This window comes from Vitreoscilla sp. C1 (assembly GCF_002951955.2).
Classification (GTDB): domain Bacteria; phylum Pseudomonadota; class Gammaproteobacteria; order Burkholderiales; family Neisseriaceae; genus Vitreoscilla; species Vitreoscilla stercoraria.
On sequence record NZ_CP019644.2, the window covers coordinates 400,363 to 458,033 of the forward strand.

Here is a 57,671-nt window from a genome sequence, read left to right on the forward strand (position 1 = left end):
ATTGTCAGTTTGTAAAGCCCGGACTAAATATTGGGTACCACCTTGCAGCCGATACAGGTTTTTGCCTTGTAACATCACATGACAAAAATGCAATAAAGGCTTGGCTGGCCATTTCATTAAATTGGCCACATCACAACTACATAAAGTTAACAACATTGGCAAAATACAACCATGCCAAAACAATGGTGGTAAATTTTGTTGTTGTAACCATGTTTGCAAATCTATGGTGTTACTCATCTCTGGCAGTTTTTGCAAGGCCCATTTAAAGCGATAAATTCCCCAAGCCAAAGTAGGCGCATATTTGTTAAAACGTGGATGAGTCGGAATTGGTGTTTGTAAGCCACCTAAGCGACCTGTTTTAAGCCAAGTTTTTCCAACTTCTCGTTTGCTTGTCAGCCATGAACACGACATGTGCGTGTGTACGTGGTCAGTATTGATGCCTAATAATTCTGCTAACAACAAAGTATTGAGCCACAAAGTAGGATTCAATATGTGAAAAGGAGCATCAAAATGGTTTTGAGAAGGGACATGTTGATATGCACTTTGCTCTGTAGGATTGAAGTGTTCTAATAAAGTGACACGATGATCGTTTTGGCGCAATACATAAGCTGCAGTCAAACCTGCCAGACTGTTGCCAATAATGCCAATATTCAAAGGTTTCAATGACATTTTCATCAAGTTAAATATAAGCATTTACCATAACCTTGTATGGGGTATATTGTAAATGTGTTTGTTGGATTCCAAGATTCATTTTGGTGAATTCAATGAAATCATGTATTTGTGGACATATTGTGTCTGCACAGAAAACGCATGATTCGTTACAAATTTAAAAGTAAAATCTCACCAACCTTCATTAATGACGATGGTTTTGAATGATTGTGTTGTAAATGTGTTGGCTGGTGATGGGCGTTGTGATGTAAACAATTGGGGATGAAAGACCTTCTGTTATGCTGATGAATTAAAATAAAAACCAATAGGAATACAATGAAAACAACATATTTGGCTGCTTGTGTGGCCTGTTTGGGTTTGAGTGTATTGGTACAGGCGCAGCCATTTTCCAATACGTATTTTATGGGCGACAGTTTGACCGACAGCGGTCAATTTATGGGACAACGTTTTACCACCAATCCAGGTCAAGTTTGGTCGCAACATTTGGCTGCTCATTTGGGCGGCAATGCCAATCCAAGTCGTTTGGGTGGAAACAATTATGCGGTCGGTGGTGCGCGTGTGGGTGAGGATACCAGCGATACGGTAGCAGGAGTGACGGTTGCCATTCCATCTATCAAGACTCAGATTGCACAGCTCAAAGCCTCTCAAGGTGGTAAATTGGATAGCCGTGCTTTGTATGCGGTTTGGGGTGGCGCAAATGATTTGTTTGCCATTACTGCAGGAGCGCCAGCACAAGCGACGATGACCGCCGCGATTATTGATCACACGACTGCCATACACAGTTTATCCAGTGCAGGTGCAACATACATTTTGGTGCCGAATTTACCTAATTTAGGTATGACGCCTGCTTTTCGTGGCAATGAAGCCGCGGGTACGCAGCTAAGCCAAACCTACAACCAAGCGTTGTATGAGCCATTTATCAAAAACAGCGTCAAAACCAATATCATTCCTTTAGATATTTATTCTTTGCTCGATGATGTTTCTAAAAATCCTGCCTCTTACGGCTTTAAAAATGTCACCACGCCAGCTTGTGGCACAACCAGCTCTGTGCAATGTGGTCCTGCACAATTATTAGAACCGAATGCCGACCAAACGTATTTGTTTGCCGATGGCGTGCATCCGACCAGTAAAGCCCATGAGGTGGTTGGACAATATGCCGCAGCAGTGCTGCAAGCACCTGCGCAAATGGCGGTTTTGGGTCGTGCTGCCAATCAAGCAGGTTTGGCGCAAATGCAGCATGTGGACAGACGTTTGCACAATATTGCACCTTTACAAGATGGCAAAACGGCGGTTTGGGTACAAGGTGGTGTGGCTTTGGGTAGTGGCAATGCGGCCAATAGTGAGTTGGATGGCGCAGGTGGTAAAGTGGTCATCGGTGTGGACAAGCGTTTGGGGGAGTGGACGGTTGGCACTTATGTGGCGCACGACAGCATTGATGGCAAAACAGGTCATATTCACCAATACGACCAACAGCGATTGGCAGGTGGCGTGTATGGTCGCTGGCAAAGCGGCTCTGCGTGGGTGAATGCGCAAGCGTATTATGCCAATTTGGATGTGGACACGCAGCGCCAATTGGCTTTGGGCAATAAAACCCAGAATCACCAAGCCAGTGGCGATGGCGACCAATATGGTGTGCGCTTGATGACAGGTTTGAATTGGCAACATGGTGATTTGAGTCATGGTCCTGTTGTGGGTGTGAGCATGCAAAAAGCGTCAATAGATCGTTTGCAAGAATCGGGTGCAGATTTCAGCGCTATGACATTTGATGCATTGAAGCAAGAATCGGTACAAAGCAGCTTGGGTTATCAAATGGCGTATCAAATCAATCCAAAATGGGACACGTTTGCCTCTTTGCAATGGCAGCGTGAATTCAAAGATGGTGTGGATAAAGTGGGTGCGCATTTGAACAGCATGGATGCTTTGCATTTTGAAGTGCCTGTGAACGAAGACAAAGCGCGCAACAGCGGTTTGTTGGAGTTGGGTGTCAATGGCAAAATCAACGAACAATGGCATCTGGGCGCAGGCGTGAATGCGCAGTTTGGTGATGCAGTGAATGCCCAAACGGCGGTGTATTTGAATACGTCTTATCGCTTTTAATCAGTGGGATGCTTTAAGTGTCCTGTAACACCTTAAAAACGCTTGCAAAATGTTACAATGCAAGCGTTTTTTGATGGAATAATGGCTGTGATACCAAATAAAGTGACATTGATTGAATACATTCGCCGCTTGGAAGAGGCACAACATGTGTTTGCAGTGGACCCTGCGCGCGTGAATGCGGCCTTAAAAGAGACCGATGGTCATTGGGAAGACAAATTGTGGCAGCGAGCCCAAGCCATAGACCAAGACCAACGCTTACAAAAGCGCATTGTCCATTGGCACAATCAAGCCAAATGGTGGGTGTATGCGCTGACGGTATTGTGGTTGGTGTTGGGTGTGGTCAGTGCGGTTGGTTTGATGCAAACGGCCAGTTTGAATTTCTTTTACGTTTTAATCAGCGTTTTGGGCATGAATGCGTTGATGTTGCTGGTGTGGTTGTGGCAAAGCAGGCGCACTGTAACAGGCATGAGTGGGTTGGGATTGTTCGCGACTTTAGGCAACAAGCGTCCTGAACAACGTATTTTGGCAGATTATTACCAAGAACAATGGTTGCGTCCTGAAATGAAGTGGCATTGGGGCAAACTTAGCCATCAATTGTGGTTGGCGAGTTTGGGCGGGTTGTTGCTGGGCGTGGTGGTGATGTTGTTGGTGCGCCAATACACGTTCAATTGGCAATCGACTTTGCTCGATTCAGGCAGCTTGGGCAATATGGTGATGGCGTTGGCGTGGTTGCCGAAGCTTTTGGGTTTGAATGTGCCTGATTTACATGCGGTAGCGAGCAGCGAAGCTTTGGGCGATGTGGCATTTTCCAAGCAGTGGGCGAATTTATTGTGGTCGTCTTTATTGCTGTATGGCATTGTGCCGCGAATGTTGGCGTGGGTATTTTGCCATTTGCACAGTCAGAAAATGCTGTTTGCGCTGCCATTGCAATTACCGTATTACCAACGCCTAAAGCGTTTGTGGAGTACGAAAGTGGTCGATAGCGCAGCCGATTATCGTGACGATGCACTGCACAAGCGTCCTGAAAATGCAGCGGTTGTGGCCAACGCCACGGTATTCGTTGCGGCTTGGGAAACCGAGCCCAATAGCCGCGCATGGCAGCAGCGTCCTGTAGGCGCAGTGTCGCTGGGTATCATTGACAGTCGCGAAGAGCAAGCGGTGTTGTTACAGCGTTTGCAAATGCAAGCGAGCCAATTGTATTTGTGGGTGCGCGTTCACAGCATGCCCGATCGTGGTGTGATGCGTCGTTTGAACCAATATGCCGATCATGTGCAAGCAGGTTTCACCGTCTGTTTGTGGCAAGAATACGCAGATGAAGAACGTTTGCAATTGTGGCAACACAAACTCAATGAGCAAGCGATTTTGTGGCAACAGGAAGGGCAGTCGTGAAGCATTTGAATATTGCGGTGGTCGGACACACCAATACTGGCAAAACCTCTTTGTTGCGCACTTTATTGCGTGATGAGGTATTTGGTGAGGTGAAAAATGCACCTGCCACCACGCGCCATGTCCAAATTGCCAGTATTGAAGTGGATGCAAACCATGCCGTGCAATTGTTTGATACGCCCGGTTTGGAAGATGCGGGCGGTTTGCTCGATTGGTTGGAACACAATACAGTCAATCGTTTGGATGGCATTGAACGCATCGAACAATTTTTACAGGACGCTGTGGCACGCAACGAGTTTGCGCAAGAAGCCAAAGTTTTGCGTCAAGTGTTGGCAAGCGATGTCAGTTTGTATGTGATTGATGCGCGTGAACCTGTGGTGGCGAAATACAAAGACGAATTGACGGTGTTGTCTTGGTGCGCCAAGCCTGTGATGCCGGTGTTCAATTTTGTGCAAACAGGCAATGCTGCTGCTTGGCACGAGATGCTCGCGCGGCGCAGTTTGCATGTACACAGCCAATTTGACACCGTAGCATTTGATTTTGACAGCGAAATGCTGCTGTGGACGCAGTTGGATATTTTGCTCAATCACCATTCGATTTTGGACATTTTGCAAACGCAACGCCGTGAACAATGGCATGTTTTGCACCAGCAAGCGCATGAATTATTGGCACATTTTTTGATGGATGTGGCGGCATTTGTGCAAACCGTACAAGAGCATGAGCCGTTAGAGCCTGTATTGGCCAATATGCAAGCCAAAGTGCGCCAACGTGAGGCTCATTTCCAACAAAATTTGCTGCAATTGTTTCGCTTTTACCAACAAGCCGATTTGCCTGCACATTGGATGGCGCAAGCGTTTTCACAAAATCCATTTGATGCCGAATTGCTCAAAAAAATGGGCATTCGAACGAGTACTGGAGCTGCAGTGGGCGCTTTGGTTGGATTGGGTGTGGATGCGGCGACTTTGGGTTTGTCGGGCGGTTTGGGTGCGGCTTTGGGTGGCATGCTCGGTGGCGTGTTGTCCAATGCGGCAAGCATCAGCGACAAAATCAAACGCATCAAAACCATTCACATCGACCCTGCCACCATCGTGTTGTTGGCCACTCGCGGCAAAGCTTTGATGGAGACTTTGAACAAACGTGGGCATGCCTCACAACACGTTTTGAATTTGCAAGATTGGGAAGCTTTATGGCGCAACAGCCGTTTGCCTAAGCCTTTGAAAAATGCGCGCACCCATCCGCAATGGTCAAGCCTAAATCAAGGCATATCTGTACAAAAAGCCCAAATCAGCCGCCAAACTGCAGCGCTTGAATTGGCGATGATTTTGGAGCAAGAACAAGTGGTATTGGCTCAGAAGGAATGATGTATTGAGTATTTCATGGCTCAATTTTAAGCGTCCTGTAACATTGACAGGACGCTTATTTCATATTGGTATGGGTAAGTTGGTTTAATGTGTTTTTGGCATAAAATAAATAGTTGATAAGAGGGTGTTTTTGTATGGATAGAAGTTTGATTTTAGTCCATCAGAATCAAAAATTTTTTTAAGAAAATCAATCATATTACTAAATAGTCTATTGAAAATGAGATATTTTAACAAGATTGGATGAAGCAGTTGGCAGAGGCTTTATGTGGTTTAGAAAAGCCTCTGTTAACATGTGATTTTTTTGATTTAAATGAAGTATTTTTCGGAGAGAAGGTCAATGACTGTTTGATTCTACTGATTCTGTCCATTAAAAAAGGGAGAATTGCTGCATATTTTTTTATTTATATAATTGATTGAATTGTAAAAAATATTCTTTTTTAACATTAAACAAGTTAAAAAAGTTGTGATAGTACTGAGAAATATAGTGAAAGCAACATCATCTTTGAGATTAAACAATGATACGATGATTAACACCACGAAACCATGAAAAATATAGACAGATAACGTACGTTGTCCTAATTGCAGCCATCGACCACGAAACAATTGTATAGAGGAAAAGAATGCTAAGACAGTGATCAAAGAAAGAGCTAGAAAAGCCATTCTCTTTATCATACCTGATATTGCATCTACGCCCAATTGTGAGTAACTGAAACTTCCATAAAGCCAGTATTTGTTGATATCTGTATAAAAATAATAAACCAACAGACCAATAAAAATGAATGGGGCAGCATATAAACAAAGCTTCTTTTGTTTTACATAATTGACGATTTGATGTCCATAAAAAGCACCCATTACAAAAAATGGAAAAAATACAAAAATTCTGCCTAGTGAAAAATAATAATTATTAATCGGTGAAAGCCCAATGAGCAATGATAAGGCCACAGCGATAATGACAGGTGTTTTGAGTTTCTTCAGTAAAGGAGTCATGACAGTCCATGCAATCATAGCAGCTATATACCAAAGTATCCAAAACGGAGAGATTAAATACTCTAAATAAATCTCCCCTTTTAATCCCCAATTAAAAAGACAATAAATGATTTGAAAAGGAATCAATAAAGAGAAAAAATAAATGACTTTTTTCACCAAATCTTTATCTTTGAAAAACATTCCTGAGATGAAAGTGAAGGCTGGTATATGAAAAGTGTATATTGTTGCTAATATTGCTTTAATTTCAGGACTTTTCCATCCTACCAATTTTTCCAACAAATGACCTAAAACAACTAAAAATATCAATATGGCCTTACCTGTATCTAAATAAGTATCTCTGGGCATCTGGTTTTATTCTTTTTAAAATTTTAGATGAACATATTATAGGGGCTGTTGAACATTCACAATTTTAACCAAATCAAACTGCAAGATAATGAAACTGTCCCAATATAGCTGTTGAGCAGTTTGTCGTAGCGATTGGATACAGCCCGCTGATGCTTTAGATTGGCAAGGCAAATGTATTTTAACCACATGCTTAGCCTGATAAATTCTCTAGTCCATGTGACCATTACTGGTTTTGGCATTTTTCTTTCGAGGAGTATTGGTATGAGTCTCTCGGAAATGAATGCGTTCTTTAAATGCTTCAGAAGCATAGCCTTTGTCTGTATTTAAGAACTCAGTATCTTTTAAATCCAAAAGTTCAAGTATTCAAGCGGATTGCCATATGCATTAACAGTCAAATATATTTTCGGGCTGTGACCACCAACACTTTTGGTCGTGCCTTGGTTACTACCACTTGCTGCGCCTGCACTGCTTTGATGGATTAAAACATAAGTGGTATCAGTTGAAACCTACTTCATATCAGTATTCTTAATAGTCTATAAAACAAATCAGAAGCAGACCACTGTCTAAATGCTTTAAATACAGTATTCGCTTTGCCATAATAGTTTGGTAAATATCGCCAAGGGCAATCAGTTTTGAGGCGGTAAATGATGCCTAAAAAGGTGTCTTTCAAACTGAGTTTGTCATCAATATTCAAATCTAGGAAAATTGGCTTTAGCTTCTGCCATTGCTCCTTGATGATAATGGTTGTAGGCATAGATAGGGGATGTTTAAAAGATTGTTTGGTGATAATATTTTAATGTCCTCTATCCAACCTATTCAAATGTCCCGCAGGCTTTATTGATTTCAGATATTTGAAAGACAGAAATTTTTCATAATCGGTTGAGTTACTACTCCTTTGTGATGCCATGATATTAAAATATCTTAGGTAGCTTGCTTATTAAAGTTCGAAAATTTAATTTTTTCGACCATTGTATCAAGCGATGACAAAATCCCTGCCACATTCAAGGGCATGGAACAATTGACCGCTTTGCTCAAAATATTACCCAAAAATAATTTAAGCGTCCTGTAACATTGACAGACCGTTTATTCAGGCCTGAAAGTCATTTCCATCGGTTGATTGCCGTTGTAAATGCGCACTTGGATTTGGCGGGCTTCCTGTAATGCGGTGACCATGTCAGAGCGCAGTGCGCGCGTGACCAAAGGCAAATCGTTGCGCAAACCCATGCCAACGGTATCATCAAATTCAAAATCATTATGGTTGTGAGTGCGGATGTTGACTTTCACCTGACACAAACCTTGCGGATTCATGTCGCATGAAGTATTGATTAACATCGGCCAAACTTCGTTTTTTTCATATTTCAATGCCAATTGATTCGGATATTCAGCCGCTTCCAAATAAGCATATTGCTCTTGGGCATTTTCTTGCCAACCTTGTTGCACCAAGGCTTGTTGAAATTCTAATTTGTCCCAATCGCTGGGCGCGAAAATGGTGCGCTGTAAAATAGGCCAACTGAATAGTAAAACAAGCCCTAAAATCAATGCGGCAATGGCACCATACACTATCAATTTGCTCACCAAGCTGTAACGCTTGTGGGATGTGGCGTAAATGTCTTGCTCCAAATACACATCAGGCTCAATGCGCACATCGCCCCGCCCATCGTGAATGCTGTTGTCTAACAAACCCAAACGATGCGGCTCATTGTGCGTTTCCAATTGCAATGACGGGGATATGGACGTAAACAAATCAGGTTGTTGTTGGCGCAATTGGGCATCGTAGCGTTGACGTGTTGCAGGGTTGAGCAACCAAGCTTCGGCTTTGTCTAAAATAGCGGGATTGAGGCTGTGATGGTGTCTGTGGGTTTGGATGGCTTGTGCGATGGCTTGGCTGTCTGCCAGCGGTGTGAGACTCAGTAAAACGTAGATGTTGCTGATGCGAGGTGGGCTCATGAATGGCTTTGCAAAAACAATGATAAACGGTTAGATTCGCCATTTTTAAGTAAATGGTATACCTGAAAATCGTCTGCCAAAAATACCTGTCCCTCGTAAAATTGTTGCGCTTCTTGCAGCAAAGGCTGTAACAAAGTTTTGGTGGCATAGCGGCTGCTAAAATGGGTCAAAATCAAATTTGGCAAACCTGTGTTTTGTGCAAATGTAGCCACTTGTTTGGCTGAGCTGTGCATCGGAAAACTACCCACTTTGTCCGCCACTTCTTGGGTATAAGTCGCTTCGTGTATCAACACATCTACATCCACACAAGCGTCCTGTAACAGTTCAGGCGTGTCGTTGTCGCCCGCTACAATCACACAAGCGCGGTGTTGTTGCTGGATGACAAAATCATCAGAATCATAAGTGTGTCCATTGATTTCTACATCTTGATCTTGTTGCAACAAGCCCCATGTTTTGCCTTTGGGAACTTGAGCATGTTCTAAAGCGGCAAGATTCAATTGGCGTTTGGATTCGGTGTAAGTGATTTTAAACGCATGGCTTGGCACACGGTGGTTCAAAGCGTGGGTTTCGATGACAAAGCCATCTAATGTTATGGGCGCATGCAAAAGTTGTTCAACATGGATAAATTGCAATTCATACGTCAAATGCATATCAGTTAAGGCAATGGTTTGTTGTAGCCATTGCCATACTGCATCGGGAGCGATGATGGTTAAAGGTGCGGTGCGTTTGTGCATGCTTGCGCTGGCAATTGCACCGGGTAAACCATAGCAATGGTCGCCATGCACATGGGTGATGCAAATAGCACTTAAATGGTGCATAGACCAATCGGCATGCAGCAATTGGTGTTGCGTCGCTTCACCACAATCGATGAGCAGCCACGGCTTGCGTTGGTATTGACCCAATGCCAAAGCGCTGACATTGCGTTTTTTGGTTGGAATGCCAGCGGAAGTACCTAAAAATTGCCAATGTAACATACGGTTTTCTTTGCGTTAACGTCTGCGAGCGGGTTTGGTGTTTTCAGGTGGCATCAAATCACGTCCAAAATGCATTTCAGGCAAATCGTCACTGTTAGGAAAGACGGCTTTGATATACGAAGAGCGGCTCAATTCACGCATTAAAAATGGGACTTGTTGCATATCTTTGAAGACCAAATTCTTGCCGATGATTTGTGCGGTATAAGTGTATGGTGCTTGTCCGTCAAACACAAAAGTCACGTCACAAAACTGATTGCCACGTTCTCCGCAATCAATGTTTTTAGCGCGCGGCAAAGCCAAAACGGGTAAATCTTGGGTAGCATTTTTATGGATGCTTAAATAAGCGTGAGAAGCATCGCTAGAAGGCAAATACGTCTCGCCCTCTTTTTGCAGCCACGTATTCCAATTTTCAGGCGGCACTTGCTGTTCGGACAAATGTTGTTGCAGCAAAATCTTTTGGTCTTGGCGCATTTGTACTTGTGCCATTTGCCACAATGCGATGACCAAAACACCTGTCACCAGCAAACATCCTAATAATAATAACCAATGCCAAGCACCCATACGTGGTTTGGGGCGTTCAGGTGAGCGCGCAGGTGTATAGGTATGTGTGTGGGCTGACGTGGTGGCTTGATGGTGTTGGGCTAAAGCTTGCGTATGGGTCATAGGCAAAGTTTTTTGTTTGGACAGCTCTGTTTTCCAATCGGTGGTTAAGGTGCCTTTTTGCAAAGCTTGCTTGAGTGAGTGGTCATAAGCTTGGCGTAGATTGGTATTTAACAAATAAAAACGGGCACTTTGCACTACTGCATCAGGCAGTTGTTGTGAGGATTCTGCGGCATCAATCGCTTGTTTTAATTCAGCATCTGAGGCAGTCGAAGAAACGTTTAAAACCGCATATAAATTCAGCATTGTCGTTGCAGCAATCGTGAAAGTGATTAATCAAATAGACTGTTTGCTTAAGTGTAGGGCATACAGTGTAAAACTGACAAGTTTTGAGCACAGTGTTATAGTGCGAAACATCACATCGTTGCAGGGGAACGCCATTTGGGCGTTGAGAAAGATTTCGATCTGACCCTTTGAACCTGTCGGTTAATACCGGCGTAGGGAGCAAGCGTCTTGAATCTGAAAAGCAAGGCTTTTCAGGCCGCTTTACTCACCACTGAACGGTGTTGGTTTTTGAACTTCTCAAAAGGACAACCAACATGGGTTTATATCATATTCGCCAACACGCACCTTTGGTGCATTGTATCAGCAACATTGTCGTTGCCAATTTCAAAGCCAATGGATTGCTCGCCATTGGCGCATCTCCTGTGATGGCTGATGCGCCTGAAGAAGTGGCGCAAATGGTTGCCATTGCAGGTGCTTTGTCTATCAATATGGGTACACTCAATTCTGAGTCTGTCAAAGCCATGCTCGCTGCAGGTATCGCTGCCAATAATTTGGGCGTGCCGGTCGTATTTGACCCTGTTGGTGCAGGCGCCACCGAATTTCGCCGTACCACCACAGAGCGCATCATGCAGCAAGTTAAATTGGCGGTATTGCGTTGCAATATCGGTGAATTGGCAGCCGTGGCGGGCGTTGCATGGCAGCAAAAAGGCGTGGACGCAGGCGAGGGCGACATTGATACCATCACTTTGGCCAAACAAGTGGCAACACAATATCAAACTGTGGTGGCTGTGACAGGCGAAGTCGACATAGTCACCGATGGTGAGCGTGTGCTTGAAATTGCTGGCGGCAGCACTTTAACGCCACAAGTGACGGGAACGGGTTGTTTGCTCAGTGCGGTAGTGGCGGCGAGTTTGGTTGGCGCTGACAATGCACTAGAGGCAACCGCTTCGGTATTGCAAGACTATAAACGTGTGGCGGAACAAGCCGCAGCGGCATCCCATCAAGCAGTGGGCAGTTTTCAAGTGGCATTTTTGAATGCATTGCAACAGATTTCAACAGAGATAACAGCATGAACGTGGTGATGACGGTTGCAGGTTCGGACAGTGGCGGCGGCGCAGGCATACAAGCGGATTTGAAGACGTTTCAAGAATTGGGTGTGTTTGGCACTTCAGTTGTCACCGCTTTGACCGCGCAAAATACGTTGGGCGTGCATGGCGTGCATGCGGCGCCTGCAGATTTTGTGTTGGCACAATTGGATGCTGTTTTAAGCGATTTGGATGTCAAAGCCATCAAAACAGGTATGTTGTTTTCTGCCGACATCATCCAAACCGTTGCCAAGCGTTTGCAAGACTTTGAAGGCATGTTGATTGTTGACCCTGTGATGATTGCCAAAGGTGGTGCATCGCTGTTGCAACAACAAGCGGTTGAAGCGATGCGCACTGATTTATTGCCATTGGCCACGGTGTTAACGCCGAATGTGCCAGAAGCAGAAGTATTGAGCGGCCTGAAAATTGAAACGGTCGAAGACATGGCTAAAGCCGCAGAAGTATTGCTGGGCTTTGGGGTGAAAAATGTGGTGATGAAAGGCGGTCACAGCCAAGAAAAAGCTGCGCGTGACCATGTATTTTTAGCCGACGGTCGCCGTTTTAGCATGGCAACCGAACGCATCAACAGCCCAAACACACATGGCACAGGCTGCACATTTTCAGCGGCATTGACCGCATTTTTGGCGCAAGGCTTTGGCATGCCTGAAGCGATGGTCGAAGCCAAACGCTTTATTCATTTGGGCATTGTGCATGATATCCATTTGGGTCATGGACACGGTCCGACCAACCATCGTGCTTATCGTCAGCAACAAGGACAATGTGAGGTTGAATGTGTTTGGGCGTGAAAATTTAAAACTGTATTTCATCATGGGCAGCCAAGATGTGGATGGGCGTCCTGAACAGGCTTTGCAAGTGTTGAAAAATGCTTTAATAGACGGCATCACCTTGTTTCAATGGCGTGAAAAAGGGGTTGGTAGCTTGCAAAATCAGCCTGAAGCGTATGAACAATTTGCGTGCGCTTGTTTGGCTTTGTGTCGTGAACATGCTGTGCCGTTCATTGTGAATGACGATGTGGCGTTGGCGTTGAAGCTTCATGCGGATGGCGTGCACATTGGTCAAGATGATGCCAATGTCGCGGCAACGCGTGCGTTGATTGGCAACAAAATTTTGGGCGTGTCGGCACACAGCGTCGAAGAAGTGGCCAGCGCCATGGCAATGGGCGCAGATTATGTGGGTTTGGGACCGATTTACCCTACTGTTTCTAAAATGGATGCCAATGCACCAACGGGCTTGGTGTGGCTCAAACAAGCGCGTGCGGCTTTTCCAGATGTGGCGATGGTGGCCATTGGAGGGATTAATTTGGAGCGGGCACCTGAGGTGTTTGCTGCGGGCGCAGATGGCATTGCGGTGATTTCTGCCATTTGTCGCCATCGTGATTTTGTGCGGGATTTTTATCAATTGGGCGTGTGAATGCACGATGAAAACAAGCGTCCTGTAAATCTTACAGGACGCTTGTTTTTTATGCTGTGGTGCTTTTTCACAGCAGCCAATTGAAAGTGGTTATAATGCTTGCTTAAATATATCGAGTTATAAAGGAAGTATTGTGGCTAAAGCTCATTATCCTCATCCTATTTTGGCACGCGAAGGTTGGCCGTTTATTGCGGTTACTTTGATTGCCAGTTTGATAATCACGTGTTTGTTTGGTGCGTGGTCGTTGCCGTTTTGGTTGATTACCATATTTGTGGTGCAATTTTTCCGCGATCCTGCACGCGAAACACCTACTCATGACGCACATGCCATCACCAGCCCAGCTGACGGTCGCATTGTGGTGGTTGAAAAAACCCAAGACCCTTATCGCCAATGTGAAGCTTTGAAAATCAGCGTGTTCATGAATGTGTTCAATGTGCATTCGAATCGTTCACCGATTGAAGGCAAGGTTGAGAAAGTAGAATATTTTCCAGGCTTGTTTGTGAATGCTGATTTGGACAAAGCCAGTTTGGAAAACGAGCGCAATGCGGTTTTGATGCACACCGATACGGGTCACAAAATTACGTTTGTCCAAGTAGCAGGTTTGGTGGCGCGTCGCATTTTGTGTTACACCAAAGCCACAGACCGTTTGTATCGTGGTCAGCGTTATGGTTTTATCCGTTTTGGTTCACGCGTGGACTTGTATTTGCCTGTGGATGCACAAGCGCAAGTGACGATTGGTCAAAAAGTGTCGGCCTCAACAACCGTCTTGGCACGTTTGCCTGAACAAAGCCGTCCTGAATAATGGCTAAACTTCACAAAGACATTGATGCCAGCGACAAGCGTCCTGAACGCATTGTGTTGTTGGCAGTCGATTTCACCGATTTTGGTGGCAATCGTGTCGTGCGTCAAAACGACTTTCAGGCCGCTGTGGCCGAAGCCAAAGAGCTTATCAAAGCCACAGGCGGCGAGTTGGTCGAAACCTTGACTTGCCAAAAAGACAAGCCCAATGCTGCTTTGTTCGTTGGCAGTGGTAAGGCTGAGGAAGTGGCGGATTTGGTGACGCAGTTTGAAGCGAATTTGGTGGTGGTCAATCACCCGTTGTCACCCACGCAAGAGCGCAATTTGGAAAAAGCATGCCAATGTCGAGTCATAGACCGAGTGGGCTTGATTTTGGATATTTTTGCGCAGCGAGCGCGCACGCAAGAAGGCAAATTGCAAGTGGAATTGGCACAATTGACGCATTTGTCGAGCCGTTTGGTGCGAGGTTATGGGCATTTGCAAAGCCAAAAAGGCGGTATTGGCATGAAAGGTCCGGGTGAAACGCAGTTGGAAACCGACCGCCGTTTGATCGGCAGCAAAATCACCCGCTTGAAACAACAATTGCAGCAAGTCAAACAACAACGCCAAACCCAGCGCAAAAGCCGTTATCGCAATGGTACACCAACGTTTGCCTTGGTCGGTTATACCAATGCAGGCAAGTCCAGTTTGTTCAATCGTTTGACCAAGGCGGAAGTATTGGCCAAAGACCAATTGTTTGCCACTTTGGATACGACTGCTCGGCGTTTGTTTTTGGCACCTCCGAATGTGAACGTGGTCTTAACCGATACAGTGGGTTTTGTACGTGATTTGCCGCACAGCTTGGTTGAAGCATTTGCCGCGACGCTCGAAGAAACGGCACAAGCGGATGTGTTGTTACACGTGGTGGATCGTTCGCATCCTGAATGGTCACGCCAAATTGATGATGTCAATGAAGTGTTGAAACAAATCAAGGCAGATGATATTCCAAATTTATTGGTATTGAATAAAATTGATTTGTTGCCTCAGAATAATGTGTTGCCTGAAGGCGCTGTGGTCGATGCCAAAGGTGAGGTGGTCGCAATGCATGTTTCGGTGCAAAGCGGGGCAGGCTTGTCTGATTTGCGTGCTTGGATGACAGAAAAAGCGCAGGCTTAATGAAGGATGAATGGGATGGAAACAGAAAAAGAAACCATAACACAGACACAAGAAGTCGATATATCAGAACCAGAAGAAGTCAGACAAAAACGTTTGCGTGACAATGCCATTTATTTGCTACCGAATGCGTTCACAATTGCTGCTTTGTTTGCTGCATTTCAAGCCATTATTTTGGCGACGGTGCATGATAAATTTGAATTGGCGGCCATTTATGTGTTTGCCTCGATGATTTTGGATGGCATGGATGGGCGTGTGGCGCGCATGACCAATAGCCAATCGGCTTTTGGTGAGCAAATGGACAGCTTGGCGGACATGGTCAGTTTTGGTGTTGCGCCTGCTTTGATTGCGTACAAATGGCAATTGTATGAGTTTGGTCATTTGGGCTTGGCGATTGCTTTCATTTATTGCGCTTGTGCAGGCTTGCGCTTGGCTTTGTTCAATACCATGATCGGCAAGGCTGATAAGCGTTGGTTTATTGGTATTCCAAGTCCAACCGCCGCAGCTTTGATTGCAGGCTTGGTGTGGGTGCATCATGGCTTTGAAAGCATTCCGGGCATTGCTTATATTTGTTTGGCTTTGACGTTGTTTGCAGGTTTGTCGATGATTGTGCAAATTCCATTTTGGAGTTTCAAAGAGTTTGGACCTTTGCGCCAAGAGCCTTATTGGGCCATGTTGCTGATTGTTTGTATCATTTTGTTGATTTGGTGGAAACCAGCTTTGGTGTTGTTTTTGATGTTCTTGGCTTACAGTTGTTCGGGCTATGTGGTGTGGATTTTAAAACGCATGAAGAAAAAATCAGCAACACCTGCTGCAATGTAAATAAAAAGCGTCCTGTAATTTACAGGACGCTTTTTTGTTGGCGTTAATAAAATGGGAATTTACCACCAAGCCAAAGGATCTATCGGTTTGCGCTCGTTGAATTTGATAAAACCCATGATGCAGCGATACACATACCAAACAAATACCAAAGGCAAAATCAACAAGCCAATTATAATGGGCGTGGTGATGAAACCCACGCATGACGCGGCAAAAGCAATCCAAAATGTCCGAATCAAAAAGGTAATGTGGTCAGCATACACGGTGCTTTCTAAATCATTGCGTTTGACATATGCCATGATGACACCGATTAAGGCGCTCAAACCTGTGACCACACCAATGGCAAACAAAATGTAAATAATCAACACATATTGACGCGCTTCGGCTGAATCGCTGCTTGGGTCATGAGGCGGATTTTGATAAGTTGTTTGGGACGGCTCAGGCGTGGGTGTGACGCTTTGATGTTTGTCTAAACTGATGCTCGATGGTTTGGATTCAGAAGGGTTGGGTTCATGACTGCTCATAACAATACTCCTAATCGGGTTAAGTGACACATTGAGTCAGGCATTTTGAGACATGTGTCTGAACAAAGTTTGGATTTTCTATCAACATCTTTGTGTGAACTCAGCCATTATTAAACCATCTTTGGCTATAATCAGGCATCTTATTAAAAATTTTTTGTGATGGTGGACATGACCGAATTGAAAAACGACGTGTTTTTACGTGCTTTGTTAAAGCAAGAGGTGGAATACACACCAGTGTGGATGATGCGCCAAGCAGGTCGTTATTTGCCTGAATACCGTGCGACACGTGCGCAAGCGGGTGACTTTTTGTCTTTGTGTAAAAACACCGAATTGGCAACCGAAGTCACCATACAGCCTTTGGAACGGTTTGATTTGGATGCGGCGATTTTGTTTTCAGACATCCTGACCATTCCCGATGCGATGGGCTTGGGTTTGTATTTTGCTGAAGGTGAAGGTCCTAAGTTTGAGCGTCCTGTAAGAACCGAAGCCGATGTTTTGGCTTTGGAAGTGATGGACATGCACAAACTGCAATACGTCACCGATGCCGTTTCCAGCATCCGCAAAGCCTTGAATGGGCGAGTGCCATTGATTGGTTTTTCAGGCAGCCCGTTTACTTTGGCGTGTTATATGATTGAAGGCGGCTCTAGCAAAGAATTTCGCACTATCAAAACCATGATGTATCAGCGTCCTGATTTGTTGCATCGCGTGTTGGATGTATTGGCTGATTCAGTTATCGTTTATTTGAATACGCAAATTGATGCAGGTGCGCAAGCGGTACAAATTTTTGATACTTGGGGCGGGGTGTTGAGTGAAACGGCTTATCAAAACTTCTCGTTGCGTTATATGCAAAAAATTGTGGCGGGCTTGAAACGCGAATCTGAAGGTCGCCAAGTGCCAGTGATTGTGTTTACCAAAGGCGGCGGTTTGTGGCTTGAAAAAATGGCAGACATCGGTGCCGATGCTTTGGGTTTGGATTGGACGGTCAATTTGGCTCAAGCGCGCGCTCGCGTGGGTGATAAAGTGGCATTACAAGGCAATTTCGATCCCTTTGCTTTGTTTGGTACGCCTGCGTTGATTGAGTCAGAAGTGGCACGTATTTTGGCGGAGTTTGGAACGGGTTCGGGGCATGTGTTCAATTTGGGACATGGCATCAACCAATTTACTCAGCCTGAACATGCGAAGATTTTAATTGATGCAGTGCACCAATTGTCGCGTGCTTACCACGATTGATTGCATCATGTTTCAAGCGTCCTGTAAAAAGTTTACAGGACACTTTTTTACACGTTTAGAATGCTGACACCATTATTGGTTGGGAATTGTCAGGGGAACAAGTATGCAGAATTTTTATGAGATTTTAGGCATTGAAAGCAATGCCACATCGATGGATGTGGAAAAGGCGATTCGCTTGGCACGCCAGCGTGGTGATGTGGAAGAAACTGTTTTGATGCAAGCGCGCAATTGCTTGATTGACCCTAAAATGCGCAAGATATACAACCATAAAATGGGTATCAAAGTCGCCGCTAGAGTGCGTGGCGGTTCGGGTTTGAAGTCGAGTATGCCGTTTTGGATACCGGTGACGGTATTGGTGGTATTGTTATTGGGCGGGTTGGTGGGGCTGCATTTTGCGCGACAAGATGCAGCCGAAAAAAGACAAGAAGCACAAGAGCGTGCACAAATGGCCAAAATGCAACAAGCAGACGCACAAGAGGGTATCGTGCACAGTGCCCAACCTAAAATGGGTGCGTGGGAGTCTAGCCAATTAATGTATGCACCGACACCGCAATATATGCAAGCCTCGACACAATTGCAAAACGAATTTTCTATGTTCAAACAAGCCAAACTGGTTTTGTCGGTGCCAGAGGGTGAACCTGCGCAATTATTGATGGTATTAGATCAAAATATTTTTTGTGAAAATGATTGCCGCATACAATTGGTTTTTGATGAGTACAATCGTTTTGCTTTGCCATCACAGGCGCATGGTAATTATTTGGCAGCCGCTGTATCGGACAGCGTCTTAAGCAGTTTTGAACATGATGGCAAGGTGACGATCATATTGCCCGATCAAGATCAAAGCACGTTTGTTTTTGAATATCGAGCTTTAAAGCCATGATAACAGCCACGTCTTGGTCTGAAATCTTATTGTGGTTGCATTTGATGGCGACTTTGATTTGTGCGCTGCGGGTATTGTATTTTCAGAAAAAAACGGGCGTGGCTTTGGCGTGGTTGGTTGTGTTGATTTTGACGCCAGTGGTAGGCGTAGTGGCGTATTTTTTGGTGGGCGAAACCCGTTTGGGTCGAGCAAGGCTGCGACGCAAGCAAGAGTTGACACAGTTTTATCAAGATTTCAGCCGCGAATATGTGGCGCATGGTTTACCACGAGCGGTATTACCATCTCCTTGGCAATCCATTAGCGATATAGCCAGTCATGCTACGGGGTTTACTGTCAATAGCGGTCATCAATGTCAGTTTTTAAATCAAACAGATGCCATTTTAGCTGCCATGGTGGTCGATATTCATCAGGCGCAAAGAACTGTGGTGTTGATGTTTTATATCATTGAACCCAAAGGTCAGGTGGCGCATGTCTTAGAAGCGGTGTTGTCTGCACGTGAACGAGGGGTGCATTGTGAAATTATGGCAGATGGTTTGGGCAGCGCATCGTTTTTCAAATCGGCTTGGTATGAACGTTTGCGTCAAGCCGGCGTGCTATTGCATCAATCTTTGCCTGTGGGCTTGCTAAAAACTTTATTGGTACGCAGTGATTTGCGCAACCACCGCAAAATGTTGGTCGTCGATGAGCATGTGGCGTATACAGGCAGTTACAATTTGGTGGATTCACAAGTCTTCAAACAAAGCTCGGATGTGGGACAATGGGTCGATATGGTGGTGAGGGTCGAAGGGGCGGTGGTATTGCATTTATTGGCAATGTTTTATGCAGATGTGGCAGTTGAGCGGCAACAAGACTTATTACAAGTGCAAAATTGGTGGCGCAACCGTGGTGATTTTGTTTAATTGGCCACTCAGCGTTTACAGAAAACAGGTTCGCTCATACAACTGATTCCTTCCGCGCCAGACCAATCTCACACGGTTTTTTATGATGTTTTGATTGCTGCGTTGTATCAGGCCCAACACAATATCGTCATTAGTACGCCTTATTTTGTACCAGATGATGCTTTGTTATTGGCATTGACCACAGCCGCAAGGCGCAAGGTATCGGTTTTTTTGATTGTGCCAGCGAAGGTCGATTCTTTTTTGGTGCGCCATGCGTCGTTGGCTTATTTTCGAGAATTGCTCGACAGCGGCGTACACATTGCTCAGTTTCAGGACGGTTTATTACACACCAAAAGTGTGGTGATTGATGAATCTGTCGCTTTCTTTGGTACGGTCAATATGGACATGCGCAGCTTTTATTTGAATTTGGAATTGACCTTGGCTTTGTACAGCGTGGCAGATATTCGTGTGTTGGCAGCACAACAACAGCATTATTTGCAAGACAGTATTTTGGTCGATGCGCAAGCTTGGAAACACCGTTCTGTGCCATCACGCCTGCTTGAAAACGTGGTGCGTTTATTAGGACCTTTGTTGTAATTTTGTTAGAAAGTTCAATTCGATGTATTGGCACCAAATCGCCATCAATGTGCCGCTTGAGCGCTTGTTTACTTATTCTCATCCAACTGTGTTGCCTGCGGGTACTTTGGTGGTGGTGTCGTTTCGCAATCGTCGCAGCGTTGGTGTGGTGTGGGCGCAAGTGGAAGAATTGGATTTTGATGCCGCCAAAGTGTTGCCTGTATTGGAAGTATTGGCAGACGTACCGCCCTTAAGCCGTCATTGGCGTGAGATGATGGATTTTTGCAGTCGTTATTATTTGTACCCTTTGGGTCAAGCTGTGGGGGCGGCATTGCCACAAGGCTTGCGTGATAAAGAGGGTTTTGTGGCGCAAGAAACCAAGCGTTGGTATCGCTTTAATGAAGCAGGCAAAACCGCAGTCAAAGAACCCTCATTGAGCCACCATAAAAAACATGCATTGTGGCAAGCTTTACACAGTCAATGTCTGTCACTGCGAGAATTGAAACAAATCCATCCACAAGCGGCAGCACAGTTGGCGCAATATGAAGCACAAGGCTATCTGGATGTGCGCGACACGCCTTTGAAAATGGGTTTTGCGACTGAATTTGTGCTCAATGAAGCGCAAGAACAAGCCAAAACCGCCATCGTGGCAACGTTGAACCAATTTCAAGCATTTTTACTGCATGGGATTACAGGCAGCGGTAAAACCGAAGTGTATTTTGCAGTGATGGCGCAAGTATTGGCGCAGGGACAACAAGTGTTGATGTTGTTGCCTGAAATTAATTTGACGCCGCAATTATTGTCCCGTGTGCAAGAGCGGTTTTATGGTTATGAAACGGCGGTATTACACAGTCAAACTGCTGCAGGCGTACGCAGCCAAGATTTTGTGCGGGCGATGAAAGGCGAGGTGTCTTTGGTTATTGGCACGCGTTTAAGCGTGTTCACGCCCATGCCCAATTTAGGCTTGATTGTGGTGGATGAAGAACATGATGGTTCATTCAAACAGCAAAACGAATTGCGTTATCATGCGCGAGATGTGGCGTTGTGGCGAGCCAAGCAAGCGTCTTGTCCCATTGTATTGGGCAGCGCAACACCCAGTTTAGAGTCTTGGAACAATGCCAAAACGGCGCGTTTTCAATTGTTGTCCTTGCCAATGCGAGCCAATAGCCAAGCGACTTTGCCCAAGGTACATATTTTAGATGTCAGTCGTTTGCCGTTGGAACATGGCGTGTCTGAACCCGTGAAACAAGCATTGCTGAAAAATTGGCAACAAGGCGGTATGTCTTTGGTGTATTTAAACCGCCGTGGTTTTGCGCCTGTATTGGCGTGTACCTCTTGTGGGCATACGTTTGATTGTCCCAATTGTTCGGCAAAATTGGTTTGGCATCAACGACAGAATCAATTGCGTTGTCATCATTGTGATTTGCGCCAAGCTGTACCACCGTTTTGTAGTGAGTGCCACGATACCGACCTGAAACCGCTTGGGCAAGGTACGCAAAGAATAGAAGAGGCCTTACAAGAATGGTTGCCACATGCTCGCATTGTGCGAGTGGATCGAGACAGCACCAGCGGCAAACAAGATTGGCACGATTTATATGAGAAAATCCAAGCCGATGCGGTTGATGTGTTGGTTGGTACGCAAATGCTTGCGAAAGGGCACGATTTCGCTCGTTTGAATTTGGTGGTGATTTTGAATGCTGATGGCGCTTTGTATTCCAGTGATTTTCGTGCGCCTGAACATTTGTTTTCGCAATTGTTGCAAGTTTCAGGACGAGCAGGTCGAGCCGAAACCGCAGGTCGGGTGTTGTTGCAAACGCAAATGCCTGAGCATCCCGTGTTTCATGCTTTGGTGAAGCAAGATTATGCAGCGTTTGCCAATCAAGAATTGGCGTTGCGACAAGCTTACCAATTCCCACCGTTTGCCCACATGTTGGCGGTGCGAGTGGATGCACCACAAATGGACATGGCACAAAATTTATTAGAGCAGATTTTAGAAAATATAGAGCTGCCTGAAGATGTCAGCGCATTTGGTCCCGTACCGATGTTGATGGCCAGATTGAATCAGCGTGAGCGCGCACAAATTTTTTTACAAGCGCCATCGCGACAATCTTTACACAAAGCAGGACGATTGTTTCAGGCCGCTTTGCTGCATGCGATGCCGCATCAAAGCCAGTGGCGTTTTGCTTTGGATGTGGATGTACAAGATGCTTAATGGGGGATGGATGTTACAGAAGAAAACAATCAAAATAGGTTTGTTAGCGTGCTTGTTGATGCCGATGTGGGCACAGGCTTTGAATTTGGGTACTTTGCGTGCCGATGAAGTGGCTGTCTTTGCACAGAATGTACAAACCAAACAAGTCGTGGCGGAGCACCGAGCTGATGCGCTGATGAATCCAGCTTCGACCATGAAGTTGGTAACGGCTTGGCACAGTTTGAATGTTTTGGGTGCGCAGCACCGAGTCCACACTTATTGGCACAGTCGCGCTCCAATTGAAAATGGCGTCTTGAAAGGCGATTTGGTGTGGCGTGGCAGTGGTGATCCTTTGCTCAATCAAGAAGATGTGTTGGGTATGATGAAGCAATTGCAAGCGCAAGGCATACGTCATATTCAAGGCAAATTGGTTTTGGACGAAAGCTTGTGGCAAAACATTCCTACGGCTTTGAATTTCAACGATGATGGTGAGGCCGCATTTACGGTCAATCCACATCCGCACATGCTCAATTACCATGTCGTGTGGCTGCAATATTCACCCAATGAAGCAGCACGTTGGCAAGTTCATCCTCCTTTGGCCCATGTGACGGTCAATGATGATTTGGTGCGCCGTGTGGGCAATGGTGCTTGTGGCATGCTCAAACGCCGTTTGAAAAGCGACTGGTCGGCTGACAATGTGATTGTGCTGCGAGGCAATGTGACTGCTGCTTGTGCTCAGAATCAATTGTATAGCAAAGGTGTCGTTGGAGCGGAATATGCACACAAGGCATTTTTAGGTTTGTGGCAAAGCTTGGGTGGTACAGGTGCACAAACTTTTAGTGTGAGCCAAAGCCCCATTCCAGCTGGTAGAGTATTGAGCCGACATGCATCTTTGCCTGTGTCTGAGATGGTCAACCGCATGAACAAGTATTCTAACAATGTGATTGCACGTTCATTGGTCTTGTTGGCACATCCTCAAAACCAAGGTGATGGCGCTCAAGCTTTGAGTGTGTTGCGTCAGCGCTTAACTCAAGCTCCTTGGGATACCAAAGCTTGGGTCGTTGAAAATGGTTCAGGTTTGTCACGCATTGAGCGAGTCAGCGCTCGCAGTATGAGTGACATGCTCAAACACATAGACCAAAGTGCGATGCAAGCGGTTTTTAGACAAAGTTTGCCTATTGCGGGGATAGATGGAACCTTGCGCAATCGCTTACAGTCTATGCGCGGTCAATTGTTTTTAAAAACGGGTACGCTCAATGGGGTTAAGGCATTGGCAGGTTATGGAGTGAACAAACGTGGACAGACCATTGCCTTGAGTATTTTTATCAATGGTCCTGAAGCGAATCACACCACCGAGCAATTGGATGCCTTGGCAATGAGAATTATGGATTTGGCACAATAATCACAGATGCAGTACTTGCATTTTGAGACAATTGTCCCTATCTTGATGCCATATTGAAAGATGGAGCAAGTGTGATGCAAAAAGTGACCATGTACACTTCCTCATATTGTCCATATTGTGTGATGGCAAAACGCTTATTGGCACAATATGGCGTGACTGAAGTAGAAGAAGTGAGAATTGATAGAGATGCTGAACAATACGCATACATGCAAGAAGTCACAGGCTTACGCAGTGTGCCACAGATTTTTATCGGCGAAACCCATGTGGGTGGATTTGACAGTTTGAATGCGCTCAATCGAGCAGGTCAATTGGCCACCTTATTAAACGGCGAATGATTTTTTAAAGAACGGGAAAACGAAAATGGCAGAAGAAAACCAACCAGTATTCAGCATCGAAAAAATTTATGTCAAAGATTTGTCTTTGGAAGTGCCTCATGCACCTCAAGTTTTCTTGACCAATGAGTCTCCTGAAGTTGAAATGAAAATTGCAACGCGTGGCGATAAAATTGAAGAAGGTTTTTACAACGTGAGCGTGACTGTGACAGTGACGGCTAAGTTGGCGACAGAAGACAAAACCATGTTCTTGAGTGAAGTGACTCAAAACGGTATCTTCCGCATTTCGAATATTGATGATGAAGATGTGAATTTGTTGTTGGGCGTGGCTTGTCCTAACATCTTGTTCCCGTATGCACGTGAAGCCATTTCTACAACGGTTACCCGCGCAGGTTTCCCACCTGTGATGTTGGCGCCAATCAATTTTGAAGCCATGTACCAATCACAAGGTGAAGCGGTTCAAGGCAATGCTTAATTAGCATTGTAATGATGAAAGCGTCCTGTAAAGATTACAGGACGCTTTTTTTATAATAATGGTGTTGCTGATGTGATTGTGATTTTGTATTGTCATGAGATCAATGAAAAAATCTAACTAAAAAGCAAAGTCATTACCAAGCGTCTGACTTCACGTTCTTCGCGCGCATCCATTAATAAAACAGGAATGCCGATGCGAAATTGCTCAGTAATGCCTTTGTAATCGCTGCGATTGGGCATGGGATTGTCTTTGTCGACTTGATTGATGCCAACCACAACAGGCAAATCTTGCTCGATAATCAAATCTTTGAATGCAGACAAATAAAAATGTAAGTCTTCTAATGGTTTTTCTGCGCTGCCATTGATCAATATGACCAAACCCATGCTGCCACGGCTGAGAATTTCCCACATGAAATCAAATCGTTTTTGACCTGGCGTGCCATATAAGTGTACTTTGGTTTCTGCATCTAAAATGACGGAACCATAGTCCATGGCAACCGTGGTTTGGTCTTTGATTTTGGATACATCATCAGATGCGCGTACCTCGGTTAAGATAGGATCAGAACCGCTAAAAGCTTTGATGAGTGTGGTTTTTCCTGAGCCAACGGGACCTGTAAAGATGATTTTATGCTCAAACACAGAGACCCCCCTCTTTTTTAATTGATAGGTTTCGAAATGTGATTTTGATGCTTAAGTATGTATGCTTATTGAATATTTAGATTAGAGTCCTTTTTAAAAGTTGCATATTACATGAAAGAATTGCCTGAGTGATTCTATGATTTTGGTAGTTTTATTGTGACACAAGTCCAAGTATTTTTTTCAGTTTGAATGTTGATTTGACCACCTTTTTCATCTAACCAGTTGCGTAAACTATATAAGCTTTGTGCATTTTTTGCTGCATTGATGGCAGACAATGGCGCAAATTCAGGTTCAAAAAGACAATGTAACAATTGTTCTGAATTTATAGGCGAAGTTTGATTTTCTGCAAGCCAGCCCAAGTCCATTGCATATAAAGTAATGGCGTCAAAATCTATGCCTTGACCATCATCTTCGATGTTTAAAATGTGTTGTGAATCTGTGCTGGTGAAAGAGACGGTGATTTGCCCTAATGAATTTTTGCCTTGGTGTTCGCGCAAAAGAGGTTCTTCAATCCGATACATAACTGCATATTGAATCAAATACCATGCGCAGTCTTGTAATTTATAAGCCAACTGCAAAGGAAGATGTTGAAATAAATGTGATGGGCACGTTAAGTGAATGCTTTTGTGATTGTGTTGAGCGATGTTCGCCAAATCGTGTTGCCATTGTTGAAGTTGATCATCTTCTTGCCAAGCCAGTTCCATAGAATAATTGGTTGGTTCGGATGCCAAATGCGCTTCTTGAGGTGTTTGTTTTAAAGCCTCAAAACGGGCATCAATTTGTTCCATCAGATGGACAAGATTTTGTAGTCTCTGGGTTAACACAAGTAGCGGCTGAAAATGGGTGCGGTTTAAATAATGTTGTTGTTTTAAATCGAGTAGTTGTAAATTAAATTCATCCAGTAAATGGCACAATACAGTTAATTCGTATTGATTTGCCATTTGTTGCAATTGTTCAGTGTGTTGTAATAAAGTTGGAATGAGTAGTTTGTAAGCTTCAGGACGGCTACATTCTTGTTTTAAAAGATAGGATAAGGCTTCAATATGTTTGGTGGTTTGTGCAATGATGTTTTGTAGAGAACTGGTATCTAAGTAAATCAGTGACAGTAAAAACTGAGTATGTGTATCAATAGCATGAGGCATGACATTATCGACTTGAGAGTCTAGGGTGATTTCGTTGACGGTCACCAAGATGTGTGTAATGTCTTGTTGCTCATAAATACGTGTAAAGTGAAAGCTTAAGCACTTTGAGATATGTGTGCCAGTGTTTTGGTCGGTGAAGTGTAAGTCTATGTGGCTTAATGGATTGAGTTCTTGTAATAAGTGAAGTGAAATAGTAGGGTCAAATAATTGTTGCAAAAAGCGCTCAATCAAAGGCACTTCTGTTTTTGAAATGAAGGGACGTAAGGCTGCGACCATATTTTTACCGCGCAATTCAGATTGGTGTAGCAGGGTATTTAGATGGCGTGAGTGTTGTTGGTTTAGATGGTGGTTTCTATCTAGTAAAAACAGTCCGCTGTTGATGTTTTGAAACATCATTTCATATTGCTGTTGTTGTGCTAATGAATGTTGTTGTTGTCGTTGAAATTGGTTTTGTTGTTGCCAAATAAAATAAGCATATAAAAACTGCATGACTATGCCTAACAGCGGCATGATGTACCAGGCGGACTGAAATTGCCACAGCAAATAAGTTGTGAAAAACAGAATGCCACTTAATAGTAAGTTAAATAAAAAAATAAGATGTAATTTTTTATAGTGGCTGATAGATGTTTGGTCAAAGAAATCGGTAAAGTGCATAAATTCACCTAATTTATACTTAAGTCATTAAAATTTAAACAATTTAAAATTTAAAAATACCGTTAATCAACGCGTGACATTCAATAACGCTCATGGAAAAGTTTTGATGATGGAAACTTTTATATTGTTTAACTTACTAATTAATATTAGAGATGTAGGTGAGTATCCCATTTAATTTATTAATTTAAAATGATTATTTTATGTCTGGCCTATTATTCGGTGGAATCAATATATGGGCATTGAATCATGGTGTGATGGTCATTGTTTTTATGATTTTGGCTTGTGAGTTTACATTGAATTGCATATTATGCAACTGTTTATTGATTAGATCGATGCAATTGAGATCTATATATTATTCCATGCAAATTATCATTGCTTTGTATAACATGAAAAGTCTTGAAGGTGATCCATCCGTGATTCGGAGAGTGTGAAATGAATGCTGAAAAGAAGCTGATTATTGGATTGGGGGATTTGTTTAAATCTTCTAGTGAATTAGATGGAATGGCTGCTCCCGTAGCAAACAGTTCTTATGCAGCAGTGCGTATTTGCAGTAGCCAAAATCAGTTTGTACCTACTGATGGTCTATTTTTGTGGCAACCGTATTGTGTGGATTTAAGACGCACTTTATTAAAGCAATTACTACCATTCTTAGATAATGAGCCAGCTCAAAAGAAAAAAATTCCGTTTGCAGATTTTAAGGTGTCACGTCGTTATGCACGGGTGTTGTTTTCTCAACATCAAGATTGGGTGTGGAGTTGTGTGGCTTCTAGTTTGAGAGACAATGCCATTGAGCCTGACAGTGTGGTTATGCTTATTGATATGGTGGATTCTTTTGCCAATGCAGTATGGGTAGATTGTTTGTTTGGTTTGAAGCAGCAATATCCTAATTGTCACTTTTATCCTGTATTTTTCTTGCCGAAGATGGATGACTTATCGGTTGAGCAAGCCGCGGTTATTGGGGCTGCGGTGACTGAATTAAGTCAATTAAGCCAAGGTAAATGGACGCCCTCGGATATTCGTACTGGCAATGCTTATACTAATGATGCACCTTTATGGGACATTGCTTATTTACAGCAATATCCAGAGGCGCAAAGCAATACGGTAACTTTGCAATTAATAGATGCTTTGTTGAAGTTGTCCAATGTCGAGCACAATGATTATGGGACTTTGCGTCAAAGTTTGAGTCAAGAGGGGCATAAGATTTTTCAAGGCAGTACCGCTAAAAGTATGCAGTTACTACCACGCTTTGCTTCTATGCTTGAAATTGCATTGGACTTTGATGTGGAGGCTTTAGAAGAATTATTAATGCTCAAATGCCAAGCAAAATTATTGACTGCTTTAAGCCAAGGTAAGGGTGCTGAGCAAGAGCAATACAGCTTAGAAGCTTTGAATCAATTGGGTTTTATTTTAACCAGTGAGCAATTGTGTTTAGATGCTGATAGTTGCAATATGGTTTTGGGTGAGTTACACAGTATTGAAAATGAATGGGATCAATACAAACGCCAAGTTTTATTGGAATTGGAGCACAGAAAAGACAGTTGGCATGATAAAGCTGAATTCATTGCAACCAATTTTCGCAGTTATTATGATACTAAATTTCGTCAAAAAGGCGTTGAAAAGTATTACGACCATTCCGATATTCGCTTAAATAAAATGTCTAAAGCGTATATTGCTAAAATTGAAAAACATTTTTGGCAATCATGGCAGCAAGGACAAAGCGGTTTAAGTACCTTGAAATCAGTCATTGAGAGTTTAATCATTCATTATGTTCAAGACCATCACAATTATTTGATTAAGCAAGAAAAATCCATTGAGCAGGTTAAAACTGGCGCGGCGTGGTGGGAAAGTATGTCTGGGCAATGGCAACGTGGTGATTGGACAGAGCGTGCAAAAATTGAAACTGAGGTTTCGATTGAAGAAGTGGCCAATCAAATGAGTGATTTGTTCATGCATCGTTGTCACTATAAAGCCAATGTGTTTGCCGAACGTTTGATTTTAGGTATGCAGCCTTATTTATTGAATTTACAACAGCAATTGTCTAATGCCGCTGAAGCATGGTTAAGTCATGCCACTCAAGCACAAAAAAAACTGAATCAGTCTTTAAGTTTACAGCAAGAAAAATGGTTTCATCGCATCAGTGACAGTGTTCAAAGCTGTTATCTCTTGAAGCCAAATCAAGCCAGCTTGCAATTGTTTGTGGATGTGATTCGGGCGAAGACGGATGCCGCCGCAATTGAGTTGCATCAATTATGGACCAAAGGTTTAGACAGTAATTCTAATTTCAACGTTTTGTTGAATTTTATTGGACAAGGTTCTTGGCAAAGTCACGCTGATGAAATTTCAGCGCAAACAGCGAGAGAGGTTATTCAAACCAATCCTGATATCTTAAGCAAAGTGTTTGAGTTGCGCATCACTGCTTTGGATCAAAAACAAGTACAACATCTTGGTGGTTTGACCTTGAGTAATTTGAATCAGCAATTTGAAACACTGATTCGACCATTAGGCGATATGTTGACAACGCAATACAGCATCAATGAGAGTGCATGTTTGCTGTGTGAAGACAATATTCAGAAAAATGAATTGGTGGCTGTTTGGTTGGCGCAATGTGTGCAACAAAGTATGCCAACTGCAAAAGTAATTTCTTTCCATGGTGAGCGCAGTGTGCAGTTTGTGTATGCCAGTACATGTTATTTAGACGAATGGGTAGAGCTACCTGAGTTTTTGAATGCCTACCGTCAGTTTAAATTTGATGAAGAGGCTTTGTTGCATCTGCATATTGATGGCAGTAACGATACCATTGAAGTGATGCAAAGAAATAGCATTAACCGCAATCGTGAATTAATCCGTCAGCATTTATTATTGGCTTTGATTACAGGACGCTTGGTTGAGGAATCTTCGGCATATGTATTGAATATATCGGATACCAACACTGCTTTGCGATTTGAAACCAATGATTTGGTTGAAGTGGTGGACTATATTGCATTTGAGCACATTCAGCAATTGGTGGAAGCCAATGAGCAAATGCGCACGAAGAAAGTATTTACCAATCAATCTGAAGCATTGCTAAATCAATTGGACGTGGTATTGAATCACATCAAAGAAGCGAGTTTGCCTTTAGGTGTGGATTTGGAAGATGCAGATTGGCGTGATGCGGGTCGTTATGTGGTTTGGAGTAGGGCTGCGCATTATTTGCGTAAGCAATGGCTTAAGCCCAGTGTCAATGGCAAAAAACAACGCGTAGCATGATGTATGGAATCAATAAAAAAGACGCTAACAGCGTCTTTTTTTGATGGTACTTATCATCTATATAAGCGTCCTGTAAACTTTACAGGACGCTTGGTTTATCCAATATTATCCAAATACCAATTGACCATTTTGGGCAGAAATCAAAATGGTGCTGTTTGGGGCGTATGAGCCTGACAACAATTTTTGTGCCAATGGGTTTTCAATTTGTGCTTGAATCGCGCGTTTGAGTGGACGTGCGCCATACACAGGATCAAAACCAACTTCAGCCAAAACATCCAAAGCATCATCATCAATTTGCAAATGCAAATCCAAACTTGCCAAGCGTTTGCGCAAGCTGCTCAATTGTATGCCTGCAATGGAACGAATTTGCGCTTGTCCCAAACTGTGGAATACCACCACTTCATCAATACGGTTAATCAATTCAGGGCGGAAATGCACTTTCACATCATCCATGACGGCAGACTTGATGTCTTCGTATGCTGCATGCTCGCCGAGCAATTGAATGTTGGCACTGCCGATGTTGGAAGTCATGACAATGACGGTGTTTTTAAAATCTACGGTGCGGCCTTGTCCATCGGTCAAGCGACCATCGTCCAATACTTGCAATAAAATATTGAACACATCAGGATGCGCTTTTTCCACTTCATCCAAAAGCACCACGCTATAAGGTTTGCGGCGCACTTGTTCGGTCAAATAGCCGCCTTCTTCGTAACCGACATAGCCCGGAGGCGCACCAATCAAGCGCGAAACCGAGTGTTTTTCCATGTATTCGGACATGTCGATGCGAATCAAGTGTTCTTCGCTGTCAAACAAAAAGCCTGCTAAGGTTTTGCACAACTCGGTTTTGCCTACGCCAGTGGGACCTAAGAACAAGAAGCTGCCGTAAGGCTTGTTTGGGTCGGATAAGCCTGAGCGTGAACGGCGAATGGCATTGGCCACAGCCGTTACCGCTTCGTCTTGCCCAACCACACGTTGGTGCAATACCGCTTCCATATTCAGCAATTTTTCTTTCTCGCCTTGCATCATTTTGGCTACAGGAATACCAGTCATGCGGCTGACGATCTCGGCAATTTCTTCAGCACCGACTTCGGTGCGCAACAATTTATTGCCTTCTTCACCTTTGGGGCTGTTTTCAGCGGCCTGTAACTGTGCTTCTAATTTAGGCAATTCTTCGTATTGCAATTTGGCGACCGCTTCCCATTTGCCTTCACGCTGCAATTGCGCCATTTTGATTTTGATTTGATCAATTTGCTCTTTGATGCCGGCAGAGCCTTGTGATACGGCTTTTTCAGCTTTCCAAACCTCGTCTAAATCAGAGAATTGCTTTTGTAAATCACGCAATTCTTCTTGTATTAAATCCAAACGTTTTTTAGAGGCATCGTCGTTTTCTTTTTTTAAGGCCGCTTCTTCAATGGTCAATTGAATGATGCGGCGATTGAGTTTGTCCATGCTTTCGGGCATGGATTCGCTTTCCATTTTGATTAAAGACGCTGCTTCATCAATCAAATCAATCGCTTTGTCTGGCAAAAAGCGGTCGGTGATGTAGCGCGCTGACAATTCGGCTGCGGCCACAATCGCAGGGTCGGTGATGTTGACTTTGTGGTGGATTTCGTAACGCTCTTTTAAGCCGCGTAAAATCGCAATCGTTGACTCTACGCTCGGTTCATTGACCATGACTTTTTGGAAGCGGCGCTCTAAAGCGGCATCTTTTTCAATGTATTGGCGGTATTCGTCCAAAGTCGTCGCACCCAAACAATGCAATTCGCCACGTGCCAAAGCTGGTTTTAACATATTGCCCGCGTCCATCGCGCCATCGGCCTTGCCTGCGCCAACCAAAGTGTGGATTTCGTCGATGAAAATGATGGTTTGACCGTCGTCTTTGGCTAAATCGTTCAGAACGGCTTTCAAACGTTCTTCAAACTCACCCCGAAATTTCGCGCCCGCAATCAAACTCGCCAAGTCCAATACCAACAAGCGTTTGCCTTTCAAAGACTCGGGCACTTCGCCATTGACAATGCGTTGTGCTAAACCTTCGACAATCGCGGTTTTGCCCACGCCCGGTTCACCAATCAACACAGGATTGTTTTTAGTGCGGCGTTGCAAAACTTGAATGGCACGGCGAATTTCGTCGTCACGACCAATCACAGGGTCGAGTTTGCCATCGCGTGCGCGTTGGGTTAAATCCAAAGTGTATTTTTTCAAAGCTTCACGTTGGTCTTCGGCATTGGCATGGTCCACGCTTTGTCCTCCACGAATGGTGTCTATGGTTTGGTTGATATTGGCTTCGGTGGCGCCAGCTTGACTGAGTAATTTGCCCAAGCTGCCTTTTTCTTGCAACGCTGCTAAGAAAAACAATTCACTGGCAATGAATGTGTCACCTCGTTTGGCAGCGGCTTTGTCCATCAAATTCAAAATATTTTGTAGCTCACGGCTAGGCAATAATTGACCGCCTTGACCTGTGACTTTGGGCAAACTGTGTATCATTTGTTGGGCTTCATTTTGTAAGCGCAACACATCGACACGGGCTTGCTGCAACAGCGACTGGCTGCCGCTGTCAAAATCGTCTAATAATACTTTTAAGATATGTACCGCTTCCAGATAGCCGTTATCATTGCGCATCGCTAAACTTTGGGCGTCCTGTAAGGCTTGTTGGAAACGCTGAGTCAATTGTTCAAAACGCATGGAACACTCCTGTAATAGGTTTACTTGATGTATCCCATATGGGTTTAGATATGGCAGAGTCAAGGTTTAGGTTGCATATTTTTACATCAATAAACAGAAAGTAGAGAAAGCGTGAATAGAGTTAGGCAAACTTGTTTATTAAAATGGCATTTATTTTTATTGGGTATTTTTTTATTTTTTTGGAATGTGTCTATTGCATGGGCAAACGATGCTCATGGTGGTTTTGTGTGGCAAGTCACTGCACCGAATCAAACCACATCTTATTTAATCGGAACGATACACACAGGTAAAAAAGGCAGCACTTTACATCCAGATTATGCACAAGCTTTACAGCACAGCCGTTTGTTGGTGGTGGAGTCTAGAGAAGAGGATTGGCAAGGGGTGGATGGTATTGCCAATGTGATGGCTTTGCAGGCGATGATACATGATGAAAAGTCTTTGCATGCACATTGGGGCGAAAAGCGTGTTGCGGCTTTAAATCGTTTGCTGAGTCAACATGGTAGCGCAGTGGTTTTGGATGGCGATGCGCACATTGCACCATGGATGGCTTATATGATGATGGTGACCGATTACAATTTTGCAGAATACAGCATCGAATATGGTGTGGATGCTTTGCTCAATCAAGCAGCTAAAAAGCAGCAAAAAGCGGTATTGTCATTGGAAACTTTAGAGCCAATAGTGGCATTTATGCAGATTCCTAAAGCGGTTTTATTGCGTGGTGTGGACAGTAGCTTGCAACATTACGAGCCTGCTTTGCAAGAACAATTGAAATTATTGCAATTATATCAACATGAAAACAGCCGCCCATTTGTACAAGAAATTTTAGATCAAAAAGCAGCGGTGCGTTATTTGGCTGCGCAAGATCAATCATTTTGGCAGGCGTTTTTGTATGAGGATTTATTGGCACAGCGCAATCGTGCGTGGATGCCTAAAATGGAGCGTCATTTCAAACAACAGCCAACGACTGTGGCCGTCGGTGCGGCACATTTGTTTGGGAAGGATGGTTTGATTGTGTTATTGCGTGAGCGTGGTTTTAAGGTGGAATCGGTTTTGGCACATTAAAAAAATAAGCGTCCTGTAAAGTTTACAGGACGCTTGATATAGTTGTTTGTTTTATGGTGTTTGGTGAACACAGCCAGAGACCATGTCTTTTAATTTGTGAATGTCATTGATGCGAATGTGTTTGTGGTCCACATCAATCAAACCGCTTTGATGGAATTTTGACAAATTGCGACTGACGGTTTCCAGTTTTAAGCCCAAGTAACTGCCGATTTCTTCGCGTGACATGCGCAAAATAAAATCGGTGGCAGCAAAGCCACGTTTTTGTAAACGTTGGGATAAATTCAATAAGAATGCAGCAATGCGTTCTTCCGATTTCATGTTGCCTAAAAGCAACATCACACCTTGATCTCGGACAATTTCACGACTCATCAAGCGGTAAAAATGTGTTTGCAGCGATGGAATCTCTTGGGTCAAATCTTCCATACGATCAAATGGTAATTCACACACTTCGCTGTCTTCTAGGGCGATGGCATCACAGGTATGGGCGCCTGATGAAATGCCGTCCAAGCCAATCAACTCGCCAGACATAGAAAAACCAGTCACTTGGTCACGGCCATCTTGGCTGGCAATGACGCTTTTGAAAAAGCCTATGCGAATGGCAAACAAGGCAGAAAAGGGTTCACCTGCTCGAAACAGGTATTCACCACGCCTAATGCGGCGGCTTTGGCGAATCACAGCATCTAATTGTGTGATTTCTTCTGGATTTAAACCTACTGGTAAACACAGTTCGCGCAAAGAGCAGGTGGAGCACAAAGTTTTTAGTTGCATTCAGAGACTTTTCATAAAGTGAATAATTAAAAAAAAAGGCTGCAACAAAATGAGCAAATTAAGGTTGAAAAAGCTTTATTACTTTGTTGTACGAGCTATTTGAAGTGCATAGCTTTTATATATTTTGGAATCTACACATCATTTTACTTCAGCCATTTCCTGATGTGAATCAAAAAAAAATGATTCAGATGGTTTATGTTGATATAGGCTAAACCGCTTTGGCATAAAAAGTGGCACGATATTGTTTAATTAAATGATGTATGAGCATGATATATAGATAGGTTTTCGAGTGTTTACTTATAAAAATACAGCAGTAGATTTTGACCGACCATTGGTTGAAAAATTATTTAAAAATGGTCCTCGTTATACCTCGTATCCCACTGTAGAGCGATTTGATAAGCAGTTTGGACCCAAACAATACTTGCGAGCCTTGCATCAAAGGCAGGCAGGGGCTTTGAGTCGACCATTGTCTTTGTATGTGCATATTCCATTTTGTGATACGGTTTGCTACTACTGCGGTTGCAATAAAATTGTGACCAAAAATGTGGCGACCGCAGATGAATATGTGGCGTATTTGGGGCGTGAGTTAGATTTGATTGGCAACCATTTAAAAGGTCAACACCAATTGGCTCAATTGCATTTTGGTGGTGGCACGCCGACTTTTTTAACAGCGACGCAATTGACACAAATTTTGGAACACATCCAGCGCCATTTTCAGTTGAGTGAACGTGGCGAGTATTCAATTGAAATTGATCCGCGCCAAATATCGGTAGAAACAGTGTATCGATTGCGTGAATTGGGTTTTAATCGTTTGAGTGTGGGTGTGCAAGATTTTGATGAGTCGGTGCAAAAAGCGGTCAATCGTGTGCAATCGGTAGAGCATACTCGTGCCATCATTGAGGCGGCGCGTGCGGCAAAATTTCATTCGGTGAATGTGGATTTGATTTATGGTTTGCCGCATCAAAGTTTGGCTTCGATGCAAAAAACGTTGCAAACAGTCATTGAATTGGATCCCGATCGTTTGGCTTTTTACCAATACGCGCACATGCCACACATGTTCATGCCACAACGGCGCATTGACGATGCTCATTTGCCTTCAAGCAAGGAAAAAATGGACATTTTACAATGGGCGGTCAATTGGCTCACTGAGCAAGATTATGTGTTCATTGGTATGGATCATTTTGCCAAACCGACGGATGAATTGGCAGTAGCATTTCAACAAGGTCGCTTGCAACGCAATTTTCAAGGTTATTCCACTCATGGCGATTGTGATTTGGTTGGGGTAGGCGTGTCTAGTATTGGTAAAATCGGTGCCAGTTATGTCCAAAACGAAAAAGATTTGCAGCAATATTATCAAAGCATTGATGAAGGTCGTTTGCCGACCATGCGTGGCTTTTTATTGACACCTGATGACATTTTGCGCCGAGGGGTGATTCATACGTTGATGTGTCAATCGAGTTTGTTGTTTGAACCATTTGAAGAGCAGTATGGCATTTTGTTTCAACAATATTTTGCAGAAGAGTGGCCTGAATTATTGCAACAAGAAGAACAAGGTTTGATTCGCATTGATCGTGACGGGTTGGATGTGACACCCAAAGGTCGTTTTTTAATTCGCAATGTGGCGATGGTATTTGATCGATATTTACGCCATTTCAATACCCATCCTATCAATTTGTCTAGGCGTTATTCTTCTACTTATTAGCAATCTATTTGATTTTCAAGGCATCTTTACAGGACGCCTTTACTTTGTGTGTGGGTTCATGCAAAAATTTGACCTTGCATTGCATCATTAAATGCCGCTTCGCTGTTTTGAATACCATATTGGAAGCTCATTGGAGAGTGATTATGCCCTTAGAACAAGCCATACAAACTGCTGATTTGATTGATTTGGCACCTGAAACACCTTCTTGTGAAGTACAATTCAAGCGTTATGGTAAACACCAACGCTTTTCAGGCCGCACCCGTACCGTTCGTTGTTTTCGTGACAATGGCTTGGTCAAAATCTTGGCCAACAGTTCAGGTAACGGAGATATTTTAGTAGTAGATGGTGGTGGTTCTTTGGCAAGTGCGTTAATGGGTGACCAAATTGCACAAGCGGCGTGTGACAATCAATGGGGTGGCGTGATTATTTATGGTGTGATTCGTGACAGTGTGGCTATCAATCGCATGGAAATGGGTTTGAAAGCATTGGGCACCAATCCACGCAAAAGTGCTAAAGATGGTGTGGGCGAAGTGGATGTGACGGTGAGTTTTGGTGCTGTGGATTTTGTGCCAGGGCATTATGTGTACAGTGATGAAGATGGTATTTTGGTTTCACCCGAGCCGATTCATCACAGTTGATTGAAAGAAAGAAAAGAGGCTTTACATGTTCATTACCTCTCAATGGGTAGATGGAAATTGTTTTGTAGCAAGCAATGCAACCGGTCACACTGTGGTGATGGATGGCAGCGCTACGGCAGGTGAAAAGCGCGGTGCCAGTCCAATGGAATTGTTGTTGATGGGCATTGCAGGTTGTTCAAGTATTGATGTGGTGAGCATTGCTCAAAAGCAGCGTCAAGATGTGGTGGATTGTAAGGCGCGTGTGGAAGCGGTGCGTGCTGAAACAGTGCCTAAAGTATTCACCGAGATTCATATTCATTTTACTGTTGTCGGTCGCAATTTGAGTGAAGAAGCTGTGGGCAAAGCGGTGAGTTTGTCTGCGGATAAATATTGCTCAGCTTCGATTATGTTGGGTCAAGCTGCCAAAGTCACTCACAGTTTTGAGGTTGTAGAGGCATAAAAATGAAGTTAATCAAAAGCAACCAATGGATATTGGTTGTGATTTTGACCATGTGTTTTGGTGCGGCGCAAGCTGCGTCAAGCGAATATCAAGACAGTGGTAAATGGCAATTTATTCATGATGATGGCCGTGGACAAAAAACGTTTATGGATACCAAACATTTTCAGGCCGGTTATCCTGCTTCGATGTTGGTCAAAACCGATGTGGTGCAATGTCATAGTAAATACCGAATGAATACTTGTGCTGAAATTGCCTTATTTGATGTTGATTGTAAAAAAGGTCAACTTAAATATGTGAGAGACATGACGCGTGATGTGGTTGGTAATGTGGTTAAAGAATGGGACAATGCCCGCGCCAAAATGGTGTATCCACCACCTGGAACAGGTTTGGAGACTTTGCTGATTCGAGCATGCCAATACAATAAAAAAGCATTGAAATAAAAAAATTTTAGACAGGGGATTTCCTGTCTTTTTTATTGCTTGGATGAAGTACTGATATTTAAATAAACTAGACAAAGAGGATGGCTTGAGTTAGCGTAAGTCATCGGTTTATAGCCAAGATTTTGTCTTGGCATCTCTTCCCTTTTTTCAAGGAGTCGCACGATGTACACCACTTTAATCAGCGCCCAAGAATTACAACAAATACAGCAACAAAATCAACCTGTTTTACTATTAGGCGTGCGTTTTGATTTGAATGATGCGACGTTTGGACAGCAGGTTTATGAATTGGGTCATATTCCAGGCGCATTCTATTTGCATTTAGAGCGTGAATTGTCTGGTCAAGTCAGTGGTCATAATGGTCGTCATCCTTTGCCTGAGCGCAAGCATTTGGCGCATTGGTTGCGCAATCATGGCTTACAAGAACGTGTACAAGTGGTGGCATATGATCAAGGCAGTACGATGTTTGCAGCACGGGCTTGGGCTTTGGTGCGTTGGTTAGGACATGAGCAAGTGGCGGTATTAAATGGTGGCTTACCCGCTTGGCTGCGAGAAGGTGGAACCTTAAGCAATGTAGCGCCTCAAAAACCAGTGACCACCGATTGGCAACCACAAGAAAGCTTGTTGCACATTAAAACTGCCAGTGATATTGAGCACAACATTCAAATGGCAGAGGCGGTGGTAATTGATGCTCGCAGTGAAGAGCGTTATGCAGGGGAGCCACATCCTTTGGACAAAGTATCAGGGCATATCCCAGGTGCGGCGAACGTATTTTTTCAACGCAATTTGGATGGGCAACATTTGTTTATTAGCCAAGAGCAGTTGAAGGCTTTGTGGCAGCCATGGGCAAACAATAAACCTTTGATTCATCAATGTGGCAGTGGTGTGTCCGCTTGTGTGAATTTGTTGGCACAAAAACATGCGGGCTTGGGTGATGGTGCTTTGTATGTTGGTTCGTGGAGTGAGTGGACCAGTAATGGTCAAAGACCTGTGAGTGTGACTGTGTAACATGGCTTGTCTTCTGGATAGAGCAATGCGTATAGAGTCCATTTACAAAGGACAGATACGCAATAAAAATATATCTAGGAGGCAATATGAGCAAATATTTTGCGGAGTTCTTAGGAACTTTTTGGCTGGTGTTTGGTGGCTGTGGTTCAGCTGTTTTGGCTGCGGCTTATCCTGAGTTGGGCATTGGTTTTGCTGGTGTATCCTTGGCGTTTGGTTTGACTGTTTTGACCATGGCTTATGCTGTGGGTGGTATTTCGGGTGGCCATTTTAACCCTGCTGTTTCAGTCGGTTTGTTGGTGGGTGGGCGTTTTGATAGCAAATTGTTGTTGCCTTATATTGTGTCACAAGTTTTGGGTGCGATTGCCGCAGGTGGTGTGTTATACCTGATTGCTTCTGGCAAAGTGGGTTTTGATGCGGCTGCTTCTGGTTTTGCCAGTAATGGCTATGGCGAACATTCACCTAATGGCTACAATATGCTGTCGGCGTTGGTGATTGAAATTGTGTTAACTGCATTTTTCATCATCATTATCTTAGGTGCGACTTCTAAAGCATCTCAGCCACATTTTGCACCGATTGCCATTGGTTTGGCTTTGACCTTAATCCATTTAATCAGCATTCCAGTGACCAATACTTCGGTGAATCCTGCACGTTCTACGGGTGTGGCGATATTCCAAGGCGGTTGGGCATTGGGTCAATTGTGGTTATTTTGGGTGGCGCCTATTGTCGGGGCGGTGTTGGGTGCGATCATTTACAAAGTGGTTGCTGCTGATCGCGAAGATTAAAATAGTAATTAAGAAGCGTCCTGTAACTTTACAGGGCGCTTTTATCATATGAAAAGGCAAGATATGTTGAGTTTGGCAGAGCGTTTGTATCAAGCCATCCACCAAGCCAGCCACAATATGGTGGCTGTGGATTGCTTTCAATTAGGCGTGACGCCAGAGTGTTTGGATGCGGCGGCACAACAGATGGACATGGTGTTGCCTGAAGACTTCAAAGCGCTTTACCAAGTTTACAATGGTGACAATGTTTCTGTGGCCGAGTATTTTTATGTGTTGGCAGGCTATGAATGGCTGAGTTTGGAGCGTGTGGTTGCGGTGTGGCAAGACTTTAAGGATGCAGGTTTGGCACAGTTTGAAGAAGATGATTTGGCACATGACTCTCGTGTTCGACCTGTGTTTTGGTCGGAAAAATGGCTGCCATTTGCCGATGACAATGGTTATTACTTGATGTTGGATTTGGACCCTGCGGAAGGTGGGGAATATGGACAAGTAATTTTATTGGCGAATGATGGTGAGCCTGTGAGCTGGATTGCGCCTTCTTTGAGTGTGTGGTTGGCATCTTACATTGAGGATTTGCACAATAAAATATGGGTATTTGACGTGGATTATCACGGTATGATTTTAGCCAGTGAACGAGCAGATTACCAACGTATTGAGCATGAAAAATCTACTCAAACGGGTTGTTTTGATCCGAACAGATTGGCGCAACAAGCGGCGTTAATGCAACAAATGAGTGAGCAAGTCAAACAGCTGGTTCCTGAAGCGATGTGGGCGCAATGGCAAAACATGGCGCACATGCCACTGTTGGATATGGATGATGCAACGTTAAAGGTTTTGCAAAATTTACAAAAATGCCTAAGTCAATCAGACTGATAGGTATTAAGCGTCCTGTAAAGTTATTTTGAGCTTAAACCAAAGCGGTAATGGATTTTTTCTTCCACACCCAATGGTAATATTGTCCTTGCATGATGCACAAACACACGAATGCTAAGGCATAAGCCATCCAAATGCCTGATAAACCCCAAATTTGGCTGAACCAATACGCGCATGGCAATTCGATGCCAATCACGGCTACAATGTTGATAATCATTGGTACCACGACTGTGCCACTGGCACGCATGATGCCTGCAAAAATGGCGCCTGCACCAAAAAACAGCAAACTCCACAACACGATGTGTAATAAATCCGAACCTAAAGCGACCACTTCTGGATTGGTAATGAACAAAGCCATTAAGTGATCTGCAAATAAATAGGCCAAGATAATCAAACCACCCGTCAAATATAAATTCATAGACAGTGCCGTCCATGTCACTTGAGCCAATTTTTGCATTTGTCCCGAGCCTATGGCTTGTGCGGCAAAAATAGAAGCCGCAATGGAAATAGATATCGCAGGAAACTGTACATAATTGTTCACTTGATTGACTGCGCCATAAGCGGCGGTGGCGTGTGGACCAAAGCCGTTGACCAATCCGATGATGACCAAACCTGCCAAAGAATTGGTGACCATTTGCACACCCGTGGGAATGCCCAATTTTAAAACCAACGGTGAAAGCTCGCGGTTAAAACGCAATTGGCTCAGGAGATTTTTATCAATGCGTAAAATATGGTGGCGACGATTCAAATAAACGACCAAAAACAGCATCACCAAGACATAACCTAAAATCGTGGCAACCGCAGGAGCCAAAATGCCAATAGCAGGAAAAAACAGCCAACCTTGGATGAGTGTGGGTGTGACGGTTAAACCGATAATACTCGTGAGTCCTAAAGCCAGTAAAGGGGTTTTGCTGTCACCTACGCCACGCAAAATCGATGTGTAAATAATGTAGACAAACAAAATAGGGCTGCCTGCGAGCATGGTTTGGACATAAGGTAGAGACAAAGGCAGTAAAGAAGGATCGGTGCCTAACAATGTTAAAATGTCTTTGGCGTAAATCACCCCAAAAATCGCAATCAAAGTGCCACCAATGAGCGTCATGAACAGCGTTGTGCCCATGATACGCCGTACTTGATCAGACTCACCTTTGCCCCAAGCTTGACCCACCAAAACAGTGGCTCCTGCCGACAAACCGATGGTGAATGCCATGAGGAAAAACAAAATGGGAAAGAAAACCGAAATGGCTGCAATGGCATTGACCCCCATCATTTGACCGACATAAATGGTATTGATGGTGCCTGAGAGTGATTGCAAAATATTGGTGGCAATCAAAGGCAGCAGGAAAAATAAAAATTGCTTGGTAAATGAGCGGCTGTGTTGATTAGGCATGGGCGTGTCCATCACAAATTATGAAAACATAGTAGGATGAATATAGGATAAAGACAAACCATGTATGGTTCAGTGATGGAATATTTGTGTTAAAGCAATGAAAAGCGGTGGTGAGGTTAAAATGTTGAGATGGGATGTGACAGGCAGTTTGCCTGTGGATAAGTTGGCAATTCATACACATTTTTTGTGTATAACCATGTTGATAACTGACCCAAGTGCTGAATCATAAGGAAAAATTACCCTTGATTAAAAAATAAGCAGTATCTGCCTCTTTTAATCTGAGATGGATAATTAATATAGATATAAATACAGACTATACTTAAAAAAGCGTCCTGTAAATACTTTACAGGACGCTGATTAATTTTATTAACGGTTTGCAGCAATCACTTGCAACATTTGCGCCAAAACTTTCGGAGGTGCTGCAACGATATTGCCAGTTTGCAACCAAGTTTGTTCGCCTTCAAAGTCGGTCACGATACCGCCAGCTTCTTGTACAATCAAAGAGCCTGCAGCGATGTCCCAAGGTTTCAAATTGTATTCAAAGAAACCATCCAAGCGACCTGCAGCCACATTACACAAATCCAAAGCAGCAGAACCTTCGCGACGTGCGCCTGCGGTTTTGCCCAAGAAGTCTTTCAAAATCGCCAAGTATTCGTCCATCATAGATTGGTCTACCACAGGGAAACCTGTACCAATGACGCATTCGTTCATGTCTTTGCGTTTAGAAACACGGATACGGCGGTCGTTGAGCAATGCGCCTTTGCCTTTGGCTGCCATGAACAATTCATTGCGTTCAGGTGCGAATACCAAAGCTTCTTGTACTTGACCTTTTTGTAAGAATGCAATCGAGATGGCGTATTGTGCGTGACCGTGCAAGAAGTTGGTGGTGCCATCTAATGGATCGATGATCCATTCGTATTCAGCTTTTGCTTTGCCGTGGCTGCCCGATTCTTCGGTCGTGATACGATGGTGAGGGTAAGCCTCAGACAATACTTCCAAAATGATGCGCTCAGATTCTTTGTCGACGTCTGATACAAAGTCATTAAAGGCTTTGCTGTCATAAGCCACTGCATCTAAATTGTTAGAAGCGCGGGTAATCATGCTGGCTGAGCGGCGAGCGGCTTTCAAAGCCGTATTCAAAAACGGGGTCATATTGTGATTTCCAAATTCATCGGGTGTAGCGTTACAATAGCCTCTTTCGTCGCAAGGGCGACGAGGCGGCAAAACTAAAGCTGTTAAAGAACAAAATCTAAGGCGTGCATTATAAACCAAATGCCGCCGCTACCCAAGAAGCAAACACCATGGAAAAACCTCAATTACCTGATTTTTTACAGAATATTACCGTTGTTTTGGCGCGTACTTCGCATCCATCTAACATCGGTTCGGCAGCTCGTGCAATGAAAACCATGGGTTTGACGCGTTTGACGTTGGTCGCGCCCAATTTGATTGCGACGCCACAAACAGAAATACCACCTGTGTTTGATGCTGAGCGTCCTGAAAACTTTGTGTTGCCAGAAGAAAGTTTTGTGTTGGCCTCTGGTGCGAAAGATGTGTTGGAAAACGCTCGCATTGTGGCAACCTTACAGGACGCTTTGGCGGACACGACTTTAAGCTGTGCTTTGACCAGCCGCAAACGCGAATTGACCGCGACCATGCACACACCGCGTGAACTTTGTCCGAATTTGATTGAAGCGGCACGCCAAGGTGAAAAAGTGGCGCTGGTGTTTGGCAATGAAACTTTTGGCTTGAGCATAGAAGAAGTGATGTTATGCAACCGTTTGATGACCATCAATGGCAACCCGAATTATTTTTCGCTCAACTTGGCGCAAGCGGTGCAAGTGGTGTGTTATGAGTTGTTCAGCCATGTGGATTTGAGCATGGATTATTTGCGTCCTGAACACGAATACGCCACACATGCGCAAGTAACAGGCATGGTCGGACATTTACAGGACGCTATGGATGCGGTGGGCTTTTTTGACCGCCGTCCGCGTGAGCGTTTGATGCGCCGTATGCAATCGGTGTTTGACCGTGCGCAATTGGAACGTGAAGAGATCGACATTTTGCGTGGCTTTTTTCACAATATTGAAAAAAAATTGAAACAAGATTGATTGTGTAAAGGCGGTCTGTAAATGAATTTTGCTTTGGATGCTTTGTGGTGGGAGCTCAAAACGCCACAAGTGCGGGATTTGGCGAGTTTGCTCACCGCACCGCCGCTGTGGCACAGCGGTGTGGAATTGTCGCACCGCACTTTGATTGGCGAGCAAGGTTTTCGTTATTTATTAAGCTTGGATGAGCGTCCTGAAAGCTTGTTAACGTATTTACAGGACGCTCGTCCGCAGTCGCATCGATTGGGTATTTATGCTGAGCATTTGTTGGCGTTTTGGTTAAGTCATGCACCGCATTGTCAATTGCTTGGACAAAATATTGTGTTGCAAGAACATGCTAAAAGCCCAACTTTGGGTGCTTTGGATTATGTCGCTCGTATCAATGATCGGCTTTATCATTTGGAATTGACGTGTAAATATTATGCGCACGCCCAACCTTTGCCACAACAATTGCGCGGCATACAAGCGCACGATACCTTGCAATCTAAGGCGGACAAATTGGTGCAGCAATTGGCTTGGAGTCGGCATGATTTGTTTGCGCGTTGGTGTGAAATGCAAGGCATTGATATAACTAATATTAAAGCAGTGACGGTGATTCGAGGCATGGGTTTTTGGCGTGATGCGGCGGTACCAATGCCGATCAATTCTTATGCTTGGCGTGGTGTGTATCTTGAAAAAAATGAGGTATGGCAGCATTTAGAGGGAACTCGTTATGCACAAGTCATGTCTAGGCAGTTATTATCACCATTGCGTGTGCCGTTGGAGGCGACTTTTGAATCTGTGGCGCCGTTGGGCGAAGCCGTTTGGTGTGCGCAATTGCAACAAAGACCTGATGGTTTTTGGCATGAAATCAGTCGCAGTATGCGTTTGCCTTGCAATGAGTGCTGAGAAGACTGTTTCAATTGGATTTGATTATGCTACACTAACGGACTATTTGTCCCTAGGATTGTCAAGCATAGAGACTTGATAACTTGGACAAGCTTTAATGATGCGTCCTGTAAACCTCAATGAGGGCGTAATTAAGATTGATTGATAACATATAAGGTTAATGGATATGGACGTAACTGTGGAAAACTTGGAAGGCTTGAACCGTAAAATCACTTTGGCATTGCCATGGGCTGGCATCACTGCAGAAGTAGACAAAAAATTGTCTCAAGCACAACGCAAAGCTAAGGTTCAAGGTTTCCGTCCAGGTAAAGCACCATTGAAAATGGTTGAAGCGATGCACGGTGCGGATATCCGCAATGAAGTGTTGAACGACGCTGTCGTTAAAGCATTTTACGAAGTGGTTGAAGCACAAAAATTGCGTGTGGCTGGTTTCCCACGTTTCAACGAAGTTGAAAACCAAGATGATGAAAACACTTTCAAAATTGATGCTCAATTTGAAGTGTTCCCAGAAATCAAAGTAGGCGACTTGTCTGCTCAAGAAATCGAAAAATTCACGACTGAAGTGTCTGATGCTGAAGTAGACAAAACCATCGACATCTTGCGTCAACAACGCACTCGTTACAACCACGTTGAACGTGCAGCGCAAAAAACTGACCGTGTCATCATCGATTTTGAAGGCAAAATCGACGGTGAATTGTTCGAAGGCGGCGCTTCTCAAAACTACCCATTCGTTTTGGGTCAAGGTCAAATGTTGCCTGAGTTTGAAGCGGGCGTTGAAGGCTTGAAAGAAGGCGAAACCAAAGACGTTGAAGTGAATTTCCCAGAAGATTACCAAGGCACACAAGTAGCTGGTAAAACTGCGGTATTCACCATCACTTTGAAAAACGTGTCTGAAGCTGCGTTGCCAGAAGTGAACGAAGAATTTGCGAAGCAATTGGGTGTTGAAGATGGCGACGTTGCGAAAATGCGCGACGAAGTGAAAAAAAATGTTTCTCGTGAAGTGAACCGTCGTGTTGCAGAGAAAACCAAACAAGCGGTAATGGATGCTTTGTTGGCTGTGACTGAATTTGACGTGCCACAAGCTTTGATTCAAGATGAAGTGGCTCGCATGATGGAAGATGCGCGTCAAAACTTTATCAATCAAGGTTTTGATGCTGCTCAATTGCCACAATTGCCTGCGGAAATGTTTGCTGAACAAGCAACGCGCCGTGTGAAATTGGGTTTGATTTTGGCTCAATTGGTAGAAGAAAACCAATTGCAACCAACAGATGATGAAGTTCGTGACATTGTGGCTGAATTTGCTGAGAGCTACGAAGATCCTGCTGAAGTCATCGAATGGTACATGAATGACGCTGAGCGTCGTCAAGGTCCTACCGCTTTGGCTACTGAAGGCAAAGCTGTAGCGTTTGTATTAAGCCAAGCAAAAGTTGCTGACAAAGCCTTGTCATTTGACGAAGTAATGGGCAATACTGCTGCTTAAGTAGAGTATTAACATACACTAAGCACCAAGACAGCTAAGTGTTGTTTTGGTGCTTTTTTCACAATTGTGACCAAAAGGTGAGACGATATGCAACCGACTATTGAATCTTTGGGCTTGGTGCCTATGGTAGTAGAACAAAGCGGCCGTGGCGAACGTGCTTATGATATTTATTCACGTTTGTTAAAAGAACGCATCATTTTTATGGTCGGTCCTGTAACAGATGATTCTGCCAATTTGGTGGTGGCACAAATGTTGTTCTTGGAAAGTGAAAATCCAGACAAAGACATTTATTTGTACATCAATTCTCCAGGCGGCTCAGTGACAGCGGGTTTGTCTATTTACGATACGATGAACTTCATTAAGCCAGATGTGTCCACTTTGTGCTTGGGACAAGCTGCCAGCATGGGTGCATTCTTATTGTCAGCAGGTACCAAAGGCAAACGTTTTGCATTGCCAAACAGCCGTATTATGATTCACCAACCATTGTTGGGTGGTTTAGGCGGTCAGGCTTCTGACATTGAAATTCATGCCAAAGAGTTGTTGAAAATCAAACGCAAATTGAATGAATTGATGGCAGAACACACAGGAAAACGTGTGGCGCAATTAGAAAAAGACACCGATCGCGACAATTTTATGTCTGCTGAAGAAGCGTACAAATATGGTTTGGTCGATCAAGTCATTAACAGCCGAGATAGCGTAAAAGCATGATGGATAAACTAAAAGAATGCTCATTTTGCGGCAAAAATGAAAATGAAGTCCGTAATCTGATTGAGGGTCAGCAAGGCTGCATCTGCAATGAGTGTGTGGCAGCATGCAGCGTATTGTTTGAGCAAGGTCAAGAACACAGCACAGACAATGAAACGAGTATTGATTGGGATGATGGCAATTTGCCGACGCCTGCGCAAATGGTTGAGAGCTTGAATGACCATGTGATTGGTCAAGATGCGGCGAAAAAAGCATTGTCTGTGGCAGTGTACAATCATTACAAACGTTTGCGTCATCCTAAGGCCAAGCAAGATGATGTTGAATTGGCTAAGAGCAATATTTTGTTGGTTGGTCCTACGGGTTCGGGCAAGACTTTATTGGCACAAACTTTAGCACGCAAATTGAACGTACCATTTGTAATGGCAGACGCGACCACCTTAACTGAAGCGGGTTATGTGGGTGAAGATGTTGAGCAAATTATCACTAAATTGTTGGGTAAGTGCGAGTTTGATGTGGACAAAGCGCAACGTGGCATTGTGTATATTGATGAAATCGATAAGATTGCACGTAAAAGCGAAAACCCATCTATTACCCGAGATGTATCTGGTGAAGGCGTGCAACAAGCTTTGTTGAAATTGGTTGAAGGTACTGTGGCATCTGTACCGCCACAAGGTGGCCGTAAGCATCCTAATCAAGAATTCATTGAGGTAGATACCACGAATATTTTGTTCATTTGTGGTGGTGCGTTTGATGGTTTGGAGAAAATCATTCGCCGTCGCTCTGAAAAAGGTGGTATTGGTTTTGGTGCGGAAGTCGTGAGCAAAGACGAAAACAAATCGGTGGGTGAACTGTTCAAAACAGTGGAACCTGAAGATTTGATTAAGTTTGGTTTGATTCCTGAGTTGATTGGTCGTTTGCCTGTTATCACAACTTTGGCTGAGTTAGACGAAGTAGCAATGATTGAGATTTTAACCGCACCGAAAAATGCTTTGGTGAAACAATACCAAGTGTTGTTTAACATGGAAAATATCGAGTTGGCGTTTGAGGATGAAGCCTTGCGCTCGATTGCAAAATTGGCGTTGGCGCGTAAAACGGGTGCTCGTGGTTTGCGTTCGATTATGGAATCTGTATTGCTCGAAACCATGTACCATTTGCCTGATTTGAAAAAACAAGGTTTGCAAAAAGTGGTGGTAACTCGAGCAGTCATTGATGACAATGCGCAGCCTGAATTTATTTACGATGTTGACGATATGAAACCTAAGCGTCGTAGCACTGCTAAAAAAAGTGCTAGTTAAATCAGTTTGACGTATGAAAACGCTGCCTAATGGTGGCGTTTTTTGTTTGGATTGATGGTTAAAACCACGCTCAGAATTAAAAAATGTTGTGGTGCAATGAATCGTTTGCATTAAGTAACAGTCATATGTAAAGCTTATCATGTTGATGAATAGAAAAAATGTATTGGGAGGTAAAAGTGAGAAGTGAACAGCCAATTATTTTTACTTGTGGGATTGAAATCTCATTGCAAAGCACTTGAATTTTCTTTGATGAGACCCATTTGTTAGCCAATTAATTAATTTAAGATAGAAAGATGAGACCCTATGGCTGGAGAATCTTCTGCTGACAAAAATCAGCAAACCTTACCGATGTTGCCATTGCGTGATGTGGTCGTTTACCCATTCATGGTCATCCCTTTGTTTGTTGGGCGTGATAAATCTATTGCAGCATTGGATGCAGCAATGGAGCAAGACAAACCCGTTTTTCTATTGGCGCAGTTAAATCCTCATGAAGAAGACCCTAAAGTCGATGATTTACATCGCATGGGTACGATTGCCAATGTCTTGCAAATGTTGAAGTTGCCTGATGGTACGGTGAAAGTGTTGGTTGAGGGTGTGGAACGTGCTCAGGTTTTGGACTTGAATGATACTGACCAAAATTATTTTTTGGCACAAGTAGAACAAGTGCAAGAGTTTCAGGACGACCCTGTTGATACTGAAGCCATGCGTCGTACTTTGTTGTCTCAATTCGAACAATTGAGCAAATTGAATAAAAAAATTCCATCAGAAGTGATTAGCACTGTTAATGGTATTGAAGATGTGAGTCGCTTGGTAGATACCATTGCAGCGCATTTGCAAATTAAGCTAGAGCATCGTCAAGAATTATTGACCATGTTGAATGTGTCTGAGCGCTTGGATGCTTTGTTACAGCAGTTAGAAGCCGAATTGGATATTTTGCAAGTTGAAAAGCGTATTCGTGGTCGCGTGAAACGTCAGATGGAAAAATCACAACGCGAATACTATTTGAATGAGCAAGTGAAAGCGATTCAAAAAGAATTGGGCGAAGGCGATGAGCGTAGCGAGTTAGAAGCGTTAGAGCAAAAAATTAACACTGCTGGTATGAGTAAAGAAGCGGAAGAAAAAGCCCTGTCAGAACTCAAAAAATTGCAAATGATGCCGCCGATGTCAGCAGAATCAACCGTGGTTCGCAATTACATTGATACTTTGTTGGATTTGCCGTGGAAAAAGAAAAGCCGTGTGAGCAAAGACATTGCCAAAGCTGAAAGCGTCCTGAATGCTGACCATTATGGTTTGGATAAGGTCAAAGAACGCATTTTGGAATTTTTGGCAGTACAAAAACGTGTCGATCGCATCAAAGGTCCAATTTTGTGCTTGGTAGGCCCTCCTGGCGTGGGTAAAACGTCTTTGGGTGAGTCGATTGCCAAAGCTACAGGTCGCGAATATGTGCGTATGGCTTTGGGTGGTGTGCGTGACGAAAGCGAAATTCGTGGTCATCGCCGTACTTATATTGGTTCTATGCCTGGCAAAATTTTGCAAAATATGACCAAAGTCGGTGTGAAAAATCCATTGTTCTTACTCGATGAAATCGACAAAATGGGTCAAGATTTTCGTGGTGATCCAGCCAGCGCATTGTTAGAAGTATTGGATCCTGAGCAAAACCACAGTTTTTCTGATCATTATGCGGAAGTGGAATACGATTTATCTGATGTGATGTTTATTGCGACATCCAATACTTTGAATATCCCATCGGCTTTGCTCGATCGCATGGAAATCATCCGCTTGTCAGGCTATACCGAGGATGAAAAAGTCAGTATAGCGATGCAGTATTTGGTGCCCAAACAGCTGAAAACCAATGGTGTGAAAATCAATGAAGTCGTGGTGGAAGAGTCGGCTGTACGTGACATTGTGCGTTATTACACGCGCGAAGCAGGTGTGCGCTCATTAGATCGTGAAGTGGCTCGCATTGCACGCAAAGTGGTGATGCAGCAGGTATTGGCAGAAGACAAAGCAAAAACCAAAGCAGCCAAAGCGGAAATTAAAGCTGCAGCGAAAGAATCGATTGTGGTCAGCGCTGCAAATTTACACGATTATTTGGGCGTGCGCCGTTTTGATTTTGGTGTGGCGGATTCTGAAAACCGTGTCGGTCAGGTGACAGGTTTGGCATGGACGGAAGTCGGCGGTGAGTTATTGACCATTGAAGCCACTGCTTTGAAAGGCAAAGGCAATATCATTCGCACAGGTCAATTGGGCGACGTGATGCAAGAGTCTATTACGGCAGCGATGAGTGTGGTGCGTACGCGTGCCGCTAATTTAGGTATTGCGCCTGATTTTTACGAAAAACACGACATCCATGTGCATGTGCCTGAAGGTGCAACTCCTAAAGATGGTCCAAGCGCAGGCATTGCCATGACTTTGGCGATTGTCTCTTCATTGACCAATATTCCTGTGCGTGCGGATGTGGCGATGACCGGTGAAATCACTTTGCGTGGCGAAGTATTGCCGATTGGCGGCCTGAAAGAGAAATTGTTGGCGGCATTGCGTGGTGGTATCAAACACGCGTTGATTCCAAAAGACAATGTCAAAGATTTGGAAGAAATTCCTGCTAATGTCAAAGATGCGTTAACCATTCATCCAGTGCAATGGATTGATGAAGTCTTGGCATTGGGCTTGGCAGAAGATCCTAAGCCTTGGGTTGAGCCAGAAAGCATTGAAGCTGTTTTACCTGTTGCCGATAACGAATCTGTTGCAAAAACGGGTACTAAAGCGACTAAGCATTAATTTTTCTGCAAAAATGTGGGCTTGTTCGTAAAACAGTGGTAAAAATAGCGGCAAGCCCCCATTGCTGCTTGACATGCTAATTTTAGCCTTGTTATAAAGCAGGTATGGATGGAATTGCTTAACCTTAGGCGATGAACTCTATCAACGAATAACCACAGAAAGGGACTTTCATTGTGAATAAGTCTGAACTCATTGATGCAATCGCACAAAGTGCGGATATTTCTAAAGCAGCTGCAGGCAAAGCTTTGGATGGAATGGTGACTGCCGTTACAGAAGCTTTGAAAGAAGGCGATACCGTAACTTTGGTTGGCTTTGGCACCTTTTATGTGGGTGAGCGCGCTGAGCGCAAAGGTTGCAATCCAAAAACTGGCGAAGAAACTACTATTGCTGCTGCCAAGTCACCTAAATTCCGTGCTGGCAAGGCATTGAAAGACGCTTTATAATTGTATTTGGCCGTAACTGAAAAGGTGAACATTCGGGTTCACCTTTTTTATTATTTTAAGGTAGGCATACCAACATGTTTAATTTTGTTCAGAAGTATTCGACTGCATCCAAAGTAATTTTGGGTTTGATTGGTTTGACATTTGTAGTAGCTGGCGGTGTTGCAGGTACTGGCGCCATCAGCAGTGACAATTATTTGGTAAAAGTAGGCGATCAAGAAGTGACTTTGGATAAGGTGCGAGATGTTTTGCGCCAACAGCAAGGCGATATTACTGATCAAGTGCAAAAAGACATTTTGCAGGCTTTGACTCAAGAGGCTTATTTGTTTGCTGGCGCGCAGCAAATGGGCGTGACCGTGTCCGATGAGCAATTGAAAAAAATCATCATGGCGCAGTCTATTTTCCAACAGGACGGTACGTTTCAAGAAAAATTGTACCAAGATTACTTGCGTAATAATGGTTTGAAAGAAGAACAATTTTTAGAAGGTTTGCGCAAGGATTTCTCTTTGCAAACGGTTTTGAATTTGATTCAATCTAGTCAAATTATGGCTGATAGCCAATTGAATCAAGCCATCCAGTTGTTTGAAGCACCGCGTACCATTCGTACTATGACGTTCAGCCCTGAGCAATTTGCTAGCAAAGTGGACACCAGCGATGCGGCCTTAAAAGCTTATTACGATGCCCATCAAAAAGACTTTATTCAAACCCAAGGTTTGAAATTTAATTTTCTGGTGTTAAGCGGTAATGAAGTTTTGAGTCAGTTGAAAGTCACTGATGAAGAAGCCAAAGCTTATTTTGATAAAAATCAAGCCTCTTTACCTGAAAAGCGCCGTGTAGCGCATATTTTGCTTGCATTTGAACAAGGTGCAGACGAAGCATCTAAAGCACAAACCAAGAAAAAAGCAGAAGCTTTGTTAGCCAAAGTGAAAGCCAAGCCAGCTGACTTTGCTGCTTTGGCTAAAGAAAATTCGCAAGACCCAGGTTCGGCACAAAATGGTGGTGATTTGGGCTTTTTTGCCAAAGATGGCACGATGGTCAAGCCGTTTGAAGATGCTTCATTTGGCTTGAAAAAAGATGAAATCAGCGGCTTGGTAGAAACAGAGTTTGGCTATCATATTTTGAAAGTATTGGAAGTCGGCCAGACATTCGACAGTCAAAAAAATCAAATCATTGATACTTTGCGCCAAGAAAAAATTAAAGCTGCGGTAGATGCCAAGAAAAAACAATTGATTGATGCGGCGATCAAACATGGCGATGATTTGAATGCGGTGGCTAAAGCCACAGGCTTGGCTTCGCAACCTGTGGGTGAGTGGGTGACGGCCGAGCAAGCCAAGCAAGCACAAATGCCAGAAGCTTTGCAAAAAGTCTTGTTTGATGCCAAAACCATTGCTGATAAAAAAGTGACTGAGCCGATTGATGTGGGTCAAAATACTTATTGGGTGGTACAAGTGACCGATGTGCGTCCTGAAAAGCAATTGAGCTTGGAAGAAGCCAAAGCACAGGTGAAACAAGCGCATACTGTGGCTGAGGCGAATAAATTGGCGCAAGCGGCTGCCAAAGAGGCTTTGGATAAATTGCAAAAAGGTGAAAGCGCGACGGTAACGTGGTCGCCTGCGGCTGAAATGTCGCCACAACAAGCACAACAAACCATGCCGCCTGAAGCATACCGCCAATTGATTGCGGTGCGTCCAAGCGAAGGTAAACCACAATATGTTTTACTCGAAGGTTTACCTGCGCCCGTTTTGGTGGCGGTGGATAAAATTGGTACGGTCGAAGCCAAGCCAGAAATGTTACAGCAAATGCAAGGCTTGTTGGGTAAAAACCAAAATGATGGTGCTTTGATGGGTTATATTCAGTATTTGCAAACACAATTCCCAGCTCAAAAAGGGACACAAGAATTGACTTCAGCACAATAATGCTGTGATGGGTAAAGTATGAAAAAAGCGTCCTGTAAATATTTACAGGACGCTTTGTTTATTGGGTTGAATTAAGCAGCGAAGCGTTTAGCCACTTCTGCCCAATCCACGATTTCCCAGAAGCCTTTCAAGTAGTTAGGACGGCTATTGCGGTAGTCGATGTAGTAAGCATGTTCCCAAACGTCACAAGTCAACAAAGCGGTGTTTTCTGTGGTCAATGGGGTTGCTGCATTGCTGGTAGATACCAATTCCAATTCGCCAGCTGGAGTTTTAACCAACCAAGCCCAACCTGAACCGAAAGTGCCCGCAGCTACTGCGCCAAATGCTTCTTGGAATTTCTCGAAAGAACCCCATTTTGCATCGATGGCAGCAGCCAAGTCACCAGCAGGTTTGCCTTCGCCTTTAGGCGTGAAACCCAACCAGTAGAAGGTGTGGTTCCAGATTTGAGCGGCATTGTTGAATACGCCACCAGAAGATTTTTTCACGATTTCTTCCAAAGACGCTTCTTCAAATTCAGTGCCTTTGATCATGTTGTTCAAGTTGGTGATGTAAGTTTGGTGGTGTTTGCCGTAATGGAATTCCAAAGTTTCTTTAGACAAATGAGGCGCTAAAGCATCCAAAGCGTATGGTAATTCTGGTAATTTATGTTCCATGATGTGACTCCATATAAATTCATCGTTAAACAATTTGAATAACATATTGTTATGTTGTGGGACTATTCTACTGTGTTTTGTTTGATAAGGTAACTGTTGATGTGCAGCTTTTCGGTAATTGAAAACGTCTGCTTTGATTTAGGTTCTAATAGATTTGTAGAACAGTGTTAAAATAACGCTCGAATTGAATTAAAGGATGAGCATGTCTGAGCCTTTTGATGCCCGTGATTACGAGGCTGGCCATGATGAAGTATTGGCAGTGTTGCCGCCGCATTCTATTGAAGCGGAACAGGCTGTGTTGGGTGGTTTGTTATTGGAAAATAGCGCCTATGATCGCATTGCGGATATTTTGAGCGAAGAAGATTTTTACCGCCAAGAGCACCGTTATATTTTCCGTGCCATTGCACGCATGATTGAGTTATCGCGTCCTGCTGACGTGGTTACAGTACAAGAGCAATTGCAGCAGCAAGACGAATTGCAAGCTGTGGGCGGTTTGGCATATTTGATTAGCGTGGCACAAAATACGCCATCGGCTGCGAATATTCGCCGTTATGCTGAAATTGTACGTGAGCGTTCGGTACGCCGCCAATTGGCCAAAGTGGGTATGGAAATTGCCGAAATGGCACGCAATCCACAAGGGCGTGAGGCCAGTCAATTGCTTGACGAAGCGGAAAATCAAGTATTCCAAATTGCCGAAAGCAATAGCCGTGGTCAGCAAGGTTTTTTGAAAATGCCCAATTTGCTCAAAGAAGTGGTTGAGCGCATTGATATGTTGTACTCGCGTGACAATCCAGATGAAGTTACGGGCGTATCCACTGGCTTTTTGGATTTAGACAAGCGCACTTCAGGCTTGCAGCAAGGTGATTTGATTATTGTTGCAGGACGCCCATCTATGGGTAAAACGGCATTCTCGATGAATATTGCCGAACATGTTGCCGTACATGAGCATTTGCCTGTGGCTGTGTTTTCGATGGAGATGGGTGGTACGCAATTGGTCATGCGTATGCTCGGTTCCGTGGGGCGTTTAGATCAACATGTGTTGCGCACAGGTCAATTGGGCGATGAGCATTGGAATAAGCTCAATGATGCGGTAGTGAAGTTGTCTGATGCGCCGATGTATATTGATGAAACACCGGGTTTGACTGCATTGGAATTGCGTGCTCGTGCTCGCCGTTTGGCGCGTCAATATGGTGGTAAATTGGGTTTGATTGTCATTGACTATTTGCAATTGATGTCAGGTTCAGGACGCAGCAGTGATAATCGTGCGTCTGAATTGGGTGAAATTTCTCGCTCTTTAAAAGGTTTGGCTAAAGAGTTGAGTGTGCCTGTGGTTGCTTTGTCACAATTGTCCCGTTCGGTTGAGCAAAGAACCGATAAGCGTCCGATGATGTCTGACTTGCGTGAGTCTGGTGCGATTGAGCAAGATGCAGATATCATTATTTTCATGTATCGTGATGAATATTATAATCCTGATACCCAATACAAAGGTTTGGCAGAAGCCATCATTGCCAAGCACCGTAACGGTCCAACAGGGAAAGTGGCTTTGACCTTCTTAGGACAGTATGCCAAATTTGACAATGCAGCGTTGCCTGAAGGCGGTTGGGATGATGAGTAGTTTGCTTCGTTTGTCTAAATGAGTTGCCATTGGTCATATCTTGATATGGTAGCCATGACTTTGAATCTATACTGATTGTATGTCATCAAATTATTTACTAGGGCAATTTTGTTAAATTGAGAGTTTAGGATGAAAAAGCAAATAGGCTTTACCTTAATTGAGTTGATGGTCACCATTATTATCATGGGTATTATGGCCGCTATTTCCCTGCCTGCCATGAATGGATTTATGGAGCGTCAGCGTATTAAAAGTGCATTAAATGGCTATGCCAATGCGTTAACTTTTGCACGCAATGAGGCCATTCGTCAAAATGTACCAGTGATAGCTTGTGGTGCCAGTATCAGTACAACAGGTCAATTGGCAGGTTGTGCCAATAATACGAAGTCTTGGTCTGAGGGTGTCTTTGTTTATGCGGATGTGAATAGAAATTCGGCTTATAACAGCACTGTCGATCGCAATATTCGTGTATTCAACAGTCCTAATGCGGGTAGTGGCGTGGCAGATGCGAACAAGTTGGATATTGCAGTTAAACTTAGTCCCTTGACTGGTACTAGTGCTGTCACAAATCCAAATATTCAATTTTTACCCAATAGCCAAGTGGTGATTAATGATGTCGCCAGTGCCAATTATGTGGTGATTGATATGCAATCCAAAAACAATACGCAACATACAGGTCGTGTATTGTTAGGGCTAACGGGAAAAATCATATCTTGCTCACAGCAAGTTAAATCTAATAATACAGGCAATAAAATTGCTGAATTATGTGGCTAGTGAGTCCAAGTAATATTAGATTGTGTTGGTTCCGTTATTCGTAAAAGTCATTAAGTAACCTAATCGTTTTGTGGATTGAAAAATGAAAAACCATCATTACCCATTTAGTCACAGACAACATGGCTCAACCTTGCTAGAAATTTTAGTCTCTGTATTTGTGTTGGGTTTTGGTTTGTTGGCATTGGTTTCCATGCAGTTGAAAACTGTGACTTCGGCCAGAGAGGCTGAAAATCAGACCATTATTGCCCATGCTGGTGATTCTTTTGTTGAAGCAATGATGATGAATCCTGCACGCAGCTTGGTAGAAAAAAACAATGAGGCATTGGCATTGCAGCGCGATTTTGGTGCATATGTGGATTTGACTGATGGCAGCATTACTAAAAATTGTACTGATGACAGTGCATTGTCTTTAACGGGCACTGCAGGAACGAGTACCAGTGGCGTTAATAAGGAAGCTGTTGCCAAAGCACATGTATGTAGCTTTGTGAAGAGAATCAATCAAATTCCAAGTTCAGGTAAAGTGAGTTGGAATATTTGCCAAGAGCAATCAGATAGCATTGCCACCGCACCGAGTTTTACAGGCACGGGAGATGATAAGAAAATTGCTTGTGGTGGTGCTGGAACGAATTTTGTTTTGAAGGTGATTTGGGAACAAGAGTTAGAAGATGCAGAACAATATAAAAATACAGATATTATATTGAATGAAGACAATACTGCGGTTTTGTATACTTACCAAGTACCGATTGGTTAATAGAGAATAAATATGAAGCTTAATTCAGGAACGAAACCGCGTTTGAGTGGTATGTCGAGACAGTATCCATCGTCTTATGCATATCAATCGGGCTTTACTTTGATTGAGTTTGTAGTAGCCTCTGCTTTAGGCTTAATGATTATTTTAGCCATAGGTGGGGCATATGTAGCCACTCAAAGAGTCAATGAAACTGCTTCGATGCGAGTAGACCGCCAACAAGAGTTGCGGTTAGCAAGCAATTTATTGGTGCGAGATGCCCGTATGGCAGGGACGTTTGGTTGTGCTAACGTAGCTACTTTTACAGATAATGGCGCAAGTATTGATCACAGCTCTTTGGACAAAGATCAAGATGCCAGCTATTTCAATGTCAATACCACAGCGAATGATGATCG

Annotated in this window: 51 protein-coding genes, 1 pseudogene and 1 riboswitch (2 of these 53 only partly in view); of the genes and pseudogenes, 38 read left to right on the top strand and 14 right to left on the bottom strand. The window is 43.8% G+C overall.

Going from position 1 to position 57,671, the window contains the following annotated elements:
- Positions 1 to 693, bottom strand: partial view of an NAD(P)-binding protein gene (locus ADP71_RS01985; protein WP_155970366.1) — the 5' portion only. Its footprint begins 651 nt before the window's first position; 693 of the gene's 1,344 nt are visible here — the first part of the coding sequence; the start codon lies at positions 691 to 693; the stop codon falls past the left edge of the window.
- Positions 694 to 984: 291 nt separating this feature from the next.
- Here ADP71_RS01985 and ADP71_RS01990 point away from each other — a divergent pair, with 291 nt between their 5' ends.
- From ADP71_RS01990 to ADP71_RS02000, 3 genes are all read left to right on the top strand, one after another.
- Positions 985 to 2,766: an autotransporter domain-containing protein gene (locus tag ADP71_RS01990; RefSeq protein WP_019957281.1), complete on the top strand. Its 1,782-nt coding sequence runs from the start codon at positions 985 to 987 to the stop codon at positions 2,764 to 2,766.
- 81 nt (positions 2,767 to 2,847) lie between these two features.
- Positions 2,848 to 4,155 (top strand): DUF2868 domain-containing protein, encoded by a 1,308-nt coding sequence (locus ADP71_RS01995; RefSeq protein WP_158667061.1) that lies wholly within the window; start codon positions 2,848 to 2,850, stop codon positions 4,153 to 4,155.
- Positions 4,152 to 5,513 carry a GTPase/DUF3482 domain-containing protein gene (locus ADP71_RS02000; protein WP_019957283.1) on the top strand — a complete coding sequence of 454 codons (1,362 nt, stop codon included), beginning with the start codon at positions 4,152 to 4,154 and terminating at the stop codon, positions 5,511 to 5,513. Before ADP71_RS01995 ends, ADP71_RS02000 begins: the two co-directional genes overlap by 4 nt.
- A 351-nt stretch (positions 5,514 to 5,864) precedes the next feature.
- Here the strand turns inward: ADP71_RS02000 and ADP71_RS02005 are convergent, their stop codons facing one another.
- The 5 genes from ADP71_RS02005 to ADP71_RS02025 all read right to left on the bottom strand — a co-directional run bounded on the left by ADP71_RS02005 (position 5,865) and on the right by ADP71_RS02025 (position 10,672).
- A complete protein-coding gene (locus tag ADP71_RS02005) occupies positions 5,865 to 6,845 on the bottom strand; it encodes an acyltransferase family protein (RefSeq protein ID WP_171460849.1) in 981 nt (326 codons plus the stop codon).
- 511 nt (positions 6,846 to 7,356) lie between these two features.
- Complete coding sequence (locus tag ADP71_RS13185; protein WP_051082956.1) at positions 7,357 to 7,599, bottom strand: transposase; 243 nt, start codon at positions 7,597 to 7,599, stop codon at positions 7,357 to 7,359.
- A gap of 329 nt (positions 7,600 to 7,928) precedes the next feature.
- Positions 7,929 to 8,792, bottom strand: a complete 864-nt coding sequence (locus tag ADP71_RS02015) for a hypothetical protein (protein WP_019957285.1) — start codon at positions 8,790 to 8,792, stop codon at positions 7,929 to 7,931.
- On the bottom strand, positions 8,789 to 9,766 hold the full coding sequence (locus ADP71_RS02020) for a ribonuclease Z (protein ID WP_104931372.1): 978 nt from the start codon (positions 9,764 to 9,766) through the stop codon (positions 8,789 to 8,791). The genes ADP71_RS02015 and ADP71_RS02020 overlap by 4 nt, the downstream gene beginning before the upstream one ends.
- A 15-nt stretch (positions 9,767 to 9,781) precedes the next feature.
- Positions 9,782 to 10,672: a hypothetical protein gene (locus ADP71_RS02025; RefSeq protein WP_019957287.1), complete on the bottom strand. Its 891-nt coding sequence runs from the start codon at positions 10,670 to 10,672 to the stop codon at positions 9,782 to 9,784.
- Between the two features lie 112 nt (positions 10,673 to 10,784).
- Positions 10,785 to 10,887: riboswitch (TPP riboswitch) on the top strand.
- Positions 10,888 to 10,965: 78 nt separating this feature from the next.
- Here ADP71_RS02025 and thiM point away from each other — a divergent pair.
- The 6 genes and pseudogenes from thiM to pssA all read left to right on the top strand — a co-directional run bounded on the left by thiM (position 10,966) and on the right by pssA (position 15,939).
- A complete protein-coding gene (thiM, locus tag ADP71_RS02030) occupies positions 10,966 to 11,724 on the top strand; it encodes a hydroxyethylthiazole kinase (protein WP_019957288.1) in 759 nt (252 codons plus the stop codon).
- On the top strand, positions 11,721 to 12,542 hold the full coding sequence (gene thiD, locus ADP71_RS02035; RefSeq protein ID WP_019957289.1) for a bifunctional hydroxymethylpyrimidine kinase/phosphomethylpyrimidine kinase: 822 nt from the start codon (positions 11,721 to 11,723) through the stop codon (positions 12,540 to 12,542). The genes thiM and thiD overlap by 4 nt, the downstream gene beginning before the upstream one ends.
- Positions 12,517 to 13,167, top strand: coding sequence for a thiamine phosphate synthase (thiE, locus tag ADP71_RS02040; protein ID WP_237343035.1), 651 nt, complete (start codon positions 12,517 to 12,519; stop codon positions 13,165 to 13,167). The genes thiD and thiE overlap by 26 nt, the downstream gene beginning before the upstream one ends.
- Before the next feature lie 133 nt (positions 13,168 to 13,300).
- Positions 13,301 to 13,957: pseudogene (locus ADP71_RS02045) on the top strand (phosphatidylserine decarboxylase); the annotation flags it as partial.
- 11 nt (positions 13,958 to 13,968) lie between these two features.
- Positions 13,969 to 15,120 (top strand): GTPase HflX, encoded by a 1,152-nt coding sequence (gene hflX, locus ADP71_RS02050; RefSeq protein ID WP_171460850.1) that lies wholly within the window; start codon positions 13,969 to 13,971, stop codon positions 15,118 to 15,120.
- A 60-nt stretch (positions 15,121 to 15,180) separates the two neighbouring features.
- Positions 15,181 to 15,939, top strand: coding sequence for a CDP-diacylglycerol--serine O-phosphatidyltransferase (gene pssA, locus ADP71_RS02055; RefSeq protein WP_026353385.1), 759 nt, complete (start codon positions 15,181 to 15,183; stop codon positions 15,937 to 15,939).
- A gap of 59 nt (positions 15,940 to 15,998) precedes the next feature.
- Here pssA and ADP71_RS02060 read toward each other — a convergent pair whose 3' ends face one another.
- Positions 15,999 to 16,460, bottom strand: a complete 462-nt coding sequence (locus tag ADP71_RS02060; protein ID WP_019957294.1) for a DUF4870 family protein — start codon at positions 16,458 to 16,460, stop codon at positions 15,999 to 16,001.
- A 168-nt stretch (positions 16,461 to 16,628) separates the two neighbouring features.
- Here ADP71_RS02060 and hemE point away from each other — a divergent pair, with 168 nt between their 5' ends.
- The 8 genes from hemE to secB all read left to right on the top strand — a co-directional run bounded on the left by hemE (position 16,629) and on the right by secB (position 24,424).
- Positions 16,629 to 17,690 (top strand): uroporphyrinogen decarboxylase, encoded by a 1,062-nt coding sequence (gene hemE / locus ADP71_RS02065; RefSeq protein WP_104932359.1) that lies wholly within the window; start codon positions 16,629 to 16,631, stop codon positions 17,688 to 17,690.
- Between the two features lie 103 nt (positions 17,691 to 17,793).
- Positions 17,794 to 18,570, top strand: a complete 777-nt coding sequence (locus tag ADP71_RS02070) for a hypothetical protein (RefSeq protein WP_171460851.1) — start codon at positions 17,794 to 17,796, stop codon at positions 18,568 to 18,570.
- A complete protein-coding gene (locus tag ADP71_RS12935; protein ID WP_216604026.1) occupies positions 18,567 to 19,469 on the top strand; it encodes a phospholipase D-like domain-containing protein in 903 nt (300 codons plus the stop codon). Before ADP71_RS02070 ends, ADP71_RS12935 begins: the two co-directional genes overlap by 4 nt.
- Positions 19,470 to 20,045: a phospholipase D-like domain-containing protein gene (locus ADP71_RS12940; RefSeq protein WP_216604028.1), complete on the top strand. Its 576-nt coding sequence runs from the start codon at positions 19,470 to 19,472 to the stop codon at positions 20,043 to 20,045.
- A 22-nt stretch (positions 20,046 to 20,067) separates the two neighbouring features.
- On the top strand, positions 20,068 to 22,236 hold the full coding sequence (locus ADP71_RS02080; protein WP_019957298.1) for a primosomal protein N': 2,169 nt from the start codon (positions 20,068 to 20,070) through the stop codon (positions 22,234 to 22,236).
- 10 nt (positions 22,237 to 22,246) lie between these two features.
- Positions 22,247 to 23,617 (top strand): D-alanyl-D-alanine carboxypeptidase/D-alanyl-D-alanine endopeptidase, encoded by a 1,371-nt coding sequence (gene dacB / locus ADP71_RS02085; RefSeq protein ID WP_158667064.1) that lies wholly within the window; start codon positions 22,247 to 22,249, stop codon positions 23,615 to 23,617.
- Between the two features lie 74 nt (positions 23,618 to 23,691).
- Positions 23,692 to 23,952, top strand: coding sequence for a glutaredoxin 3 (gene grxC, locus ADP71_RS02090; RefSeq protein ID WP_019957300.1), 261 nt, complete (start codon positions 23,692 to 23,694; stop codon positions 23,950 to 23,952).
- A 25-nt stretch (positions 23,953 to 23,977) separates the two neighbouring features.
- Positions 23,978 to 24,424 carry a protein-export chaperone SecB gene (secB, locus tag ADP71_RS02095; RefSeq protein ID WP_019957301.1) on the top strand — a complete coding sequence of 149 codons (447 nt, stop codon included), beginning with the start codon at positions 23,978 to 23,980 and terminating at the stop codon, positions 24,422 to 24,424.
- 113 nt (positions 24,425 to 24,537) lie between these two features.
- Here secB and ADP71_RS02100 read toward each other — a convergent pair whose 3' ends face one another.
- A complete protein-coding gene (locus tag ADP71_RS02100) occupies positions 24,538 to 25,062 on the bottom strand; it encodes a GTP-binding protein (protein ID WP_019957302.1) in 525 nt (174 codons plus the stop codon).
- Between the two features lie 134 nt (positions 25,063 to 25,196).
- On the bottom strand, positions 25,197 to 26,693 hold the full coding sequence (locus ADP71_RS02105; RefSeq protein ID WP_171460852.1) for a hypothetical protein: 1,497 nt from the start codon (positions 26,691 to 26,693) through the stop codon (positions 25,197 to 25,199).
- A gap of 597 nt (positions 26,694 to 27,290) precedes the next feature.
- Here ADP71_RS02105 and ADP71_RS02110 point away from each other — a divergent pair.
- Positions 27,291 to 30,104 (top strand): hypothetical protein, encoded by a 2,814-nt coding sequence (locus ADP71_RS02110; RefSeq protein ID WP_019957304.1) that lies wholly within the window; start codon positions 27,291 to 27,293, stop codon positions 30,102 to 30,104.
- Positions 30,105 to 30,209: 105 nt separating this feature from the next.
- Here the strand turns inward: ADP71_RS02110 and clpB are convergent, their stop codons facing one another.
- Positions 30,210 to 32,786 (bottom strand): ATP-dependent chaperone ClpB, encoded by a 2,577-nt coding sequence (gene clpB / locus ADP71_RS02115; protein WP_019957305.1) that lies wholly within the window; start codon positions 32,784 to 32,786, stop codon positions 30,210 to 30,212.
- A 111-nt stretch (positions 32,787 to 32,897) separates the two neighbouring features.
- Between clpB and ADP71_RS02120 the strand changes: the two genes are divergently transcribed.
- A complete protein-coding gene (locus tag ADP71_RS02120) occupies positions 32,898 to 33,848 on the top strand; it encodes a TraB/GumN family protein (RefSeq protein ID WP_171460853.1) in 951 nt (316 codons plus the stop codon).
- A gap of 51 nt (positions 33,849 to 33,899) precedes the next feature.
- On the opposite strand, the gene fnr is transcribed toward ADP71_RS02120, so the two are convergent.
- Positions 33,900 to 34,616: a fumarate/nitrate reduction transcriptional regulator Fnr gene (gene fnr, locus ADP71_RS02125; protein WP_104931383.1), complete on the bottom strand. Its 717-nt coding sequence runs from the start codon at positions 34,614 to 34,616 to the stop codon at positions 33,900 to 33,902.
- Between the two features lie 289 nt (positions 34,617 to 34,905).
- Here fnr and hemN point away from each other — a divergent pair, with 289 nt between their 5' ends.
- The 7 genes from hemN (at position 34,906) to ADP71_RS02160 (ending at position 40,492) form a co-directional block, all read left to right on the top strand.
- Positions 34,906 to 36,318 carry an oxygen-independent coproporphyrinogen III oxidase gene (gene hemN / locus ADP71_RS02130; RefSeq protein ID WP_019957308.1) on the top strand — a complete coding sequence of 471 codons (1,413 nt, stop codon included), beginning with the start codon at positions 34,906 to 34,908 and terminating at the stop codon, positions 36,316 to 36,318.
- Between the two features lie 143 nt (positions 36,319 to 36,461).
- Positions 36,462 to 36,956: a ribonuclease E activity regulator RraA gene (gene rraA, locus ADP71_RS02135; protein WP_104932360.1), complete on the top strand. Its 495-nt coding sequence runs from the start codon at positions 36,462 to 36,464 to the stop codon at positions 36,954 to 36,956.
- Positions 36,957 to 36,981: 25 nt separating this feature from the next.
- Complete coding sequence (locus ADP71_RS02140; RefSeq protein WP_019957310.1) at positions 36,982 to 37,395, top strand: OsmC family protein; 414 nt, start codon at positions 36,982 to 36,984, stop codon at positions 37,393 to 37,395.
- 2 nt (positions 37,396 to 37,397) lie between these two features.
- A complete protein-coding gene (locus tag ADP71_RS02145) occupies positions 37,398 to 37,835 on the top strand; it encodes a hypothetical protein (RefSeq protein WP_019957311.1) in 438 nt (145 codons plus the stop codon).
- Positions 37,836 to 37,997: 162 nt separating this feature from the next.
- Complete coding sequence (locus tag ADP71_RS02150) at positions 37,998 to 38,840, top strand: sulfurtransferase (protein ID WP_104931384.1); 843 nt, start codon at positions 37,998 to 38,000, stop codon at positions 38,838 to 38,840.
- 86 nt (positions 38,841 to 38,926) lie between these two features.
- Positions 38,927 to 39,622 carry an aquaporin Z gene (gene aqpZ, locus ADP71_RS02155; RefSeq protein ID WP_019957313.1) on the top strand — a complete coding sequence of 232 codons (696 nt, stop codon included), beginning with the start codon at positions 38,927 to 38,929 and terminating at the stop codon, positions 39,620 to 39,622.
- Between the two features lie 48 nt (positions 39,623 to 39,670).
- Entirely contained in the window at positions 39,671 to 40,492 is an 822-nt protein-coding gene (locus tag ADP71_RS02160; protein WP_104931385.1) for an SMI1/KNR4 family protein, read from the top strand.
- A 34-nt stretch (positions 40,493 to 40,526) separates the two neighbouring features.
- On the opposite strand, the gene ADP71_RS02165 is transcribed toward ADP71_RS02160, so the two are convergent.
- Positions 40,527 to 41,882 (bottom strand): MATE family efflux transporter, encoded by a 1,356-nt coding sequence (locus ADP71_RS02165; protein WP_171460854.1) that lies wholly within the window; start codon positions 41,880 to 41,882, stop codon positions 40,527 to 40,529.
- Between the two features lie 366 nt (positions 41,883 to 42,248).
- On the bottom strand, positions 42,249 to 43,034 hold the full coding sequence (locus ADP71_RS02170; RefSeq protein WP_019957317.1) for an inositol monophosphatase family protein: 786 nt from the start codon (positions 43,032 to 43,034) through the stop codon (positions 42,249 to 42,251).
- A 149-nt stretch (positions 43,035 to 43,183) separates the two neighbouring features.
- On the opposite strand from ADP71_RS02170, the gene ADP71_RS02175 reads away from it, so the two are divergent.
- From ADP71_RS02175 to ADP71_RS02210, 8 genes are all read left to right on the top strand, one after another.
- Positions 43,184 to 43,990 carry an RNA methyltransferase gene (locus ADP71_RS02175; protein WP_171460855.1) on the top strand — a complete coding sequence of 269 codons (807 nt, stop codon included), beginning with the start codon at positions 43,184 to 43,186 and terminating at the stop codon, positions 43,988 to 43,990.
- Positions 43,991 to 44,011: 21 nt separating this feature from the next.
- Positions 44,012 to 44,875, top strand: a complete 864-nt coding sequence (locus tag ADP71_RS02180) for a DUF1853 family protein (RefSeq protein ID WP_019957319.1) — start codon at positions 44,012 to 44,014, stop codon at positions 44,873 to 44,875.
- A 166-nt stretch (positions 44,876 to 45,041) separates the two neighbouring features.
- Positions 45,042 to 46,355, top strand: a complete 1,314-nt coding sequence (gene tig / locus ADP71_RS02185; protein ID WP_171460856.1) for a trigger factor — start codon at positions 45,042 to 45,044, stop codon at positions 46,353 to 46,355.
- Positions 46,356 to 46,442: 87 nt separating this feature from the next.
- Complete coding sequence (gene clpP, locus ADP71_RS02190; protein ID WP_019957321.1) at positions 46,443 to 47,063, top strand: ATP-dependent Clp endopeptidase proteolytic subunit ClpP; 621 nt, start codon at positions 46,443 to 46,445, stop codon at positions 47,061 to 47,063.
- Complete coding sequence (gene clpX, locus ADP71_RS02195; protein WP_019957322.1) at positions 47,060 to 48,355, top strand: ATP-dependent Clp protease ATP-binding subunit ClpX; 1,296 nt, start codon at positions 47,060 to 47,062, stop codon at positions 48,353 to 48,355. The genes clpP and clpX overlap by 4 nt, the downstream gene beginning before the upstream one ends.
- A 303-nt stretch (positions 48,356 to 48,658) precedes the next feature.
- The gene (gene lon, locus ADP71_RS02200; protein WP_171460857.1) at positions 48,659 to 51,133 is read left to right on the top strand and encodes an endopeptidase La; all 2,475 of its coding nucleotides are present in this window, start codon (positions 48,659 to 48,661) and stop codon (positions 51,131 to 51,133) included.
- Positions 51,134 to 51,306: 173 nt separating this feature from the next.
- Entirely contained in the window at positions 51,307 to 51,576 is a 270-nt protein-coding gene (locus ADP71_RS02205) for an HU family DNA-binding protein (protein WP_104931389.1), read from the top strand.
- 74 nt (positions 51,577 to 51,650) lie between these two features.
- Positions 51,651 to 53,489 (top strand): peptidylprolyl isomerase, encoded by a 1,839-nt coding sequence (locus ADP71_RS02210; RefSeq protein ID WP_019957325.1) that lies wholly within the window; start codon positions 51,651 to 51,653, stop codon positions 53,487 to 53,489.
- A gap of 71 nt (positions 53,490 to 53,560) precedes the next feature.
- Here ADP71_RS02210 and ADP71_RS02215 read toward each other — a convergent pair whose 3' ends face one another.
- Positions 53,561 to 54,142: a superoxide dismutase gene (locus ADP71_RS02215; protein WP_019957326.1), complete on the bottom strand. Its 582-nt coding sequence runs from the start codon at positions 54,140 to 54,142 to the stop codon at positions 53,561 to 53,563.
- A 202-nt stretch (positions 54,143 to 54,344) separates the two neighbouring features.
- Between ADP71_RS02215 and dnaB the strand changes: the two genes are divergently transcribed.
- From dnaB to ADP71_RS02235, 4 genes are all read left to right on the top strand, one after another.
- The gene (gene dnaB / locus ADP71_RS02220) at positions 54,345 to 55,757 is read left to right on the top strand and encodes a replicative DNA helicase (protein WP_051082972.1); all 1,413 of its coding nucleotides are present in this window, start codon (positions 54,345 to 54,347) and stop codon (positions 55,755 to 55,757) included.
- Between the two features lie 129 nt (positions 55,758 to 55,886).
- The gene (locus ADP71_RS02225) at positions 55,887 to 56,528 is read left to right on the top strand and encodes a GspH/FimT family pseudopilin (RefSeq protein WP_104932361.1); all 642 of its coding nucleotides are present in this window, start codon (positions 55,887 to 55,889) and stop codon (positions 56,526 to 56,528) included.
- Positions 56,529 to 56,610: 82 nt separating this feature from the next.
- Positions 56,611 to 57,279, top strand: a complete 669-nt coding sequence (pilV, locus tag ADP71_RS02230) for a type IV pilus modification protein PilV (protein ID WP_158667067.1) — start codon at positions 56,611 to 56,613, stop codon at positions 57,277 to 57,279.
- 12 nt (positions 57,280 to 57,291) lie between these two features.
- Positions 57,292 to 57,671, top strand: partial view of a PilW family protein gene (locus ADP71_RS02235; protein WP_171460858.1) — the 5' portion only. Its footprint extends 835 nt past the window's final position; only the first 380 of its 1,215 coding nucleotides appear in the window; the start codon lies at positions 57,292 to 57,294; its stop codon lies off the right edge, out of view.

Excerpts from the sequence above, each read along its gene's own strand:
- ADP71_RS01990 (WP_019957281.1), top strand. The coding sequence starts at position 985 with ATGAAAACAACATATTTGGCTGCTTGTGTGGCCTGTTTGGGTTTGAGT.
- ADP71_RS01995 (WP_158667061.1), top strand. The coding sequence starts at position 2,848 with ATGGCTGTGATACCAAATAAAGTGACATTGATTGAATACATTCGCCGC.
- ADP71_RS02005 (WP_171460849.1), bottom strand. The coding sequence starts at position 6,845 with ATGCCCAGAGATACTTATTTAGATACAGGTAAGGCCATATTGATATTT.
- ADP71_RS13185 (WP_051082956.1), bottom strand. The coding sequence starts at position 7,599 with ATGCCTACAACCATTATCATCAAGGAGCAATGGCAGAAGCTAAAGCCA.
- ADP71_RS02015 (WP_019957285.1), bottom strand. The coding sequence starts at position 8,792 with ATGAGCCCACCTCGCATCAGCAACATCTACGTTTTACTGAGTCTCACA.
- ADP71_RS02020 (WP_104931372.1), bottom strand. The coding sequence starts at position 9,766 with ATGTTACATTGGCAATTTTTAGGTACTTCCGCTGGCATTCCAACCAAA.
- ADP71_RS02025 (WP_019957287.1), bottom strand. The coding sequence starts at position 10,672 with ATGCTGAATTTATATGCGGTTTTAAACGTTTCTTCGACTGCCTCAGAT.
- thiM (WP_019957288.1), top strand. The coding sequence starts at position 10,966 with ATGGGTTTATATCATATTCGCCAACACGCACCTTTGGTGCATTGTATC.
- thiD (WP_019957289.1), top strand. The coding sequence starts at position 11,721 with ATGAACGTGGTGATGACGGTTGCAGGTTCGGACAGTGGCGGCGGCGCA.
- hflX (WP_171460850.1), top strand. The coding sequence starts at position 13,969 with ATGGCTAAACTTCACAAAGACATTGATGCCAGCGACAAGCGTCCTGAA.
- ADP71_RS02060 (WP_019957294.1), bottom strand. The coding sequence starts at position 16,460 with ATGAGCAGTCATGAACCCAACCCTTCTGAATCCAAACCATCGAGCATC.
- hemE (WP_104932359.1), top strand. The coding sequence starts at position 16,629 with ATGACCGAATTGAAAAACGACGTGTTTTTACGTGCTTTGTTAAAGCAA.
- ADP71_RS02070 (WP_171460851.1), top strand. The coding sequence starts at position 17,794 with ATGCAGAATTTTTATGAGATTTTAGGCATTGAAAGCAATGCCACATCG.
- ADP71_RS12935 (WP_216604026.1), top strand. The coding sequence starts at position 18,567 with ATGATAACAGCCACGTCTTGGTCTGAAATCTTATTGTGGTTGCATTTG.
- ADP71_RS02080 (WP_019957298.1), top strand. The coding sequence starts at position 20,068 with ATGTATTGGCACCAAATCGCCATCAATGTGCCGCTTGAGCGCTTGTTT.
- dacB (WP_158667064.1), top strand. The coding sequence starts at position 22,247 with ATGTTACAGAAGAAAACAATCAAAATAGGTTTGTTAGCGTGCTTGTTG.
- grxC (WP_019957300.1), top strand. The coding sequence starts at position 23,692 with ATGCAAAAAGTGACCATGTACACTTCCTCATATTGTCCATATTGTGTG.
- secB (WP_019957301.1), top strand. The coding sequence starts at position 23,978 with ATGGCAGAAGAAAACCAACCAGTATTCAGCATCGAAAAAATTTATGTC.
- ADP71_RS02105 (WP_171460852.1), bottom strand. The coding sequence starts at position 26,693 with ATGCAGTTTTTATATGCTTATTTTATTTGGCAACAACAAAACCAATTT.
- ADP71_RS02110 (WP_019957304.1), top strand. The coding sequence starts at position 27,291 with ATGAATGCTGAAAAGAAGCTGATTATTGGATTGGGGGATTTGTTTAAA.
- clpB (WP_019957305.1), bottom strand. The coding sequence starts at position 32,786 with ATGCGTTTTGAACAATTGACTCAGCGTTTCCAACAAGCCTTACAGGAC.
- fnr (WP_104931383.1), bottom strand. The coding sequence starts at position 34,616 with ATGCAACTAAAAACTTTGTGCTCCACCTGCTCTTTGCGCGAACTGTGT.
- rraA (WP_104932360.1), top strand. The coding sequence starts at position 36,462 with ATGCCCTTAGAACAAGCCATACAAACTGCTGATTTGATTGATTTGGCA.
- ADP71_RS02140 (WP_019957310.1), top strand. The coding sequence starts at position 36,982 with ATGTTCATTACCTCTCAATGGGTAGATGGAAATTGTTTTGTAGCAAGC.
- ADP71_RS02145 (WP_019957311.1), top strand. The coding sequence starts at position 37,398 with ATGAAGTTAATCAAAAGCAACCAATGGATATTGGTTGTGATTTTGACC.
- ADP71_RS02150 (WP_104931384.1), top strand. The coding sequence starts at position 37,998 with ATGTACACCACTTTAATCAGCGCCCAAGAATTACAACAAATACAGCAA.
- aqpZ (WP_019957313.1), top strand. The coding sequence starts at position 38,927 with ATGAGCAAATATTTTGCGGAGTTCTTAGGAACTTTTTGGCTGGTGTTT.
- ADP71_RS02160 (WP_104931385.1), top strand. The coding sequence starts at position 39,671 with ATGAAAAGGCAAGATATGTTGAGTTTGGCAGAGCGTTTGTATCAAGCC.
- ADP71_RS02165 (WP_171460854.1), bottom strand. The coding sequence starts at position 41,882 with ATGCCTAATCAACACAGCCGCTCATTTACCAAGCAATTTTTATTTTTC.
- ADP71_RS02170 (WP_019957317.1), bottom strand. The coding sequence starts at position 43,034 with ATGACCCCGTTTTTGAATACGGCTTTGAAAGCCGCTCGCCGCTCAGCC.
- ADP71_RS02175 (WP_171460855.1), top strand. The coding sequence starts at position 43,184 with ATGGAAAAACCTCAATTACCTGATTTTTTACAGAATATTACCGTTGTT.
- ADP71_RS02180 (WP_019957319.1), top strand. The coding sequence starts at position 44,012 with ATGAATTTTGCTTTGGATGCTTTGTGGTGGGAGCTCAAAACGCCACAA.
- tig (WP_171460856.1), top strand. The coding sequence starts at position 45,042 with ATGGACGTAACTGTGGAAAACTTGGAAGGCTTGAACCGTAAAATCACT.
- clpP (WP_019957321.1), top strand. The coding sequence starts at position 46,443 with ATGCAACCGACTATTGAATCTTTGGGCTTGGTGCCTATGGTAGTAGAA.
- clpX (WP_019957322.1), top strand. The coding sequence starts at position 47,060 with ATGATGGATAAACTAAAAGAATGCTCATTTTGCGGCAAAAATGAAAAT.
- lon (WP_171460857.1), top strand. The coding sequence starts at position 48,659 with ATGGCTGGAGAATCTTCTGCTGACAAAAATCAGCAAACCTTACCGATG.
- ADP71_RS02210 (WP_019957325.1), top strand. The coding sequence starts at position 51,651 with ATGTTTAATTTTGTTCAGAAGTATTCGACTGCATCCAAAGTAATTTTG.
- ADP71_RS02215 (WP_019957326.1), bottom strand. The coding sequence starts at position 54,142 with ATGGAACATAAATTACCAGAATTACCATACGCTTTGGATGCTTTAGCG.
- dnaB (WP_051082972.1), top strand. The coding sequence starts at position 54,345 with ATGTCTGAGCCTTTTGATGCCCGTGATTACGAGGCTGGCCATGATGAA.
- ADP71_RS02225 (WP_104932361.1), top strand. The coding sequence starts at position 55,887 with ATGAAAAAGCAAATAGGCTTTACCTTAATTGAGTTGATGGTCACCATT.
- pilV (WP_158667067.1), top strand. The coding sequence starts at position 56,611 with ATGAAAAACCATCATTACCCATTTAGTCACAGACAACATGGCTCAACC.